52 protein-coding genes and 1 pseudogene (2 of these 53 cut by a window edge) are annotated in these 57,547 nt (G+C 65.4%); 19 read left to right on the forward strand and 34 right to left on the reverse strand.

Going from position 1 to position 57,547, the window contains the following annotated elements; translation table 11 throughout:
• The 7 genes from LB518_RS20450 to LB518_RS20480 form a co-directional block, all read left to right on the forward strand.
• Positions 1-721, forward strand: the 3' end of a protein-coding gene (locus tag LB518_RS20450) for a peptide ABC transporter substrate-binding protein (protein ID WP_224579666.1). 890 nt of this gene lie to the left of the window's left edge; the window shows 721 of its 1,611 coding nt (coding positions 891-1,611); its start codon lies off the left edge, out of view; the stop codon is at positions 719-721.
• 62 nt (positions 722-783) lie between these two features.
• On the forward strand, positions 784-1,764 hold the full coding sequence (locus tag LB518_RS20455; RefSeq protein ID WP_224579667.1) for an ABC transporter ATP-binding protein: 981 nt from the start codon (positions 784-786) through the stop codon (positions 1,762-1,764).
• Positions 1,761-2,690 carry an ATP-binding cassette domain-containing protein gene (locus LB518_RS20460; RefSeq protein WP_224579668.1) on the forward strand — a complete coding sequence of 310 codons (930 nt, stop codon included), beginning with the start codon at positions 1,761-1,763 and terminating at the stop codon, positions 2,688-2,690. Before LB518_RS20455 ends, LB518_RS20460 begins: the two co-directional genes overlap by 4 nt.
• A 2-nt stretch (positions 2,691-2,692) precedes the next feature.
• Entirely contained in the window at positions 2,693-3,625 is a 933-nt protein-coding gene (locus tag LB518_RS20465) for an ABC transporter permease (protein WP_224579669.1), read from the forward strand.
• On the forward strand, positions 3,622-4,524 hold the full coding sequence (locus LB518_RS20470) for an ABC transporter permease (RefSeq protein WP_224579670.1): 903 nt from the start codon (positions 3,622-3,624) through the stop codon (positions 4,522-4,524). The genes LB518_RS20465 and LB518_RS20470 overlap by 4 nt, the downstream gene beginning before the upstream one ends.
• Before the next feature lies 1 nt (position 4,525).
• A complete protein-coding gene (locus LB518_RS20475; protein ID WP_224579671.1) occupies positions 4,526-5,734 on the forward strand; it encodes an aminotransferase class V-fold PLP-dependent enzyme in 1,209 nt (402 codons plus the stop codon).
• On the forward strand, positions 5,731-6,492 hold the full coding sequence (locus tag LB518_RS20480) for a FadR/GntR family transcriptional regulator (protein ID WP_224579672.1): 762 nt from the start codon (positions 5,731-5,733) through the stop codon (positions 6,490-6,492). The genes LB518_RS20475 and LB518_RS20480 overlap by 4 nt, the downstream gene beginning before the upstream one ends.
• 42 nt (positions 6,493-6,534) lie before the next feature.
• Here LB518_RS20480 and LB518_RS20485 read toward each other — a convergent pair whose 3' ends face one another.
• The 9 genes from LB518_RS20485 to LB518_RS20525 all read right to left on the reverse strand — a co-directional run bounded on the left by LB518_RS20485 (position 6,535) and on the right by LB518_RS20525 (position 18,430).
• Entirely contained in the window at positions 6,535-9,138 is a 2,604-nt protein-coding gene (locus tag LB518_RS20485) for a glycoside hydrolase family 38 N-terminal domain-containing protein (RefSeq protein WP_224579673.1), read from the reverse strand.
• Between the two features lie 31 nt (positions 9,139-9,169).
• Entirely contained in the window at positions 9,170-10,408 is a 1,239-nt protein-coding gene (locus LB518_RS20490; protein WP_224579674.1) for an enolase C-terminal domain-like protein, read from the reverse strand.
• A gap of 37 nt (positions 10,409-10,445) precedes the next feature.
• The gene (locus LB518_RS20495; protein ID WP_224579675.1) at positions 10,446-11,294 is read right to left on the reverse strand and encodes a carbohydrate ABC transporter permease; all 849 of its coding nucleotides are present in this window, start codon (positions 11,292-11,294) and stop codon (positions 10,446-10,448) included.
• Positions 11,291-12,217, reverse strand: a complete 927-nt coding sequence (locus tag LB518_RS20500) for a carbohydrate ABC transporter permease (RefSeq protein WP_224579676.1) — start codon at positions 12,215-12,217, stop codon at positions 11,291-11,293. The genes LB518_RS20495 and LB518_RS20500 overlap by 4 nt, the downstream gene beginning before the upstream one ends.
• Positions 12,218-12,362: 145 nt before the next feature.
• Entirely contained in the window at positions 12,363-13,610 is a 1,248-nt protein-coding gene (locus tag LB518_RS20505; RefSeq protein WP_224579677.1) for an ABC transporter substrate-binding protein, read from the reverse strand.
• A 79-nt stretch (positions 13,611-13,689) separates the two neighbouring features.
• Positions 13,690-16,323: a glycoside hydrolase family 38 N-terminal domain-containing protein gene (locus LB518_RS20510; RefSeq protein WP_224579678.1), complete on the reverse strand. Its 2,634-nt coding sequence runs from the start codon at positions 16,321-16,323 to the stop codon at positions 13,690-13,692.
• A gap of 78 nt (positions 16,324-16,401) precedes the next feature.
• The gene (locus LB518_RS20515; protein WP_224579679.1) at positions 16,402-17,091 is read right to left on the reverse strand and encodes a GntR family transcriptional regulator; all 690 of its coding nucleotides are present in this window, start codon (positions 17,089-17,091) and stop codon (positions 16,402-16,404) included.
• 339 nt (positions 17,092-17,430) lie between these two features.
• Positions 17,431-17,802, reverse strand: a complete 372-nt coding sequence (locus LB518_RS20520; protein WP_224579680.1) for a DoxX family protein — start codon at positions 17,800-17,802, stop codon at positions 17,431-17,433.
• 124 nt (positions 17,803-17,926) lie between these two features.
• Complete coding sequence (locus LB518_RS20525) at positions 17,927-18,430, reverse strand: DUF4142 domain-containing protein (protein ID WP_224579681.1); 504 nt, start codon at positions 18,428-18,430, stop codon at positions 17,927-17,929.
• Between the two features lie 143 nt (positions 18,431-18,573).
• On the opposite strand from LB518_RS20525, the gene LB518_RS20530 reads away from it, so the two are divergent.
• From LB518_RS20530 to LB518_RS20540, 3 genes are all read left to right on the forward strand, one after another.
• On the forward strand, positions 18,574-18,777 hold the full coding sequence (locus tag LB518_RS20530; RefSeq protein ID WP_224579682.1) for a hypothetical protein: 204 nt from the start codon (positions 18,574-18,576) through the stop codon (positions 18,775-18,777).
• A complete protein-coding gene (locus LB518_RS20535; RefSeq protein WP_224579683.1) occupies positions 18,770-19,207 on the forward strand; it encodes an NUDIX hydrolase in 438 nt (145 codons plus the stop codon). Before LB518_RS20530 ends, LB518_RS20535 begins: the two co-directional genes overlap by 8 nt.
• Before the next feature lie 61 nt (positions 19,208-19,268).
• The gene (locus LB518_RS20540; protein ID WP_353619974.1) at positions 19,269-20,804 is read left to right on the forward strand and encodes a phospholipase D-like domain-containing protein; all 1,536 of its coding nucleotides are present in this window, start codon (positions 19,269-19,271) and stop codon (positions 20,802-20,804) included.
• A gap of 52 nt (positions 20,805-20,856) precedes the next feature.
• On the opposite strand, the pseudogene LB518_RS20545 reads toward LB518_RS20540, so the two are convergent.
• The 12 genes and pseudogenes from LB518_RS20545 to LB518_RS20600 form a co-directional block, all read right to left on the reverse strand.
• Positions 20,857-21,882 (reverse strand): annotated as a pseudogene (locus LB518_RS20545) (lysylphosphatidylglycerol synthase domain-containing protein); the annotation flags it as partial.
• On the reverse strand, positions 21,800-22,531 hold the full coding sequence (locus LB518_RS20550) for an endonuclease/exonuclease/phosphatase family protein (RefSeq protein ID WP_224579685.1): 732 nt from the start codon (positions 22,529-22,531) through the stop codon (positions 21,800-21,802). The gene LB518_RS20550 and the pseudogene LB518_RS20545, both read right to left, overlap by 83 nt.
• A gap of 195 nt (positions 22,532-22,726) precedes the next feature.
• Positions 22,727-23,635: a S1C family serine protease gene (locus LB518_RS20555; RefSeq protein ID WP_224579686.1), complete on the reverse strand. Its 909-nt coding sequence runs from the start codon at positions 23,633-23,635 to the stop codon at positions 22,727-22,729.
• A gap of 109 nt (positions 23,636-23,744) precedes the next feature.
• On the reverse strand, positions 23,745-24,854 hold the full coding sequence (locus LB518_RS20560) for a Gfo/Idh/MocA family protein (protein ID WP_224579687.1): 1,110 nt from the start codon (positions 24,852-24,854) through the stop codon (positions 23,745-23,747).
• Entirely contained in the window at positions 24,851-25,942 is a 1,092-nt protein-coding gene (locus LB518_RS20565) for a Gfo/Idh/MocA family protein (RefSeq protein ID WP_224579688.1), read from the reverse strand. The genes LB518_RS20560 and LB518_RS20565 overlap by 4 nt, the downstream gene beginning before the upstream one ends.
• A gap of 26 nt (positions 25,943-25,968) precedes the next feature.
• Complete coding sequence (locus LB518_RS20570; protein WP_224579689.1) at positions 25,969-26,955, reverse strand: ABC transporter permease; 987 nt, start codon at positions 26,953-26,955, stop codon at positions 25,969-25,971.
• Complete coding sequence (locus LB518_RS20575; protein ID WP_224579690.1) at positions 26,952-27,926, reverse strand: ABC transporter permease; 975 nt, start codon at positions 27,924-27,926, stop codon at positions 26,952-26,954. The genes LB518_RS20570 and LB518_RS20575 overlap by 4 nt, the downstream gene beginning before the upstream one ends.
• On the reverse strand, positions 27,923-29,452 hold the full coding sequence (locus LB518_RS20580) for a sugar ABC transporter ATP-binding protein (RefSeq protein ID WP_224579691.1): 1,530 nt from the start codon (positions 29,450-29,452) through the stop codon (positions 27,923-27,925). Before LB518_RS20580 ends, LB518_RS20575 begins: the two co-directional genes overlap by 4 nt.
• A gap of 88 nt (positions 29,453-29,540) precedes the next feature.
• Positions 29,541-30,578: an ABC transporter substrate-binding protein gene (locus tag LB518_RS20585; protein WP_224579692.1), complete on the reverse strand. Its 1,038-nt coding sequence runs from the start codon at positions 30,576-30,578 to the stop codon at positions 29,541-29,543.
• Between the two features lie 99 nt (positions 30,579-30,677).
• Complete coding sequence (locus LB518_RS20590) at positions 30,678-31,592, reverse strand: sugar phosphate isomerase/epimerase family protein (protein WP_224579693.1); 915 nt, start codon at positions 31,590-31,592, stop codon at positions 30,678-30,680.
• Between the two features lie 19 nt (positions 31,593-31,611).
• On the reverse strand, positions 31,612-33,132 hold the full coding sequence (locus LB518_RS20595; RefSeq protein WP_224579694.1) for a mannitol dehydrogenase family protein: 1,521 nt from the start codon (positions 33,130-33,132) through the stop codon (positions 31,612-31,614).
• Positions 33,133-33,265: 133 nt separating this feature from the next.
• Positions 33,266-34,207, reverse strand: coding sequence for a MurR/RpiR family transcriptional regulator (locus LB518_RS20600; RefSeq protein WP_224579695.1), 942 nt, complete (start codon positions 34,205-34,207; stop codon positions 33,266-33,268).
• Between the two features lie 152 nt (positions 34,208-34,359).
• Here LB518_RS20600 and LB518_RS20605 point away from each other — a divergent pair, with 152 nt between their 5' ends.
• Positions 34,360-35,544 (forward strand): Gfo/Idh/MocA family protein, encoded by a 1,185-nt coding sequence (locus LB518_RS20605; RefSeq protein WP_224579696.1) that lies wholly within the window; start codon positions 34,360-34,362, stop codon positions 35,542-35,544.
• An 8-nt stretch (positions 35,545-35,552) separates the two neighbouring features.
• Here the strand turns inward: LB518_RS20605 and LB518_RS20610 are convergent, their stop codons facing one another.
• The 3 genes from LB518_RS20610 to LB518_RS20620 are packed head-to-tail and all read right to left on the reverse strand — an operon-like array spanning position 35,553 to position 38,571.
• Positions 35,553-36,197, reverse strand: coding sequence for a ThuA domain-containing protein (locus tag LB518_RS20610; RefSeq protein WP_224579697.1), 645 nt, complete (start codon positions 36,195-36,197; stop codon positions 35,553-35,555).
• A 22-nt stretch (positions 36,198-36,219) separates the two neighbouring features.
• On the reverse strand, positions 36,220-37,314 hold the full coding sequence (locus LB518_RS20615; RefSeq protein ID WP_224579698.1) for a Gfo/Idh/MocA family protein: 1,095 nt from the start codon (positions 37,312-37,314) through the stop codon (positions 36,220-36,222).
• Between the two features lie 39 nt (positions 37,315-37,353).
• On the reverse strand, positions 37,354-38,571 hold the full coding sequence (locus tag LB518_RS20620; protein WP_224579699.1) for an ROK family transcriptional regulator: 1,218 nt from the start codon (positions 38,569-38,571) through the stop codon (positions 37,354-37,356).
• Positions 38,572-38,770: 199 nt separating this feature from the next.
• Here LB518_RS20620 and LB518_RS20625 point away from each other — a divergent pair, with 199 nt between their 5' ends.
• The 3 genes from LB518_RS20625 (at position 38,771) to LB518_RS20635 (ending at position 41,930) form a co-directional block, all read left to right on the forward strand.
• Positions 38,771-40,039, forward strand: a complete 1,269-nt coding sequence (locus tag LB518_RS20625) for an ABC transporter substrate-binding protein (RefSeq protein ID WP_502845858.1) — start codon at positions 38,771-38,773, stop codon at positions 40,037-40,039.
• A gap of 114 nt (positions 40,040-40,153) precedes the next feature.
• A complete protein-coding gene (locus LB518_RS20630; RefSeq protein WP_224579748.1) occupies positions 40,154-41,020 on the forward strand; it encodes a carbohydrate ABC transporter permease in 867 nt (288 codons plus the stop codon).
• A gap of 88 nt (positions 41,021-41,108) precedes the next feature.
• A complete protein-coding gene (locus LB518_RS20635; RefSeq protein WP_224579749.1) occupies positions 41,109-41,930 on the forward strand; it encodes a carbohydrate ABC transporter permease in 822 nt (273 codons plus the stop codon).
• Between the two features lie 23 nt (positions 41,931-41,953).
• Here LB518_RS20635 and LB518_RS20640 read toward each other — a convergent pair whose 3' ends face one another.
• The 7 genes from LB518_RS20640 to LB518_RS20670 all read right to left on the reverse strand — a co-directional run bounded on the left by LB518_RS20640 (position 41,954) and on the right by LB518_RS20670 (position 50,503).
• Complete coding sequence (locus LB518_RS20640) at positions 41,954-42,232, reverse strand: helix-turn-helix domain-containing protein (protein ID WP_224579700.1); 279 nt, start codon at positions 42,230-42,232, stop codon at positions 41,954-41,956.
• A gap of 74 nt (positions 42,233-42,306) precedes the next feature.
• Positions 42,307-44,046, reverse strand: coding sequence for a metallophosphoesterase family protein (locus LB518_RS24855; RefSeq protein ID WP_224579701.1), 1,740 nt, complete (start codon positions 44,044-44,046; stop codon positions 42,307-42,309).
• A gap of 107 nt (positions 44,047-44,153) precedes the next feature.
• On the reverse strand, positions 44,154-46,274 hold the full coding sequence (locus LB518_RS20650) for an ADP-ribosylglycohydrolase family protein (protein WP_224579702.1): 2,121 nt from the start codon (positions 46,272-46,274) through the stop codon (positions 44,154-44,156).
• 49 nt (positions 46,275-46,323) lie between these two features.
• Positions 46,324-47,157 (reverse strand): carbohydrate ABC transporter permease, encoded by an 834-nt coding sequence (locus tag LB518_RS20655; RefSeq protein ID WP_224579703.1) that lies wholly within the window; start codon positions 47,155-47,157, stop codon positions 46,324-46,326.
• Complete coding sequence (locus LB518_RS20660) at positions 47,157-47,999, reverse strand: carbohydrate ABC transporter permease (protein ID WP_224579704.1); 843 nt, start codon at positions 47,997-47,999, stop codon at positions 47,157-47,159. The genes LB518_RS20655 and LB518_RS20660 overlap by 1 nt, the downstream gene beginning before the upstream one ends.
• A gap of 122 nt (positions 48,000-48,121) precedes the next feature.
• Complete coding sequence (locus LB518_RS20665) at positions 48,122-49,453, reverse strand: ABC transporter substrate-binding protein (RefSeq protein ID WP_224579705.1); 1,332 nt, start codon at positions 49,451-49,453, stop codon at positions 48,122-48,124.
• 33 nt (positions 49,454-49,486) lie between these two features.
• Positions 49,487-50,503, reverse strand: a complete 1,017-nt coding sequence (locus tag LB518_RS20670) for a LacI family DNA-binding transcriptional regulator (RefSeq protein ID WP_224579706.1) — start codon at positions 50,501-50,503, stop codon at positions 49,487-49,489.
• A 255-nt stretch (positions 50,504-50,758) separates the two neighbouring features.
• Here LB518_RS20670 and hpxZ point away from each other — a divergent pair, with 255 nt between their 5' ends.
• The 5 genes from hpxZ (at position 50,759) to LB518_RS20695 (ending at position 54,638) form a co-directional block, all read left to right on the forward strand.
• Positions 50,759-51,157, forward strand: coding sequence for an oxalurate catabolism protein HpxZ (hpxZ, locus tag LB518_RS20675; protein ID WP_224579707.1), 399 nt, complete (start codon positions 50,759-50,761; stop codon positions 51,155-51,157).
• A gap of 11 nt (positions 51,158-51,168) precedes the next feature.
• Entirely contained in the window at positions 51,169-52,341 is a 1,173-nt protein-coding gene (locus LB518_RS20680; protein ID WP_224579708.1) for an amidase, read from the forward strand.
• Positions 52,338-53,765, forward strand: a complete 1,428-nt coding sequence (locus LB518_RS20685) for an amidase (RefSeq protein ID WP_224579709.1) — start codon at positions 52,338-52,340, stop codon at positions 53,763-53,765. The genes LB518_RS20680 and LB518_RS20685 overlap by 4 nt, the downstream gene beginning before the upstream one ends.
• Positions 53,741-54,133, forward strand: coding sequence for a hypothetical protein (locus tag LB518_RS20690; protein WP_224579710.1), 393 nt, complete (start codon positions 53,741-53,743; stop codon positions 54,131-54,133). The genes LB518_RS20685 and LB518_RS20690 overlap by 25 nt, the downstream gene beginning before the upstream one ends.
• A gap of 157 nt (positions 54,134-54,290) precedes the next feature.
• On the forward strand, positions 54,291-54,638 hold the full coding sequence (locus LB518_RS20695; RefSeq protein WP_224579711.1) for a response regulator transcription factor: 348 nt from the start codon (positions 54,291-54,293) through the stop codon (positions 54,636-54,638).
• 18 nt (positions 54,639-54,656) lie between these two features.
• Here LB518_RS20695 and treZ read toward each other — a convergent pair whose 3' ends face one another.
• From treZ to treY, 3 genes are all read right to left on the reverse strand, one after another.
• A complete protein-coding gene (gene treZ / locus LB518_RS20700; RefSeq protein ID WP_224579712.1) occupies positions 54,657-56,624 on the reverse strand; it encodes a malto-oligosyltrehalose trehalohydrolase in 1,968 nt (655 codons plus the stop codon).
• 26 nt (positions 56,625-56,650) lie between these two features.
• Positions 56,651-56,839: a hypothetical protein gene (locus LB518_RS20705; RefSeq protein WP_224579713.1), complete on the reverse strand. Its 189-nt coding sequence runs from the start codon at positions 56,837-56,839 to the stop codon at positions 56,651-56,653.
• A 67-nt stretch (positions 56,840-56,906) separates the two neighbouring features.
• Positions 56,907-57,547 carry the end of a malto-oligosyltrehalose synthase gene (treY, locus tag LB518_RS20710; protein WP_224579714.1) on the reverse strand. It continues 1,966 nt past the right edge of the window, so the window shows 641 of its 2,607 coding nt (coding positions 1,967-2,607); its start codon lies off the right edge, out of view; it ends in the stop codon at positions 56,907-56,909.

Here is a 57,547-nt window from a genome sequence, read left to right on the forward strand (position 1 = left end):
CGACAACGTCCATGTCCGCAAGGCTTTCCAGGCGGCCATCAACCGTGACGAGCTGACCTCGACGGTCTTGAAGGACACCGCCGTTCCCGCCAAGTCGATCCTCGCGCCGAGCTATCCGGGCTTCCAGCAGTCGATCGCCGACAAGACGGCGTTCGATCCGAAGCTCGCCAAGGAAGAACTGGCCAAGGCCGGCTTCCCCGATGGCAAGGGCTTCCCGCCGATCGAGATCTGGTATCGCGAGCAGGGCGGATACAATGCGGCGATCGCAGCGCCGATGCTCCAGTACCTGCAGGCGCAGTTCAAGGACATCCTCGGGATCGACATGGGCATCAAGTCGATGCCGACCAAGGATTGGACGGCGGCCCTGAAGGCGCGGTCGAACGGCCTGTTCCTCGCCCCTTACGAATATGACTATCTCGACCCGTCGAACTTCTATGACCTGTTCAAGTCGGGCGGACGTCATCACTACGCCTATCCTGAATACGACAAGCTCGTCGACGCAGGCGACGCAGGCGCCGACTGGGACAAGCGCCTTGCCGACTATGCCAAGGCCGAGCAGGTCTTGACCGACAACGCCGCGCTGGTGCCGCTGGTCCATCCTGTGACCATCGCCGCCGTCAGCGACAAGCTGAAGGGCGAGGGCGTGACGCCCAATTCGAAGGGCTTCACCCCGCTCGATCGCCTCTCCGGCTACCTCTACACGCACGTCACCAAAGAGTGAGGCTTGAGGCGGGCGCTTCCCGGCGCCCGCCTTCCCTTTTCCCGGTCAGGAGACGTGTGCCGATGCGGCTGGTAGAAATCGAAGATCTCGCGGTGAGCTTTCGCCAGTACGAGGGCGTCGTGCAGGCGGTTCGCGGCGTCAGCTTCGATCTCGAGCGCGGCGAAAGCCTCGGTATCGTCGGCGAATCCGGCTCCGGCAAGTCGGTCACCTGCTCGGCGTTGCTGCGCCTTCTGCGCGAGCCGCCGGCAACCATTTCCGCGAAGAAGCTCACCCTCGGCGGCCAGGACATGCTCCGCGCCGACAAGAAGGCGCTCGCCTCCATCCGCGGCCGCGTCGCCGCCATGGTGTTCCAGGACCCGATGACGTCGCTGGACCCGGTCTTCACCATCGGCCACCAGATCACCGAGACCATCACCGCCCATCGCGACATCTCCAAGAAGGAAGCGATGCAGAGGGCCGTGACGCTCTTGAAGCGCGTCGAGATCAAGAACGCCGAAGCCGTCGTGCGCTATTATCCGCACCAGCTTTCCGGCGGCATGCTGCAGCGCGTGATGATCGCGATGGCGCTCTCCTGCGAACCGGCTGTGCTCATCGCCGACGAGCCGACGACGGCGCTCGACGTGACGATCCAGGCGCAGATCCTCCAGCTCATCAAGGATATCCAGGCGGAGACCGGCATGGGCCTCGTGATGATCACCCATGATCTCGGCGTCATCGCCGAAACGGTTGATCGGGTAGTCGTGATGTATGGTGGCCGCGTGATGGAGACCGGGCCGGTCGAGGCAATCTTCGAAGCGCCGCTGCATCCCTATACGCGCGCGCTTCTCGCCAGCATCCCCGGACAGAAACCTGGCAAGCAGCGCCTGACCGAGATTCCCGGCGCCTCGCCCAACCCGGCCAATCCGCCGCCGGGCTGCCCTTTTCATCCGCGCTGTCCGATGGCCATCGAGGCCTGCAGCATGACGACGCCGGCACTCGAGGCGAAGCTGGGCGGCCGCATGGCTGCCTGCATCCGCGTCCCCGCCGAACGGGTTGCGGCATGACCGGGCCCGCTCTCGAACTTCGCCAGATCACCAAGCGTTTCGACACGCAGACGGTCGTCGATCGGGTCGACCTCGTCGTGCCGCGCAACGAGGTCGTCGCGCTGGTCGGCGAATCCGGATCCGGCAAGACCACGACCGGACTGATGGCGCTTCGCCTTGTCGAGCCGACGGCGGGACGCATCCTCTTGGGCGGCGAGGACATCACCGATCTCAGCCAGAAGGATTTGAAGCCCTTCCGCCGGCAGATGCAGGTCGTGTTCCAGGACAGCTATTCCTCGCTCGATCCGATGATGACGCTTGGCGAGATCATCGCCGAGCCGCTCGCAATCCATGCGATCGGTTCGCCCGCCGAACGGCGCGATCAGGCGCGGCACTGGCTGGAGCGGGTCGGCCTCGATGGCAGCTATGCGACGCGCTATCCGCACGAGCTGTCCGGCGGCCAGCGCCAGCGCATCTCGGTGGCGCGGGCGCTGATCCTCGGCGCCTCGGTACTCGTCGCCGACGAGCCGACGTCGGCGCTCGATGTCTCTGTCAAGGCGCAGATCGTCAACCTGCTGCAGGACCTTCAAGGCGACATGGGGCTGTCGATGTTGTTCATCAGCCACGATCTTTCCGTGGTGCGCTCACTCGCCGACCAGGTCGTCGTCATGCTGCGCGGCCGTGTGGTCGAGCGCGGTCCGACCGACCGCATCTTCGCCGCGGCTCATCATCCCTATACGCGGGCGCTGCTCGATGCGGTCCCGGTCGTCGACCCCAAGGCCCGCAGACGGCGCACCTTTCTCACCGCCGATGAGCTGGCGGCGAGCACGCCGCGCTTCCGGTCGCATGAGATCGAGCCGCAGCCGCTGCTCGATACCGCCGATCCGCAGCTCGTCGCGTTGGTCGGCAGTCATTTCGTCGAAGCGATCGTGACGGAGGGCCGCTGAGCATGCTGCAATTCATCATCCGCCGCACGCTCTCGATGCTCGCCACCTTCTTCGTGGTGTCGGTCATCATCTTCCTGATGATGCACGCCATTCCCGGCGGGCCGTTCGACGGCTACGAGATGCCGCTGCCGGACAATATCAAGGCCAAGCTGATGGCGCAGCTCGGCCTCGACAAGCCGCTCTGGGAGCAATACCTCCGCTACATGTGGGGCGTCTTCCATCTCGATTTCGGGGTGCCCTACCAGTCGCCCGGCGAAACGGTGATGGGCCTCATTGCCCATGCCTGGGTGCCGAGCCTCGTGCTCGGCGGCCTCGGCGTCCTGATCGGCGCGCCGATCGGCATCCTGCTCGGCATGGCCGCCGCGCTCAATCGCAACAGCTGGATCGACTATCTCGCTTCGGGCATCGCGACGCTTGGCCTGACGATCCCGGTCTTCGTGATCTCGACGCTGCTGATCCTCGTCTTCGCCGTTTGGCTGCACTGGACGCCGGCGAGCGGCTGGGGTGAGCCGCGGCGCTGGATCCTGCCGATCATGGCCTATGCCGCCGTGCCGCTCGCGACCTATGCCCGCTATGCCCGCTCGGCAATGCTCGACACGCTGAACAAGCCCTTCGTGACGGTGCTGCGCGCGAAAGGGCTCAGCGAGCGGCGGATCATCTTCCAGCATGTGCTGCGCAATTCGGCGATCCCGATGATCACCATCTTCCTGCCGATGTTTGTCGGCATCGCCACCGGCTCGATTTTCGTCGAGGCGATTTTCCGCGTCCCCGGCCTCGGCGCCTATTTCGTCTCGTCGATCCAGAAGCGCGACTACCCGCTCGAAATGGCGCTGATGCTCATGATCAGCGCGCTCTTCTGCATCTCCTACCTGATCTCGGACATTCTCTATGCGCTGCTCAATCCGCGCATTCGCCTCGGAGGGAAAGCCCGGTGACCGATCTCAGCGCCGCCAGCCCCGCTTTGCCCCGTCCCGACAGCGCCAAACGGCGGAGCCCGCTCTATCTCGCCCGGCGCCGCTTCGCCGCCAACAAGGCAGCGCTCGGCGCAGGCATCGTCCTCGTCATCATCATTCTGCTGGCGATCTTCGCGCCGCTGATCTCCAGGACCGGGCCCAACGACCAGGCTTTTCTGACGAAGTCACTCGCCTTTCCCTCGTCCGAGCACTGGTTCGGCATCGACGATCTCGGCCGCGATTTCTTTACGCGCATCATCTATGGCGCCCGGGTCTCGCTCGGCATCGGCCTCTCGGCAGCCGTGTTCAGCCTCGTGCTCGGCCTGCCGCTCGGCGCGCTGGCCGGCTATCTCGGCGGACGCTTCGACTGGGCGATCATGCGCATCATCGAGCTGTTTTCAGTGGTGCCGCCGCTGCTCGCCGCGCTGCTGCTTGCGACGCTGACGCGTGGCGGCGTCTGGGCGATCGTTCTGATCGCCGGCCTGTTCGGCTGGGTCAATGTCTGCCTGCTGGTCCGCGCCCAGGTGAAATCCTTCCGCGAGAAGGAGTTCATCATGGCGGCGCAGGCGCTCGGCGCCTCGCCCTGGCATATCGTCTGGCGCCATCTCATTCCAAATTCGGTTTCGCCGGTGATCGTCGGCTTCGTGCTGGCCATCCCGCTTGCCATGATGCTGGAGGCGTCGCTCTCCTTCCTCGGCATCGGCGTGCAGCCACCGACGCCAAGCTGGGGCCAGATGATCAATGTCGGCATGAACTTCATGTATTTTTACTGGCACATGGCCGTATTCCCCGTCCTGGCCCTTGCCGTCACCATCCTCGCCGCGTCGCTGCTCGGCGACGGACTGCGCGATGCTCTCGATCCGACCCTGAAAGGGCGCTGACGTGACCACCAATCTGACCCAGCATTTCCTCCTTGATCCCGAGGTCGTGTTCCTCAATCACGGCTCGTTCGGCGCCTGCCCGCGGCCCGTGTTCGAGGACTATCAGCGCTGGCAGGCGAAGCTGGAACGCCAGCCGGTCGAATTCCTGGATTCCAGGCGGGGTCTCGAGGCCAATCTGCGCGTGGCTCGCGCGGCCCTCGCGGCGGAAGTCGGCGCATCGGTCGACGATATCGCGCAAGTCACAAACGCGACGACGGGGCTCAACATTGCCCTGCAATCCTTGCCACTCACGCCCGGCGACGAGATCCTCACCACCAATCACGAATATAACGCGCTCGAAAAGACGCTCGCCTTTGTCGCCCGCCGCACCGGCGCGCGGATCGTGGTGGCCCAGGTGCCGCTGCCGCTGACTTCGGCGGAGGCCTTTCATGAAGCCGTTCTCGCCGGGGTCACCGATCGCACCCGCGTGCTCTTCCTGAGCCACATCACCTCGGCCACGGCGCTGGTTTTCCCGATCGAACGGCTGGTCACCGAAGCGAGAGCGCGCGGCATCTGGAGCGTGATCGACGGGGCGCACGCGCCCGGCCACATACCGCTTGATCTCGATGCGCTCGGCGCGGACGTCTATTCCGGCAATTGCCATAAATGGATGATGTCGCCCAAAGGGTCCGCCTTCGTGCATGTGCGGCCGGAATTGCAGTCGATGATCGATCCGCTCGTCGTCAGCCATGGCTGGACAGCGAACAACAAGGAACCGGGCGTGCGCGGTCCGTTCGGCAATTCAGCCTTCGTCGACGAGGTCGAGATGCAGGGGACGCGCGATCCCTCGCCATGGCTCGCCGTGCCGGCGGCGATCGCCTTTCGGCAGGCCCATGATTGGTGGCGCGTCGCGGCCGAATGCGGCCGCCTCGCCCAGGAAACCGCGGCGCGTGTTCGGGATCTGTTTGGTCTACCCGCCCTGTCGAGCCCCGAATTCTGCGCGCCGCAGATGGTGGCAATGCCGATCCCGCCCTGCGATCCGCTCGCCATCCACGAGCAGCTCTATCGCGACTATGGCATCGAGATCCCCGTCTTCGAATGGCAGGGCCACCATATCGCGCGATTGTCTTGCCAAGGCTATAATACTCGCGAACAGATGGATGTGCTGGTGCGCGCGCTCGGTGACTTGCTGGCGCAGCGGCAGCCGCGCATGAAGCAAAGCCAAGGGTGATTCCCATCGACGATCTTCTCATCGAGCCCGGCCGCCGCGACGCGGTCGAGTATCTCGAACGCATCAACACGACGACGCGCGGTGTTGCCGTGCTCGACGCGCTGGCGGAAATGATCGAGCGCGCCGGCCTCGGGGTCGGCGACCGGATTCCGCCCGAGCTGTCGCTCGCGGAAAAGCTCGGCGTCGGGCGGACGACGATCCGTGAGGCGCTCAACCGCTGGGAAGGGCTCGGCATCATCCGCCGACGTCGCGGCGCCGGCACCTTCCTCGTCGCGCGCGTTCCCTCCTCGAAGGGTCATGCCCCGACGATGATCCGCCTCGAGGGCGAAGCGCTGCTGCGCCTGATGGAAGTGAGACGGGCGCTCGAAAGCGACGTCGTGCGCAAGGCGGCGGTGAATGCCAGTGCGGCCCAGCGGCGTGAGATCTCGCGCCTTTGCGACATCCTGATCGACGACGTCGATGCGCGCCGCCCCTGGCGCAAGGCCGACGCGGCCTTTCACGGCGCTATCTACGACGCCTCCGGCAATCCGATGTTCGGGCAGATCCTCCTGAGCCTCGATCACGCGCTGGAACGCTCGGCGGAATCGCCGTTTGGCCGCGATGGTTTCGGCATCGCCTCGTTCCCGCCGCACCGGACGCTCGCCGACGCGATCCTCGACAGCGACGCGGACGCGGCCGTCGCGGCGATCAACCATATCCTCGACATCGTCGAGGGCGAGATCCGCGCCGTCATCGCCGGCGATCCCTCCCTCGCCTGAAGCGCCCCCGCCTTTGCGGCGGGAGCGCTCATATCGACTCCGCTAGGGCTCGATCACGACACGCGTCCAGGCACGCGGCCCGACACTGACGCGGACCTCGCCGCCCACCACCGCGACATCCTCGATTCCCTCGCCGGAAAGCGATGTGCGCCGGGCGCTGGCCGGCGTCACGAGGCCGGCACGGATGATCGCCTCGACGGCATGGTCCTCGGGATTGAGCAGCGTCAGCGCGACGCCGCCATCGGCCGGTTCAAGCCGCGTCAGCATCAGCGGCCCCGCATCGATGTCGAGAAGCTGGCCGCGCTCCGAAGTGAGCGGACCGCGCTCGGCATAGACATGCGCGGCGAGCGGCTGGGCATGCCCGAGCGCGGACTGCACGGCGGCGCCGAGCGCGCGCCCTGCGCCTGGCAGCAGCGTGAAGCGGAAGCTGATGCGGCCACCCTGGTCGGCCTGGAAGTTGGTCGACCAGTAATTGTTGGTCAGCCAGGCATTCAGCACGGGCGCCGGCCGTGCCACGCCGCCATCCGGCTCCCGCCACCGTCCGAAGGTAAAGCCGCCGACCTGCCAGAGCGGCGCATCCGGCGTCGCTACCGTGAGGTCATTGTTCTCATCGGCAATGCGGATATAGCGCTGGGTCGTGATGTAGTGACGGCTGGCGAACGGCAATTGCTCGTCGTCAAGCCGCACATTGGCGCCTGCAGTTTCATAATCGACGTGCCATGCTCCGCCGAGACGTACCGGCAGCGGCAGATAGATCCCGTGCGGCGCGGCCAGCGGCGCCTTGTCGACGATCGCCTCCACCTCGAGCGCCGGCTGGTCGGCAACGAGCCGCCAGACCACGGTGACGCGATCGCTGGAAGAGAAGGCAAAGTTCTGCCGGATTTCCGCCCGGCCCTGGCCCGTGATCACCTCGGCATCGCCGACGACCGCGCCCGCCTTACGGACTGCCTGCCAATCGGTGTGCCAGGACTTGTTCCACTCGGCCGCCTCCACGTCGACACGGTCGAAGATCGCCTCGCGCGTTCCAGCCTCGGGCCGTTCAAGCACCGGCACGCCGAAGACGGCACCCTCGGCCGCGCCGACATAGTCGATGCCGTCGAGGGTCAACGACTTGAGCCCACCGGCCGGATCGATCTCGGCGCGCAGACGGCCGTTCGAGAGCACTGTGCCGTCTACCTTCGGCGAAGCGGCAGCGCGGATGCCCGATGCGGCCACGCTGACATAGCCGAGGGCCGGAATCTCGAACGGCTCGGTCCAGATCGCGACGCGGTCGGGCAGGTCCGAGAGGATGACATCCTGGCGCTGGATACGGTGCGAGGACGGTCCATGCGGAAGGATTGCCTCGATGCCGAAGCCGTCCTTGACCTCACTGATGCCACCGACCGGCGGCAGATGCGGCAGCTTCACGGCCTGCCGCACGGGGAAGGGATGCGGATTATAGACGAGGAGCCGAGGTTCCTCGCCGCCGATTGTGCCTGCCAGTTTCTCCAGCCCGTCGCGGCGCAGCATCCGCGCGATACTCGCGCCCTCCGGCGCCAGAGCGAGCTTCAAAAGCTGCTGCGTCCGCGTCTCGGCGGAGAGCGGCTGGTTGATCGAGCGATCGGCGCCCCATGTGTGCTCGGCATAGAGGCCGAGCGCCCGCCGCGCAGTCTCGAACAGTTCTGCCTCGCGGTTCAGCGTCACGCCCGGCACGAAAGCGCGCAGCCCCTCCGCAGCGTCGAGATCGCGTTGGCCCTGCAGGGCCTGGCGCGTCTCCTGCGCCGTGCTGCCGGCGCCGAAATTCCACCAATCGGTCCAGTCGCCACGCATCAGCGGCAGGTGTTCGAGCGGCTCAGCGCGGAAGCGATCGAAGACACCGGAGATGGTGACGAAGCGGAGGCGCACCGCCGGATCAGTTGCGTTGAAGCGGCGGATGAAATCCGGCAGAGCGCGCTGCGGTGCACCATTGTCATGATAGCGGATATTGGTGATCTGCATCATCAGGAAGGGATGCGGATAGCCGCGCTGCTCCCAGCTCTTCGCCCATTGCGGCACGCGAACCAGCGCCTCGTCGAAATCGACGGGCACGCGCATGCCGCGGTCGCTGGTCACGCCATAGATGAAGCCATTATAGGCGAGGATCTCGCGGCCGGCCGGAGACTGCCAGCGGAAGGCGCGCGGCCAGGGCCGCAGCGCATGGCCGAAATGCTCGTTAATCGCCATCGAGATGCCGCTGATGCCATGATCAAGCAGCGCATCGACCATGCCCCAGGGCAGGCCGTTGACGTCGGTATTCATCGCCGAGCGAACGGGAATCCCGAGATCGCGGAAGAACTGGATCGGCTTCAACACGTCGAGCGCCATCGCATGGTCCATCAGCGGCGTCATGTGCCACTGCATGCCGGCCACCTCGAACTGTCCGCGCTTGACGGCGGCCAGGAAGCGGTCGCGGTCTCGCGTCGAGGCGCGGTTCCACCAGTCCATCGTCACGCCGGTGACTTCGCAGGTCCAGCGGAAGCGCGATTCCTCGTCGAAATCGGCCGTGTCGTCGGCGATATCAAGCGCTTCGTCGATGAAGCGCCGGTGCAGTTCCATCACCACCGGCTGCGGGTGCGTGTAGCCAATGTCGGTATGCGAATGATGGACGAACAGAATTTCCCTGATCATCAGGTCTCTCCGGTCAACTCGGATGATGGATTCAGCGCGGGAGGCGGCCGCCCTTGCCGGGGTCGGCATAATTCGTCTCGGGCATGACGCAGTACCAATCGGGCCGGCCGGGATCGCGGTCATAGGCGTAGCCGCCCATCTCGCGGTAATAGGCCGCGTATTGCGCAACCTTGTCGCGATCAAGCTCGACGCCGAGGCCCCGCCCCTTGGGCAGCGCGATCTTGCCGTTCCGGTAAGCGAGCTTTCCACCGGCGATGATGTCATCGGTCAGATGGTGATAATGCGCGTCGGCGGCGAAGCCGAGATTGGGCAGGGCGGCGCCGAGATGCAGCATCGAGGCGAGCTGGATGCCGAGTTCGCCCGAGGAATGCACCGAGGCGCCATACTGGAACGTCTCCAGCACCGTGCCGGCCTTGTGCGCCTGGCGGAGCCCACCCCAGAAGGTCGTGTCGAGCAGCACGACATCCACCGCCTCTAGGCGGATATTGGCGGCAAGCTGCTCGAAATTGACGACGACGGTATTGGTCGCGGTGGGGATATCGATCGCCTTGCGAAGCCGCCGCATGCCCTCGAGGCCCCAGGTCGGGTCCTCGAAATAATCGTTGTTGAGGTTGCCGATCGCCTTGGCGACACGGACCGCCTCCTCGACGGTCCAGACGCTGTTGGGGTCGAGCCGGAGCTTGGCCTCGGGAAAGGCCGCGCCGAGCGCCTGCATCACCTCAACATCATGGCCGGGCGGAAAGACGCCGCCCTTCAGCTTGTGCACCGTAAAACCGTAGCGCGCGACGAGGTCCTTCGCGTGCGCCACGATCTCGTCGGGCGTCGTCTCGCCGCCGAGACCCGTCTTCTCGTCGCGATAGCGGTAGAAGATGTAGCTCGCGAAGGGGATTTCTTCGCGCAGCGAACCGCCAATGAGGTCGCAGGCGCGGATACCGAGAAACTTGCCCGCGACATCCATGCAGGCCATCTCGATCGCCGCATGCAGCTGCAGGCGGTTGTTATAGAGCGAGGCGGTGGGGTTCATGACCTTCCACCTGAGCTGTTCGAGCTGCAGCGGATCATGGCCGACGAGATAGGGCTTGAGGCCGGCGATCGCGGCTTCGGCCGATTGTCCGCCGCCACCGAGCTCGCCGAGGCCGACGAGACCCTCGTCTGTCTCCACCTCGACAATGGTCCGCACGAAGCGGCCCCAATGCGCGCCGTTCGAATGGCGCAGCGGCGCTTCGAGCGGGACGGCCACCGTCGTCGCCCTGAGATCGGTGATCTTCATGAATGGACTTCCCTCGAAACGATAAAGACGCGCGTCATCACCGCTCTCCCATGCCGAGCGTCAGGCCCCGGACGAAGTAGCGTTGCAGCGCGAGGAACAGGATCAGCGTCGGCGCGCTGCCGACCAGCGTCGCGGCAATGACCGACGGACCGTCGCTCGCGCCATAGACGCCCTGCATGCCGGCCAGCGCCACCATGATCGGGCGAACACTCTCGGACTTGGTCAGCACGAGCCCGAACAAGAGGTCGTTCCAGATCCAGGTGAACTGGATCAGCACCAGCAGGATCAGCGGCGCCCGCGCCATCGGCATCATGATGCGCCAGAAGGTCGCCCAAGAATTGGCCCCATCCAGCGCCGCCGCCTCCTGGATCTGCCACGACACCGTCAGGAAGAAGCCGCGCATGACGAACATGCAGAAGGGAATGGTGATCGCGACATAGAAGGCGATGATGCCGATCCGCGTGTCGTAGAGCCCGGTGTCGAGATAGAGATTGAACAGCGGGATCAGGTACATCTGGAATGGAAAGATGGTCCCGCTATAGATCAGCAGGAACCAGAACATCCCCTGGGGAATGCGCAGCCGCACGATGCCATAGGCCGCCATCGCGGCGAGGATGACCGAGATCACCGAGGCGACGACGCCGTAGATCGCGCTGTTGACGAAGCCAGATGCCATCCCCTTCGCCCAGGCGCGGGCGATGTTGTCGAAAAGGTGGAACGACTGCGGCAGCGCCAACGTCGAGGTGCTCGAGAATTCGATCGGCGTCTTGAAGGCGCTCATGACGAGAAGCGCGATCGGCAACACCCAGAACACTGTGAGGATCAACGCGGAGGTGAACTTCGCCTCGCGGGCAACGCCCGTCGCCTCGCCGATTTCAGCGCTCATTGGCGTGCCTCCTGTTCGAGGACGGAGCGAAGATAGAAGTAGGAGAAGGCGAGCGCGACGATCGAGATGACGACAGCGATCGCGGCGCTGTATCCCTGCTTGAACAGGATGAAGCCCTCGCGATACATCGTGACGGCAAGCGTCTCGGATGCGCGGCCCGGGCCGCCCTGCGTCATCACCCAGATCAGGTCGAACACCTTGAATCCGTTGACGATGGCGAGCAGCGTGGTGATCACCACATAGGGCATGAGCATGGGCAGGATGATGCGGCGCACAAGGTTCCAGCCCGTGCAGCCCTCGATCTTCGCCGCCTCGATCGGCTCCGGCGGCAACCCCTGCAACCCCACCAGGAACAGCATCATGTTGAGGCCAGTCTGCTGCCAGGTATAGGTCGCGATCATCGCGAAGGTGTTGGTGGGTACATCGAACAGCCAGCGGCTCGCGAGGCCCGAAAGCCCGATGCCGCGGAGGATCATGTTCAAGATGCCGTTGTCGTAGTTGAAGACGAAAGAGAACAGAATGCCGGCTGCTGCAGCCGAAATGGTCGCCGGCAGATAGATCACCGTCTTGAAGAAGCCGCCCCAGCGTACGCGGCTGAAGGCAAGCGCGAAGACCAGGCCAAGCGTGACGGGGAAAACCACCGCGGCGACCGTCCAGATGACGGTATTGCGCAGCGACAAAAGGAAATGCGGGTCGGCGAACAGATCGCGGAAATTGTCGAGCCCGGCAAAGGTCGGGTCCGAGATTCCGTCGAAATGCGTGAGGCTGCGCCAGGCTGTCAGCACCATCGGATAGAGCAGGAACGCCGCCACGAACAACGCCGCCGGCAGCACATAGAGATAGGGCACCACGAGCTGCTTCAGCGGCCGGCTGGCCGCGCGGCGGACGAGCGGCGCAGCGCCGTGGTCGAGAGTTGCGGTCATGACATTCTCCTGCGCGGCCTCGCGGCGCGCCTCGTCATCGCGGGAGCCCGCATGCCGCACTTTGCGGCAGGCAGAGCCTGGCGAAGGAACTCGCGCCGGCCGGACGACCGGCGCGAGGCTTCAGGTGCCAGATGGCGCCATGAAACTACTGCGGATGAGCCGCCCAATACTTGTCGGCGAGCGCCTGCAGGTTCTGCTGGACCTGCGCGGCCGTGTCGGGATGCAGCATGAAATTGCCGAGTTCATCGACCGCGGCCTCGGCGATCTCCGGCGGCGTCGCCTCCCAGAACCGGTTGATCGAGGTGTAGCCGCCATCGTTGATCTCCTTGACGAGATCGGCGATCAGAGGCGACTTCGCCTTGACGTCCTTGTTGATCGGCGGGAAGTCCTGCGCATCGACCCAGGCCTGCTGTGCCTTGGCCGACATCCAGTAGTCCGCCACCTTGAGGGCATCAGCCTTCTGCGAGGATGCCGAGGCGATGAGCAGCGGCCCAGCCTCGAAGATCACCGATTTCGGCATGTCCGGCTTTTCGTTCGGCATGATGAAGGCGCCGAGATCATTGGCGTCGAGACCCGACTGAACGATCGTCGTCGCATACCAGGTGCCGACAAGGATCATGCCGAGCTTGCCCTGCGCCAATTGCCCGGCCATGGCGTTCGAGCCTGACGTTCCGAACGCGATCGACGGATCGGTGAAGTAGCCCTTGCCGATCCAGTCGGCCCAGGTCTTCAGCACGGCCGTGACTTCGGGATCGGTATATTTCGCCTTGCCGCTCATCAGCTTGGCGTAGAAATCCGGATTGCTGCGCACCAGCAATTCCTGGAACCAGATGAAGCTCGGCCAACGGCCTTCGACGGTCTGGCCGAACGGCGTGATGCCCTTTTCCTTCAGCGTCGCGGCGATCTTTTCGAACTCTGCCCAGGTCGTCGGCGGCGTCAGCCCGTTCTCGGCGAAAGTCTTCTTGTTGTAGAGAACGACCCAGTAGGCGACGAGGTTTGGAATGCCGTAGATCTTGCCATCAAAGGTGAAGGCCGAGGCAAGCGACGGGCTGACCAGCCCGGCGTCGGTGTATTTCTTCCAGACATCGCTGACGTCGGTGACGAGCTTGGCGTCGACGAGGTCCTTCATGCGATAGCCGGACCACCAGGCAAAAATGCCCGGCGCGCTCGACGTGCGCAACGCGGCGCGCACGGCTGCCTGATAGGTACTGGTATCGGCATAAGGAACGGGGGTCACCTCGACACCCGTCGCCTCCTTGGCCGGCCCCAACACCGTCTTGTAGGCGTCGTTCCAATTGCCCTTGTCGTGATAGAAATCAACGCTCTGCGCCAATGCCGGCGTCGCCAGCATGGCCAGAGACACGGCCATCAGGCCGAGTTTCCGAATCTTCATTCGACGTCCTCCTCGTCCAGTCCTGATTCCGGTCCGGCGGAGCCGGATCGGTCCTTCACGTCTTCCGAGCCCTCCCGGCTCAGCCCTCGCCGAACCGCACCAGGATGGTGGCGATGGCGAGCGGATCGAGATCGACCGCGAGCGTCGTACCGGACACGGCAAGCCTCTCGCCCGGATTCTCGATCGGATCGCTGCGCCGCGCCTCGGCCGGCGCCTTGGCGAAAGTGACGATGCCGCGCGTCGGTGCGTTGGCGAGATTCTGAAGCCGCAGCGCGATCCAGCCTGCCGTCTCGCCGGGCTTCACAGTCGCGATGAAGGGCGCGGCCGGATCGATTGCGTAGAACGACCCCGTGCGCGGGCCGGTCGGAGCGATATCGCGCAGCACGACCGGCGGCATCGAAGCCTCAGCGGCGAACCTGGCCGCCATTGCTGGATCGACATCGCCCTTATGCGTTGTCAGGCGATAGCGCAGCGGGATGCGGCCGTCCTGACTCGCCTTGAAGTTGACCATCCAGTGATTATTGAGCGCCCAGGACATGATGGTCGGGCCATCAGGCGAGAGCGTCCGCGCCCATTTGCCGGTGGTGATGCCGCCGAGATGCACCAGCGGCGCGTCGAGCGGAACCACGGTGACGCCATGCGCGCCATCGCCGACATCGACCCAGCGCTGGACCGGATACCAATCCTTGGCGGCACCATCGAGCTGGTCAGTGTTCGGCGCGGCCGGAATGCCGTTCATGTCGAGCATGAAGCGCGGGGCGCCAAGATTGAACGGGAATGCGATGAACACCGCTTCCGGCGCCTCATGCGCCAGCTTGTCGAGCATCCAGTCGACCGCGAGTTGCCTGACCCCGCTGTCGAGCGCATAGGTCACCGTCGCCGACGCAACGCCTTCCGCCTGAATCCGAACCGTGATCGAGGCGCGGCCATTTGCGACCACGGGCTCGTCGATCACGACCGCACTGGCGCGGCTCCGACGCCAGGGCGTATCCTTGAACCCGGTGTAGAAATCGGGATTGGAGAAGTCGAAGCTCGCGATCGCATCGCGGCCCTTCTCGGATTCGACGACCTCATAGACATATTCGCCCGGCCGCCAGCCCTCGTAGCGGCCGGCGAAATCATGGCCGAGATCCTTGTCGACGAACGCCTTCAGGCCGCCGCCTTCGGGATCGATCTCGATCCGGTAATGCGCGTTCTCGATAAAGCCGGCGCCCGCCTTGAGATCGGTGCCCGCCGGCGCAGCCGAGAGCGGCAGGAACGCATAGCCCATGGCCGGGACGCGCCCCTCGACGCGCCGGACCGGCGGGATCGGACGTCCGCCGCCCCAGCCGCTCCGCCGGTTGAAGAAGCAGTCGAGCATTCCGGCCGGCGCGGCGCCGCCACGCGGCTCGGGCTCCTCGACGATCACGTCGCGGTCCCAGGGCAGCGTGTTGATGACCAGCACATCCGCAATACCGGACGGCTTGAACGCCTCGTCCGGCGCGAGATCGCCGAGATTGAAGATGCCTTCGGGGCCGGGTGTCCCAAGTGGCGCGGCGAGCGCACGCGCAGCACCCGCGAGACGGTCGTGCCCTTCCATCACCGCTGTGTAGGCAAAGCTCGCCTTGCGATTCCATTGCGCCCGGGTGAACAGCGAATCCGGCGCCTCGATCGAGGAATAGGCACCCCAGGTGTGCTCGTCGAACAGGATCGCCTGCTCATAGTCATGTGCCGCGCGGGCGGCATCATAGCGATCCCGCCCCTGGCTGCGCAGCCACGCTTCGATGGCTTCAGCAGCACCAAGAACCTCATGGGCTTGACGGTTGATCCCGGTCTCATAGGCGCTCGATCCCGGCCCATCCATCCAGTGGTCGGTCCAGTCGCCGCGCTGCGTCCCGAGCGCGTCGCCATGCATGGTCTTGAGCAGGTGGCCGAATTCGGTGACCGTCTTGAAGGCCATGCGATAGGGGCGATCTTCCTCGTTCCAGCGCTTGACGAAATCCGCCATGCGCCGGTCGGGCGGCCCGTTGTCGACGCGAACCGGATGCGTCGCCTCGCAATAGAGGAAGTCATAGGGATAGGTCGGATCGGCTTCGAGGCCGCTTACCCAGCGGGGCAGCAGCCGGTCGACCAGTTCAAAATTGCCGATGCCAGCCTGACTGCGGCCGAAGAGATAGTGATAGCCGTTCCAGGCGAGCACCTCGCGCCCACTCGGCCCCTGCCACCAGAAGGCGCCCGGAAACGGCTTCGGCCGCGCACCGCGAATGGGATTGATCGCGGCGGAATAGAACCAGACGCCGAGTTCGGCGAGCAGATCCGCAAACAGCCAGGAGATGCCGTTGACGTCGTCCTGCATCGCGCTTTCGACTGTGAGGCCGAATTCGTCGCGGAGGGCACGGAGCGGATAGAGGCTCCGATGCATCTGCTCGATATTGAGCAGCGGCGTCAGATTGTAGTTCATCGCCGCGACGTCGATCCGCCCGGCCTTGTGCCAGTGCTGGAAGCGGCTGACTTCACCTGCACCCGCACTGCGCAGATAGCGAAGCAGCGGACCCGTCGTCTCGCAGGTCCAGCTGTAGCGCGCCTCTTCCGGGTAGTCGTCGGTCGCCTCGATCAGGTCGAGCGCCTGGCGAACGAAATCCGCATGCTGCCGGAAGCAGACATCCTGATAGTCGGTGAAACCGATATCGGTGTGCGAATGATTGCACACATAGATCGTCTTGATGTCAGGCATTGCTTCCTCCGCTTCCTCTCCTTGACCGGCCGCTCTTCGTCGGCTCGGTAGCCCGCCTCTCCGGCGGCGACCCCTCCGTCACATCGCAGGCACGGGATCGCCCTGCCCCTTGTCGATCACCTCCAGCGCCTGCAGGATCGTCCTCAGATGCTGCGTCATCACGGCGGCGACCGCCGTCTCGTCGCGCGCCGCGATGCCCGAGACGATGCCGCCATGTTCATCGAGGATGGTGTGCGGGCGGTTCGGCCAGTTGACGGTCACGAACCGCATCCGGTTGAGGTGAACCTTCACATCCTCGAGTTCGTCGGCCACCGCGAGACAGTCGGCGCTGGCGAAGATCCGGCGATGGAAGGTCTCGTCGAGCTCGTAGAAGCGGCGGATATCGAGGCGTCCGGCGGCGAACTGCTGTTCCTCGACAATCGATTTGAGGGCGGCGATATCGGCATCCGTCGCCAGCCGAGTCGCCCGCCGCGCCACTTCGACTTCGACGGCCTCTCGGATCAGTTGCGCGGCCCGAACCTTGGCAACGCGGATCGGCGCCACGACAGTCCCGCTCTGCGGATAGATGTCGACAAGCCCGAGATTGGCGAGACGCAGCAGCGCCTCGCGCACCGGTGTGCGTGAGATCGACAGTCGCTCGGAAATTGCCGCCTCACGGATGGGCTGCAGCGGCTTCAGGATGCCGAGCACGATCTCGCCACGTAGCAGCTCATAGACATTGAGAGCTGTCGATCGTGGCCGGACCACACTCTGCTCGATACCCGCCATGCTCCGCCGCTTATCCTTGCGCCTTACAGTACTAATATACTACTGCATGAAAGACGTCTGTCAACGGCGTTGCGTATCGCGCGCTATGCCGGCCAGGGACTGGGATGGATATCGGGGGAAGCCGAGCGCAAAGGCGCGGTCATTGCCGGGCCTGACCCGGCAATTTGGACTCGATCGGCGCTATGGCGATGACGGCCGAAAGGCTGGATTGCCGGGTCAGGCCCGGCAATGACCGTCGGCGAATGATGAACCGTCACCACCTGGGGGCGGTGACGCGTCGAGGCGGGCAGCCAAACGCGCCCGATCAGCCAAGCCCGCTTCGGATGGTGGGACGGCCGCTCAGACAGCCGTCGCGATGACCATCAGGCAATAGCCGACAAGGGCGCAATTCACGAGCGTGAAATAAAGATGCGGCTGCTGCGCCTCGCCCCGGAAAAGCGCGAAATTATGGAAGAAGGCCGTTGCGGCAATCAGGAACAGGATCAGCCCGATCGCGCCCCAGACGGTGAAGACGCCAGCGAGCACCGCCAACCCGCCGATAAGCTGAACGGCGAAACCAAGGGCCGTCGCCGCGGCCGGCAGCTTGAAGCCGTAATTCGTCTGCATCGCGCAGCGGTCGGAGAAGTGCATGAAATTGCGGATACCGGCGATGACGAAGAAAAGGCCGAGAATGACCCGGCCAATCACGATCAATGTCGCTGCAGTTGTCATCGCTCTCTCCCCTGATGGCCACCCCTGCCTATCGGATCGGCACGGATTCGAGAAGCCCTCGGACGAGGAAAGCCGCAATTCTTGGCACGGCACAATTTCGCTGCGCCATCGCCCGGCGCCCGCTCTATTTGAGCTCGGCCTTCAGCGTATCGACCATCTCCCGGTGATGCTTGAGCACCGGAAGGGTCTTTTCGGCGAAGTCCTGCAACGTGCCGTCCGGCGCCGAGTCGGCGAACTGAGAGAACAGCGTAACCGCGCCATCATGGGCGGCGACCTGCTGGTCGACATAGAGCTCATCGAACGCACGTCCCGAAGCCGCGGTCAGCGCATCGAGCTTGGCCTGGCCCGCCTTGTCAACCGTCGCCGGAACGGCGACGGAACCGGCGCTCGCCTTGAGCGCGGCGGCGATCGCCGTGTGATCCTTCACCATCTCGGTCGCGAAGGCGCGGATGTCGTCCCGCGTCGCATTCGACATGGCGATCCCGGCCGCCTGGATCTCATAGACGCCAGCGACGCCCGCATCATGGACAAAAGCCTGAGGCGTGATCGGCTCGGCTGCCACGGCTGCCGAGCATGTGATGAGGACCGAAAGGCCGGCCACTGCGAAAAAGCCCGATCCCGTGCGCATGAATTCTGTCTCCAGCTGAGCTGGCCGCCGATGATGCCGGCAACCACTGGAGCAACAAGCCGGGCGGCTGGACGTTCCGCATCGGAACCGCCGCCAGCGGCAAAAGTTGCCTCCTCGAAAACTGCTGGCATCAGGAGATCACCATGCCGCTTGCCCGCTACGAGGTTGTCGCCAAGGACGATCATTTCGTCGTGCGCCACGACGAGGACGTGACCGGACCCTATGTCACCAAGGAAGCTGCCTTCGAGGCTGCCGTCAGCACGGCCGGTCACGCGATGGCCGAGGGATACGCCGTCGAGGTCGTCGTGCCCGGTGGCGCGGAAGGACGATGGGCCGGCAATGCTTGACGAGGCCGCTCCGCGCACCTGCTGCGCCCTGCCCTATCGGATCCGCGCGCCGCATGTCGAGGTTCTCCTCGTGACGACGTCGGCTGGACGCTGGGTGCTACCCAAGGGCCGCATGCTCCCCTCGGAGGCGCCGTTCGAGGCAGCGGCGCGCGAAGCCTGGGAGGAAGGCGGCGTGCGTGGCAACATCGACGAACTGCCTTATGGCGGGTTCGATCACGAGAAGAACGGCGCGACCGAGCATATCCTCGTCTATCCGCTCGCGGTCAATGACGAGGCGGCGCGATGGCCTGAATCGAGCTGGCGGCAACGCCGCTGGGTCACAGCAAACGAGGTCGCAGCGCTTGTCGACACCGATCTCGCAGGGCTCGTGGGGGACTTTGCGGCCGAGGCCGACGCGATGATCGGCGATGGCGTGACGGGGCAGGATTGAACTGACGGCAGTCTCGCGCGTTGCGCCTGCGCGATCCGTCCCTCCGGCCGGACCAGCCCGCGTGAGGCAAGCCTTGTATATCGACCATTGGCGCTCCGGGTCCGCACGGTCCCGCGACACCGCTTCGCCCCTTCTCAGGCCAGGGGTCAACTGCTGGCGGATAGACCAGTCGCCGCGCGCCGCGACTATCATCGACGGCGCGGCCTATTTTCGACATCTCGAGGATGCGCTGAGGCAGGCGCGCCGTTCGATCTGGATCATCGGCTGGGATTTCGACGGCTCGATCCGCCTCAGCGATGATCCGGACGCGCTGCCGCTCGGCCCGCTCCTGCGCGACTGCGTCGAGACCAATCCGCAACTTGAGATCCGTGTGCTTGTCTGGAGCCTTGCCCTCGTCCATGCGCCGAGCCCCGTCATGCCGCTGCTCTTCGGCGAGCCGTGGCAGGAGCATCGGCGCATCACGGTGAAGCTCGACACGCAGCATCCGATCTATGCCGCCCATCACCAGAAGATCGTCGTCATCGACGACAGCCTCGCTTTCGCCGGCGGCATCGACCTGACAGGCGGGCGTGGCGACACCCGTTGCCATCATGCGCACGAGCCGCTGCGGGCGAAGCCAGATGGAACGCCCAGCGAACCGGTGCATGATGTCCAGATGGCAGTGACGGGTCAGGCGGCCGCATCGCTCGGAGCGGTGGCGCGTGAACGCTGGGCGATCGCGACCGCCACGCCGGTCCCGCCATCGGCTCCGCATGCCGCAGACGGCGCCTCGCCCTGGCCGACAGGCTTGCCGGTCGAGTTTGCCGGCGCGGGCATCGCGATCGCCCGCACCCTGCCCCGCTGGAAGTCGCGCCCCCCGGCGCTCGAGAGCAAGGCGCTGATCCAGGACATGCTGATGTCGGCGCAGCGCCATCTCTATATCGAGGCGCAATATGTGACGGCGCGGTATGTCCGCGCTGCATTGCGCAAGGTGCTGCGCCGACCCGATGGTCCGGAAATCGTCATCATCCTCAACAAGATGTCCGAGGCTCTGGTCGAGCGGATCGTCATGGGCGAGAACGGCGCCCGGATGATCCGCGCGCTGCGCCGAGCCGATCGCCATGGCCGCCTCCGCATCTACTACCCCGTCGTGCCCTCGGAAGCCGGGGAGGTCGCGATTCATATCCATTCGAAGCTGATCATCGCCGACGACCGCCTGCTGCGCATCGGCTCGGCCAATCTGAACAATCGGTCGGTCGGCCTCGACACGGAATGCGACCTCGCGGTGGAAGCATCGGACGAGGCGGCGCGAGCGACCATCGCGAGCTTCCGCAATCGGCTCGTCGCCGAGCATGTCGATGCGACGCCGGAAATCGTGGCGGATACACTGGCTGAGACCGGCTCGTTGATCCGGACGATCGAGACACTCAATCAGCAGCCGCGCGGCCTCAGGGCGTTTCCGGCAACGCCCGGCCCGGCGCATTTCGTGGCCGGGACGCGCTTTCTCGATCCCGAGGCGCCGTTCGAGCCGGGCTGGCTGCTGCGCTTCCGTCCCTATCGGCGGCACCCCGGCGCCTGGCGTGCCATTCCGAGCCCGCGAGCATCACGCATCCGATGACGAGCGGCAACAGGAAATAGACGAACCGGAACAGCAGCACGGGGCCGACCACGGCTTCGCCCGGCAGCAGCAGGATGACGATGCTCTCGATCACCCCGACGCCGCCCGGCACATGCGAGACGAGCGTCGCGACATTGGCGATGACGAAGATCGCGACGAGATCGAGATAGGATATAGGCCCCGCGGTTCGCACCAGCGCGTAGAGGCAGGCGGAGACCAGAGCGAAATTGACCGCGCCAACCGCGGTCTGCCCGACGGCCATGCCGATCGACGGCACTTCAACCTGCCAGCGCCACACCTTGAGCGGGCCGGTACGCCGCCATGCGAGCAGCCAGTAGCCGAGTACCAATGCAAGGCCGACTGAGGCGAGACCATAGCCGAGCCCCGCGCTGCCAAGGAGACGGGTCGTCAGTTCGGGGCGCGATGCCAGTGGCGCGATGGCGAGCGCGACCAGTCCCAGGAGAACCGTCATACCGCACATCAATGTCAGCCTGGCCAATTCGGCCAGGTGAACGCCGCGCCGTCGATAGAAGCGGTAGCGGATGGCGCCGCTGCTAAGGCCGGACAACCCAACGCTATGCCCGATCGACAGGCTGACGAAAGAGGCGAGCGCGACCGCCCGATAAGGCAGGCGATGGCCAACATAGCGCAGCGAGATCACGTCCGAGAGCGTGAGGCAGGTATAGCTTGCCGCCGCGAAGCCAAGCGCCAGCAGAATGCTCGTGGTGGGAACCGCTGTGATCGCGCGGCCAATCTCGGAAAGGCTGTACTGGCGTAGCGCCAGCCAGATCAGAACGCCGGCAAGGCAGAGACCGACGAGCCAGAAGCCACGGCCGAGCCACGGCTTCCACCGGCGCCAGAGGGTTGTCGCGCGGCCGGGATGCGCGGCCGTGCTCTTGTGATCGTCGATGGTCGGAAAGCCGGTGCTGGTCACGCATTCGCCCTTTTGGGACGAACGGCGGAGCGGGGCAGCCGTTCCGCACCGCGACACGGTGTCAGCCGGCGAACTCGAAATCGGCAACCAGCGGCAGGTGATCGGAGGCAAGGCGGGCCAGCGGCGAGTCCGCGACAAAGGCATCCGTCACGCGGAGCGGGCCGCGAAACCAGAGATGATCGAGACGGAGCCAGGGTCGTCGGCTCGGAAAGGTGGCGCCGCGCCCCCGGGCTGGCTCGCGGCGATAGGCGTTGGTCCAGCCCGCGGCGATGCGGCGAAAGGTGGATGAGGCGGGAAAGGTGTTGAAGTCACCACCAAGGATCGCGGGGCCCGCGAGCGCCGGATCGCCAGCCCAGGCCGGCCCGAGCAGGTCGCTGACTTGCGGCGCCTGTTCATGCGGCAGCAGGCCGAGATGCGTGTTGAAGACGGTGAGGGAAAATCCATCGCCACCGATGACGACGCGCATCGCCCCGCGCGGCTCCCCGGCGAAGCGTCGCGGAGCGCGGAGGGCACCCGCCTTGACGAGGCTCATCGGCAGCCGCGTCAGGATGGCGTCGCCATAGTGCTCCTCGGCAAGGCTGAGCGCAGGGTGAAAGTGGCGGCGCATGTCGAGCGCATGCGCGATCTCGTGCGCCTGGTCGAGCCCGCCGGTCCTGACACGCCCGACATCGACCTCCTGCAGCAACACGATATCCGGTGCGCTTTCCACGATGACGGCCGCGATGCGCTCCGGCGAAAGCTGCCCGTCGGTGCCGATGCAGCTATGGACATTGTAGGTGAGAATGCGAACCACGGGACCTTGGAGATAATGGGAAGGGTGCCTTCCCAATGAACGGGGCCGCGAATGGATGCCGCGTTCCCTTGCCGCCTCAGTCCTCCGCCATGCCGAGCGCGGCGCGGATGCACGGTCCGATGCGGATGGATGGCGGCCGTGAGCGTGTCGGTCGACGGCGCTGCGCGGTCGGAGCCCATGGCCGCCCGCGCAGCGTCAGTGGAGGCGCGGCTTCTTGAGGAAATCTGCGCGGTTGGCGGACTTGACCCGCACGGAAACGGGCCGGCCCTCGCGCACGAGGTTGAGATCGATCTCGGCGCCCGCGGGCCCGCTGCTCCACAGCATGCGATAGAAATCGGTAAGCCTCTCGACGTCGCGGCCGGCAATGCCGGCGATGACGTCGCCCGGTCTCACGCCCGCAATCGCGGCCGGGCCGTCATCGGCGAGGCTGACGACAACGATGCCGCCCTCATGCTCGGCAGAGAACAGGCCGAGCCACGGCCGCGGCGGACGCTGCACCTGACCATAGGAGAGCAGATCATCGAGGATCGGCGGCAACAGATCGATCGGCACCACCATATTGGCGTCGCGCGCCTGGCCGTCCTCATCCATCTGCTGGACCAGCAATGAACCGATGCCGATCAGCCGTCCGTTCGCGTCGATGAGGCCGGCACCGCCCCACAGGGGATGGGCCGGCGCCGTGAACAGCGCATCCTCGAGGAGATATTCCCAATATCCGGCAAAAGTCTGCCTCGCGACGATCTGGGCGCGAACATACTGGCCGGCATCGCCGCCAGCCAGGATCACCGGATCACCGATCTCGGCGCGGCTGGCAGAGCCGAGCTCAAGCGCCGGGAGATCGAGGCGGCCGAGCGCCTGCACGAGGCCGAAGCCGGTATCCTGATCATAGGCGAGCGCATGCCCCTGCGTCAGCCGCCCATCCGAGCTGCGCAGCCAGATCCGATCCGCCTCGGTGATCAGATAGCCGATTGTCAGGACGAGCCCATCGCGGATGACGACACCGCTGCCGGCGCGCTCCGTTCCGAGCCCACCGGCCGTAAAGGCGTCGTCGGGCACCAGCGCGTGAATGGAGACGATGGATTTGAGGGTTTGCGCGAGGTCCAATGATAGCTCCCTGACATCGGCGGCGACGCGACCCTGACGTGATCATGCCGCCTCGCTCTATAGCTAAAGCGCTGCGGCCCCGGCGCAAGCCCATGCGGGCTGCTCGTGGTCATCCTCCGCCATCAATCGGAACCCGAACACCGCCCTTCCGCGCGCTCTCGATCGCCGCGCGGCCGAGCCGAAGGGAGCGGAGATTGCCGCGCGCCGCATGAACCGGCGGTTGTCCCGTCTCGATCGCGACGAGCAGCGCGCCCATCGCGCCTGCGAAACCGTCATTGAACCATGTCCCCTCCAGCATCGGCCGCGCGACGCCGGCTTCGGTGAAGAGGCTGACCTGCTGGCGGCCAAGGTCGGGGCCCGAGCTCCGCAAGGTTCCCTTTGTGCCGATGATCACCGTCTCGTCTTTCGCGCCAAACCGAGTCGCGCCATCGAAAACCAGCGAGGCGTGGCCGCCCTCGAAGGCCACAAGGGCCTCGGCGAGCAGCGGTGCCCGTGCCGATTGCCCCGCTGCCATCGCCGACCGCGCGGCGACGGACGTCGCCCGATCTCCAATGATGGAAACAAGGAAATCGAACCAGTGGATCCCGAAATCCTCAAGGATCAGCTGGTCCATCTGTTCGAATGGCGTGCCGGCGATCCAGCCATGATCCCACTGGATCGAGACGTGCACGCCGATGACGTCTCCGACATGGCCTGCCTCGACGGCTGCGCGCATCCAGGCCATATGAGGCGCGAAACGGCCATTCTGGTTCACGGCAAGCTGCAGCCCGCGTGCCTCTGCGAGATCCGCAAGTTCGGCGCCGACCGCGAGACTGCTCACGAAGGGCTTCTGCGACAGCACATGTTGCCCGGCCTCCAGCGCACGCCGCATCAACGGCGCCCGTCCTTCCGGATGCAGCGTCATGTCGAGCACGGCGATGGCGCTGTTGCCGATGAGGTCCTCGACCCGGTCGGTCGCCAGTGCCTCGGGAAAATGCTGGTCGCGCCGCAGCATGGCCCGGTCGAGATGACGATCGGCGATCGCGACGACATTGAGGCCATAGCGGCGATAGGCTTCGAGATGGGCGAACGAAATGCCCCCGGCGCCGATCAGCCCGATCGGGATCGAGCGGTCTGCCGGCATCGGCGGCCGATAGTCGAGCGCCGGCGCCGCGATCTCGGCAGCCTCAGGCGCCACGAGCGCGTAGGCCTCCGCAGCCGGCAGCTCATCCGCGCTCATGGCAGCAGGTCCAGCGTCCGCCCCTCGTCGGCCGAGCGGCGGGCCGTATCGACGATGCGCTGGCCGATGCGGCTGAGCTCGGGCGACAGCGGTCCCTCGACGTCGAGCCCCTCGTTCCAGCGCGAGAGGACATATTCGACCGGCTTTCGATGCGGCGCGACGAGATCATGCACCGGCATTGGATGAATGACAGGATGCTGACGCGTCTGCAGATGGACGTGGTGCTCGAAATCATAGCTCGACAGCGTTCCCTCGCTGCCGACGATGACGAAGCCGCATTTCGGCTGCGGCTGCAACGTCCATGGATCGGTGAACGTGCCCCAGCGCGTCTCCAGCTTGGAGAGCCCGGTATCGTAGCGAAGGACGGTGATCGAATGCTCGTCGACCTCCAGCCCGGCGGGCCGATCGACCGTGCTGGTGACCGTCAGCGGCGCCCGGCCGTTCATGAACCAGGTGCCGAGCGTCGCCCCATAGCCTAGATAATCGAGCAGGCTGCCGCCGCCACTGGCGCGCTTGTACCACCACGAACCCGGCTTCTGCCGGATGACCTCTTCGTCGGACACCTCGACCTTGTCGGCGAGGTGATAGAGCGGACCCCGATTACCGTCGTAGAAATGAACTTCGAGGACATCGCCGATGGCGCCCTCGTCGATCAGGCGCTTCGCGGTGACATGCGGCGGATACCAGGCGAGCGGCCAGTTGATGGCCAACCTGACGCCCGCCGCCTTCGTCGCCGCGATCATGCGGTCGGCGTCGGCGAGCGAGGCGGCGAAGGGCTTCTCGATCAGAATATCGGCGCCATAGGGCGCAACCTCTTCGACCGCTCTCGCATGATCGGCGGTGGCGGGACAGAGGATGACGAGGTCTGGCCTGATCGCTGTGAGGCAGGCGGCAACGTCGGTGAAAACTGTCCGGCGGTCGATGCCAAAGGCCTCGATCGCGCTGGTCATCCGCTCGGGCTTCGCATCGCAGATCGCGGCAATCTCGGCGTCGGGATGCTCATGCACCTCGCGCAGAAGATCGCCCATATGCATGTGATCGAAATTGATACCGACGACCTGCCAGGGCCGTCCCTTCTGTCCCTCCATGTATGTCCTCCCCGCGACCATCAGGCTCAACGGTCTTCGATGATGCGCAGATAGGCCGCCGTCACCAGGAGCACGATCAGCCCGAACAGGATCTGACGCGCGCCTTCGGCGATCTGCATCACCGTGAGCAGCGTAATCAGCACCCGCAGGATGAGCGCACCGATGATCGTGCCGGTATAGCCGCCGCGTCCGCCGAAGATCGACGTTCCGCCGATCACGGCTGCCGCCACCGATGGCAGCACGAGCGGTTCGGCGAGCGACAGCGATGCGGACTTGATCAGGCCGATATAAAGCAGTCCGGCTATGCCCGCGAGCAGGGCCGAGAGCACGTAGAGCGTCAGGATGACCTGCCAATAGCGCACGCCCGAAAGCCGCGCCGCATGCTCATTGTCGCCAACGGCATAGAGCAGGCGCCCAAAGCCCGTCCTGTTGAGGAGAAAGAGAATGAAGGCCGCGACAGGCACGAACAGCAGCAGCGCGTTCGGCACGCCATAGCTCAGTCCCGTTCCAAGCCAGGCAAGGCTGGGCGGGACAGCGGTTCCCGTCGAGATCACTGTGCGCTGATAGACCTGCAGGAAACCCGTGCCGATAAGGCCGGTGCCGAGCGTCATGATGAGGGGATGGACGCGGAAGACACCGATTCCGATGCCATTGAAGAGACCGATCAGGAGCGCCGGCACCAGCGCGATCGCGATCGCAACGCCGGGATCGTGGTGCACGCCCTGCGTCGCGACGATGAAGGCCGCCATGGTCGCGACGGTGCCGACCGAGAGATCGATGCCTCCCGTCAGCATCACCATGGTTTGGCAGCCGGCCAGGATCGCGAGAGGAATGGCGAATTTGATCGTCGTGGCGATCCAGGCCGGGTTAACGATGCCGGGACGCATCGCCTGCAGCACGGCAACGAGCAGGACCAGCAGCAGGATGAGCGGGACGAGCGGATAGTCGCTCATCAGCCGCTTGAGCCTGCGGCCTGGCAATGGCGATGAATCGGGAAGGACAGTGTTGCTCATGGCGAGCGTCCCTTCATGGCAAGGAAGGCGCCGAGCATCACCACGACAACCATGATCACCCCCTCGACGATGGTCGTGACATTGGGATCGACCGCCATCAGCGTCAGGTCGGTGCGCACGAGGCGAAGCACGAACACAGCCACGATGGGGCCGACCAGCCCGCCGCGCCCGCCGCCAAGCGTCACGCCGCCCAGCACCACCGCCGCGACGCTGGCCAGAAGATAAGGCCCTGGAATTGGCGCGCCGATGCCGGTGCTCATCGTGAGGGTCAACCCACCCATCGCGGCGAAAAGGCCGGAAAAGGCATAAGCGAGAATCCGCGTCCGCGCCACTGGGACGCCGGAACGGAACGCGGCGAGCTCGCTGGAGCCGATCGCATAGAGCGAGAGGCCGAGCTTCGAGTGCTTCAGCGGAATCCACACAATGCCGAGGCAGACGACGAGCAGCAGCAGCGCCTTTGGGAACCACGCCGTGACCGCGTCCGGCAGGAGCGGCAGCGGCACGGTTCCGACGACGAGCGCCTTCAGCCATTCGGCGGCGGAACCACCCGGCGCGCTCAGCACCAGCAGCGCCGCGCCCTGCAGCACGAACAGCATCGCCAGCGTCACGACGATGTCTGGGACGCGGGTGACGATGATCAGGATGCCATTGACGGCCCCGAGCACGAAGCCGAGCGCCAGGACGAAGGGCACGACGAAAAGGGCATAACTCGGGCTGGCGCCGTTCATCATCGCCGCCGCGGTGACGCTGGTCAGCGCCATCATCGCCGCGACCGAGAGATCGATGCCGCCGGCGATGACCACGACCGTCTGCGCCGCCACCGCGAAGGCATAAGGCAGCACGGCCCGGCTCAGCGAGACGAAATCGCCGGCGCCATAGCCCGGCTGGATGATCTTGGTCGCCACGAGGAGCAGCGCGAACAGGATGAAGAGACCGGCAACCCAGCCCCGGCGGCGGAGGAAGCGGGTCACGGTGCCCCTGCTCCATCCTGCATGCCCGCCTCAGTCGCGACGGGAGCGGCTTCGCGCGGCAGGCCATAGGCAGCCCGGGTCAGCGCGGCTTCGTCGGCAAGCTCGACCGGCAGGATGTCGACGACACGGCCTCCAAAGATGACGATGGCGCGGTCGCAGACGAGCTGCACCTCCTCGAGTTCGGATGTGTAATAGAGCACCGAATGCCCTTGGCTCGCGAGTTCGCGCATCAACTGGTAGATCTGCCGCTTGGTGCCGACATCGATGCCGCGCGTCGGGTCGAAACAGAGGATGGTGCGGGCATCAGACGCCACCCAGCGGGCGATCGTCACCTTCTGCTGATTGCCGCCCGAGAGCCGCTGGACCTCGCGCTGCGCACGGGTATCGATCTGCAGCCGCTCGATCGCCTTCAGAACGGTCAGCTGCTCGCGGCGCATGTCGATCGGCCCCCAGTTGCGGAGCCGTGCGCTGAAGGGCAGCGCGATATTCTCGCGCACCGAGCGATGGCCGAGCAGCGCCTCGCTGCGATCCCCCGGCACATAGGCGATGCCCGCGCGGATCGCGTCGGCGGGATGGGCGAACGAAACGCGTGCGCCATCGACCAGAACCTCCCCGCCGCTTGGCCGGATCGAGCCGGCGAGAACGCCGAACAACTCGTCCTGGCCCTGCCCCTCGAGAGCCACAACGCCGGCAACCTCGCCATTGGCGAGATCGAACGAGACATCGTTGAGCTTGGTACCGACCTGAAGGTGCTGGACGCCGAGCCGCGCCGGTCCCGCCGGTTTCGCTGACGCGCCGATACCAGCAGCCTTGATCCGGCTCTTCTCAACCTTAGCGCCCAGCATCAGCTCGACGATCCGCTCTTCGATGCCGGGCTCGATATCGACGACGCCGACCGTCTCGCCATCCCGCAATATCGTTGCCCGGTCGCACAGAGCCTGGATTTCGATGAAGCGGTGCGAAATGAATATGACGGAGCGACCGCTGCGGCTCTGGCGCCTGACGACGTCGAGCACCCGCTCGGCAAGATTGGCCGGCAGAGCTGCGGTCATTTCGTCGAGCAGCAGGACATCCGGCTCGATTGCGAGCGCGCGGGCAAGGTCCAGCACGCGCAACACGGCGAGCGGAATATCGCGCGCGGTCTCGGAGAGATCGAGATCCGGGACGCCGAGTTCCTCGACAAAGGTGCGGAACGGCTCCAGCGGCGTATCGGTGAGACGGAGATTGGCCAGCACGTCGAGATCGGGAATCAGCGACGGCTCCTGATAGACGGAGACCAGCCCCGCCCGCCGCGCCTCGGCCGGCGAGCGCACGGTGTGCTCACGGCCGCGGATGAGGATGCTGCCCGCGCTCGGCCGCACCGCCCCGGTCAGGATCTTGACCAGCGTCGACTTGCCGGCGCCATTGGCGCCCATCAGCGCATGCACCTCGCCGGGAAGGACCGAGAGAGCAGCATCGCGCAGCGCCGCGACGGCGCCATAATGCTTGGCGACGCCCCTTGCAATGAGGATCGGATCGGTCGTCACGCGCTTGCCGTCACTCTTGCTGATCGAATCGAAACGAAGGGCGTGGAGCGTCGGCGAACCGACGCCCCACGCTTGGTGTCCGGCCGCCCTACTCGCCCGGACCCTTGCAGGCGACGATCTGTTCCTTGGTGTAGTCGGTCCATCCAGGGATCGAGATCGAGACCGGCCATTCCGGCGACAGCGAGGGATCGGCGGCGGCCTTGAGCTTGGCCTTGCCTTCCGCGGTCGCATTTTCCCAAAGCTGCGGATCGACCAGCACGGTCTGCTCGGCAGGCTTCTTGCCGTCGAGGATCTGCAGGGCCAGCGTCACGCCGGCCGCGCCGATCGAACCCGGATTGGTCACGGCGGCGCCGGTGAAGTTCGGCACCGTGTTGAGCTGGCCGACAAAGCCGGCATTGTCAGCGCCGACCACCGGAACCAGCGGCGTCTGGGATTCCACGAGCGCATCGACGATCACATTGTCGATGCCCGAGGTCCAGATGCCGTTGAAGGGCGTTCCGGTCGCGATGAAGTCGAGGATTTGCTGCTTGCCCTGGTCCTGCTGCCAGCCGGTGAAGACCTCCTGCACAACCTTGACGTCGGGGAATTCGGCCAGCGCCTTCTTGAAGCCCTTGTCGCGGTCGCTGTCAGCCGAAGCACCGGCGGCGCCGCGCATATAGACGACATCGCCCTTGCCGCCGATCTGCTGGAACAGCCATTTGGCGCCGAGATAGGCGTATTGCTCCTGGTTGTTCGAGACGACATAGGCCGAGGGCTCGGTCACCGCCTGGTCGACCGCAACGACGACGATGCCCTTGTCGGTCGCTTCCTTGAGGGCCGCATTGATGCCCGAGGGATCGGCCGGATTGACGACAATCGCATTGACGCCGGCGCTGATGAGATTGCGGATGTCCTCGGACTGTCCGGCGGCGTCCGTATTGCGATGAGCGATATTGAGCTTCGCGACCTTGCCGGAGGCGAGCGCCTCGGCCTTGATCGCGCAGATCATCTCCTCGCGCCAGCCATTGCCCTGCACTGTATTGGAAACGCCGATCGTATAGGTGCCCTGTGCCCAGGACCCCGCGACCGAGGCGAGAAGCGCGGCGCCGGCGAGAAGGCCGAGCCGCAATGCACGTGTGTTCGTCATGGATGTTTCCTCCGCTGTTGTATCGTTCGACTTGGTCCCGCCCCGGACCGGGTCGGTGTTGTTGCTCTTTTCGGCCCGGTCACTTTCGCCTGCCGCCGGTCATTTGACCAGCGGGCTCAGAACATCGCGCGCAAGCAGGAAGCCGCGCTTCACCTTCTCCTCGCTGCCCTCGAACTGCCGATCCTCGTGCTCGATGACGATCGGGCCGTCATAGCCAGCGCGGTAGAGGCCGGAGAAGAAGCCCGGCCAGTCGACTTCGCCGAGCCCCGGCATACGGGGCACCTGCCAGCCGATGCCGGCCGAGAGGATGCCACGCTCATAGAGGCCGTCGCGATCGATCATCAGGTCCTTGGCATGCACATGCGCCATATGCGGACCGAACTCACGAATGAACCGCGCCTGGTCGATCATCTGCCAGACGAGATGCGAGGGATCGAAATTCATGCCGATCTCGCCGCCGAACGCCTCGATGATCCGCCGCCAGATGACCGGCGCATAGGCAATGTTGTGCCCGCCTGGCCATTCGTCCTGGCTGAAGATCATCGGGCAATTCTCGATCGCGATACGAACGCCATTATCGCGCGCATGGGCGGCGATCGCCGGCCAGATGGTCATCGCGTCCTGCCAGTTGGCATCGACCGATTTCGCGGCATCGCCGCCAAGGAAGGTGTTGACCAGCGGCACGCCGATGCACCCGGCGGCAGAAATGACTGTCTTCAGATGGTCGATGACCGCTGCGCGATGCGCCGGATCGGGATGAAGCGGGTTTGGATAATAGCCGAGCGCCGAGATCGTGACGCCCTTCTCGCCGAGTTCGGCGACGAGTTCCCGCCCTTCCGAGGCCGAGATCGCGGCGACGTCGATATGAACGGTGCCGGCATAGCGGCGGGTCGGCCCGGACGTCTTTGGCCAGCAGGCGACTTCGAGCACGCCGAAACCATTCGCACCCGCCCAGTCGGCGACCGCGGTGAGCGGCAGATCCGGAAATGGCGCCGTCAGCAATCCGAGCTTCATGTTGTCGTTCCCTCCAGCATCATGCGTCCTGCCAGCCCTCATGCGCCATGACGCGCCGCACGTGTGCCATCGGATCGGCCCCGAGCAGCCCGCCAAGATGGCGCGTTACTGCCGCACGAAACCGCGGGTCGGCGGCGAGCGGCGGCGCAAAGATTGCGTCAATGGCGAGGATGCCGTCGGTGAGCCCGGCGGGATCGGCGCCCACGCGATCGGCGATCGCGGCGACACGGCCGGCAAAGGGATCGTCGGCTGACCAGGCATTGCCGAACCGCGCCGAGGCGCGGACGAGATAGGCCATCCATCCAGCCACGGCGAGCGAGAGAAGCTCGATGCCGGCGCCGGCCGCGAGACGGTCGCGGATCGGATTGAGCAGGCGCTGGACGATCTTCTGCGAACCGTCGGTGGCGATCTGGTGATTGCGATGCCGGATCGCGGTGTTGCGAAGCCGCGCAAGGCTCTGTTCGACATAGACCGCCGGGTCGATGCCAGGCACCGGCGCCAGCGTCGGCAGGCTCTCCTCGATCAGCATCCGCCGCGCGAAGCCGGCCAGCAGCGGATCTGCCATGTCGTCGAATGTGTGCGCGTGAGCGGCGAGGACGCCGAGATAGCAAAGCGACGTCTGCGCGCCGTTGAGAATGCGCATCTTGAGATGCTCGAACGCCGTGACGTCCTCGACGAAAGTGGCGCCGACGCTGTCAAAGGCGGGGAACGGACCGGCGAAGCGGTTCTCGATCACCCATTGGCGGAACGGCTCGCCCACCACCACCGCATCGTCGCGATAGCCGAACTGGTTCTCGACAAAGGCATAGTCTGTCTCGGAGGTCGCCGGGGCGATCCTGTCGACCATCGTGCCGGGGAAGGAGACATTGGCCTCGATCCAACCCGCGAGCCCTCCCCCGCGCCGCGCCGCAAGCTCCCGAACCACCGCGCCGAGAATGTCGCCATTTGCCGGAATGTTATCGCAGCTGACGACCGTGACCGGCCGGCCATGGCTGCGCATGCGCAATTCAAGAGCGCGGAGGATCAATCCCGGCAGGCTTGTCGGCGCTTCCGGATCAGCGAGGTCATGGACGATTTCAGGCCGCGAGGCGTCGAGCGCGCCGGTCGCCGGGGTGTGACAGTAGCCCTTTTCGGTCACGGTCATCGTGATGACATCGATGTCCGGCGCGGCGAGCACCGCGAGAGCAGGCGCCGCGCTCTCCTGGCTGTCGGTGACCGACACGATGCTGCCTATCACCCGCGCCGCCACACTCTGGTCCTCGCGGATGAGCCTTGTATAGAGCCCCTGCTGGCGGCCGAGCGTTTCGGTGAGCCTTGGCGGACGGATATTGATGCCGGCGATGCCCCAGCGCGTCGTCCCGCCAGCCAGAAGATCGTCGGTGAATTCAGCCTGATGGGCGCGGTGGAAAGCGCCGACGCCGATATGGGCGATGCCGCGCGTTACGGCTGCGCGATCATAGGCCGGCCGCGCCACGGCAGCCGGAAGGCTGGTCAGCAGCGCTGGCTGCAAGACTGCGCGCGGATCGCGGGGAGCGCTCACCGCGAACCCTCGCTGCACGCGCACGCCATCACGCGCCGGAACCGATAAGGTCCGCTGCCCCTCAAATGCACGGCTCTCCTCCCAGAGAACGCATTTTCTATTTTCTAGAATATGGAATGGAAATTCCCGCCCGTCAACGGGCTTGGCGACGGCCGGCGCTCCGTTTCGCCACGACGCCGTGCACCAGCGCCATGCCGACCGAGAGCGAGGCGGCAAGCGACCGGAAGCCGGCGAAATCGGATTCGATCACTTCGATCCAGCGCGTCGAAAGCGGGATCAGCGGCGAAAATGTGCTGTCGGTAATTGTCACGATCTGCGCGCTACGCTCATGCGCGACCGCGACGAGATCGGGCGTTATCGAATTGTAGGGGCTGAAACTGACCGCCAGCAGGGCGTCGCCGCGGCCAATGCAGCCGATCTGGTCGAAAGCGGTCGAACCGACATTGTCGACGAGAACGTTCCGTACACCCTGCTGCGACAGCGTCAGCGACAGATAGGCCGTGACCGGAAAGGCGCGCTTGCTGCCGACGAGATAGATGAGGTCCGCGCCGGCAAGCACCTCGATCATCGCTTCGAAGGAAGCGACATCGAAACTCTCGCCGATACGGTCGAGCGAAGCGCGTGCGGCAGCGACGATGCCGCCAAGAAAATGAAGCTCAGCATGCGTTTCCGAGCGAGAGGTCGGCTCGGCACGGCCGCGCGCCTCCGGCCAGGAGCCCTTCACATGATCCTTGAACAGGCCCTGCAGATCCGAAAAGCCGGCGAAGCCGAAGGTCTTGGCAAAGCGCACCAGCGTCGAGGGCTGCACGCCGGCCTGCTCGGCCACCTGAACGATCGTGCCGAGCGCGACATCGTCGGGATGCTGCCACAGGAAGATGGCGACCTGGCGCAGCCGCTTTGGAAAATGCAGCGTGCCCGAGGCGAGGACGGCCCGCAATTCCTCATAGGTGCGCGGTTTGGTGTAGCCGAGCGCCGATTTACGGCCCGAGGCTTCGCCCTCGACCTCGTCGCGGATCTCGCGCGGCGGCTCCGCGCCTCGGGCAGGCTTCGCATCGGCCTTCTTGCGTTCCGCCATGCCATCTCCCCTTCCGGCCGCAGGATCGGCCGGGGCGAAATCGAAGCTATAGCGGCACGATCATTTCGCAATCTCAAAAATGGAAATCCTCTTCGAAATTGACGCCCGGCCGGCTATCGTCAACCGAACGGAAGATGAGAGGGAGGTTGAACATGGTCTATGCCACCGCCGATGGCGCGCAGCAGCAGCGGCTTCGGGTCGGCATGGTGGGCGGTGGACAGGGCGCCTTCATCGGCGCCGTGCATCGCCTCGCCATGCGGCTCGACGACCGGATCGCCCTGGTCGCCGGCGCCCTGTCGTCACATCCCGACACCGCCGCAGCATCGGCCGCCGAGCTCGGCATTGCGCCGGACCGTGCCTATGCCGACTACCGCGCCATGGCGGCCGCCGAGGCCGGCAGGCCCGACGGCATCGAAGCCGTCGTGATCGTGACGCCGAACCATCTGCATGCGCCCATCGCCACCGCCTTCCTCGAGGCCGGCATCGACGTCATCTGCGACAAGCCGCTCTCGACGACGCTTCCCGAGGCGGAAGCGCTGGTCGCGCTGACGGCCGCCCGCAACCGCAAATTCATCGTGACGCTCAACAACACGGGCTATGCGATGGTCCGTCAGGCGCGCGAAATGGTGGCAGCTGGCGAACTCGGCGAGATCGTCGCCATCCACGCCGCCTATATCCAGGATTGGCTGACATTGCCGATCGACGCCGAGGGCCAGAAGCAGGCCGAATGGCGCACCGACCCCGCCCGCGCCGGCGAATCCGCGGTCCTCGCCGATATCGGCGTGCACGCCTTTAATCTCGCTGCCTTCATCTCGGGTCGTCAGGCCGAAGCGGTGTCGGCCGATCTCTTCACGGCGGTGCCGGGCCGCCGGCTCGACGACAACGCCCATCTCCTCGTCCGCTGGACAGGCGGCGCGCGCGGAACACTGATCGCAAGCCAGACTTCGCCCGGCCACTACAACGATCTCTCCGTGCGCATTCACGGCTCGAAGGCGAGCCTCGAATGGCGCGGCACGGCGCCGGAGGAACTGCGCCACGCCCGCTATGGCGAGGAAGCGCGGACCATCATCCGCGGCGGCTTCGGCTCGGCTGGCGAGGCGCAGCGCGTCTCGCGCATGCCGGCCGCCCATCCCGAGGGTTATATCGAGGCGTTCGCCAACCTTTATCGGGACGCCGCCGAGATCATCCGCGCGCACAGGGGCAAGGGCGAGATTGCGGCCGGCCGCGCCAGCTTTGTGCCTGACGTCGTCGACGGCGCCCGCGGCGTCAAATTCGTCGCCGCCGCGGTGGCATCGGCCAAAGGCGGCGGCGCCTGGACGCCAGCCGCCCTGGATTGATCAGCGCCTCAGCGCGCGGCCCAAAGGAGGCCGCGGCGGACGATCGTCTTCATTTCGGGAACCTCGAACTCGCTCGCGACATGGCCGAGCGAGGAATAGAAGACGCGTCCCTCGCCATAGCGCCGCTTCCAGACCACCGGCATCACCGTGCCGTCGATCCATGAAGCATGATCGCCATTGAACGTCGTGGTCGCGAGGACCTCGTTCGAAGGATCGACATGCATGTAGTACTGCTCGGAGCGGTAGGGGAAGCGCGCCGGGATGCCTTCCATGATCGGATCTTCGGGCTTCACCACGTCGACATGGTAGTCGATGATGTTGCCCGGATGGGCGACCCACTGGCCGCCGACCATGAACTGATATTCGGTCGCGTCGCGGAACGCGTCGCCCATGCCGCCATGATAGCCGCCGAGGCCGACGCCGCCCTTGACGGCCCGGGTGAGGTTCTCGAGTTCTTCCTTCTCGATCTTCGACATCGTGAAGATCGGAACGATCAGCGACAGATCGGCAATCGAGGGATCGGCGAAGGCCTCTGTCGTGTTCTCGACATAGACCTTGAAACCTTCCTCCTCGAGCATTGCCGCAATCACCTTGGAGCCCTGTTCGGGCTCATGCCCGCTCCAGCCGCCCCAGACGATCAGTGCCTCGCGCATGGTCTTGTCCTTCCTGTCCAAATCAGCCGAAAATTCCGGGGCCGACCGGAAGCGGCGCCGGCCGCTCCGGCCGCGTCGTCATCGCGATGTGCCGGCCCTCGTCGGAGGAGCGCTGGAACGCTTCCATCACTTCAAGCACGTGGAAGGCAAGATCACCGTTCGCACGATGCGGCCGGCCGGTGCGGATGGCATCGGCCATGTCGGCGACACCGATGACGCGGAAATTTCCGTCGGCATAGGCATGTTCCGTCGGCACCGATTTCCAGTCATCCGACGCCGTTGCCAGCATGATTTCGCCGCCGAAATGATTGGGATCCGGCACCAGCAACGAGGCATTCGAGCCATAGAGCTCGATCGGGCTGTGGCGATGCCGGGGCACGTCGAAGCTCATGGCGATCGAGACGACCGCACCCGAAACGAATTTCATCGTGCCGGCAACGTGGGTCGCGACTTCGACCGGGATCTTCGTCCCCTTCAGCGGTTCGGAGGTCACGAGGCGTTCGTCGCGCAGCTTGGTGGCGACGCCCGCGACGCTCTCGACCGGGCCGAGCAGGTTGACGAGGCTGGTCACATAATAGGGGCCCATGTCGAGCATCGGCCCGCCGCCGTCGAGATAATAGAAGGCGGGATTGGGGTGCCAGCGCTCATGACCCGGGCACATGAAGAAGGCCGTGCCGCCGAGCGGCGTGCCGATGGCGCCCTCATCGACCAGCTTGCGCGAGGTCTGCTGTGCACCGCCGAAGAAGGTGTCTGGCGCCGCGCCGATGCGCACGCCTTTGGCCTTCGCCGCCTCGACGAGCTTCTTCGCCTCTGCCGTCGCAATGCCGAGCGGCTTCTCTGAGTGGACATGCTTGCCGGCAGCGACGGCGCGGAGGCCGACTTCGACATGCGCCTTGGGAATGGTGAGATTGACGATGATCTCGATCGCGGGATCGGCGAGCATCGCGTCGATCGACATGGCCTTCAGGCCAAATTCCGACGCCCGCGCCTCTGCCGCCGCGGCATTGAGATCGGCGACGCCGCGCACGTCGAGCAGCGGAAAGCCCCGCGCCGCCTTGAGATAGGCGGCGCTGATATTGCCGCAGCCGATGAAGCCGATCCCGACCCGATCCGTCATGCTCTGTACCTCCTCGAAAATCTATGCCGGCTGGCCGCATCAGCGATGCGGCGCCGGTCCCGTTGTTCCCCAAGGCGCGCCGTAGAGATCGCGCAGCGTCATCGCCGCCGCTCCGCGCGCCCAGATATCCTCAGTCCATTCATGCACCACCAGATCGGCCACATCGGCAAGACTCGGCGGCAACAGGGCCGCGACCGTCTCGCGCAGCGGCGCGACCAGCGCGTCGCCGGCGGCAAGTGCCGGCCCCGCCAGGATCACTTTTGGCGGCGCGAAGAGGACGATCAGGTTGGCGATGGCGAAACCAAGCGCCTCGCCGGCGGCGCGCAGCAGGGCAACGATCGCCGGATCGCCCGCCTTGGCGCGCTCAAGCACCTTTTCCATGCCGCGGCCAAGGCGGAACGCATGCTCATGCTCCGTCCCGGCCAAGGCGGCGCGTGCATCGGAGAGAAGGCTTTCTTCCGACGCGATCGAGGCGAGGCGGACGAGACCATTGCCGTTCGGCGGCCGGGCGAGAAGGTCGCCCAGATCCGGACCGAGCCCGTTGGCGCCACGGAACAATTCGCCCTTGTGGAGAATACCAAGCCCGAGGCCGAGTTCCACCGAGACGACGAGGAAGTCATCAAGACCCCGCGCCTGTCCGAACCAATGCTCGGCCAGCGTCACCAGGTTGACGTCGCTGTCGATCGTCGCAACCACGCCGTCGAGCCGCTGCGTCAGCTCAGCCGCCAGCGGAATGTCGCGCTCGCCGAAAAGCGGGCTGGCGCGGCAGATGCCGGCGCCACGCTCGACCACGCCGGGAATGCCGACGCAGACGCCTGAAATCTGGCTGAGTTCGAGGCCTGCATCGGCGACGCAGCGCCTTATCCCGTCCTCGATCAGATCGACGGCCACCGGTACGGAATGGCGCCCGACGCGCACGGGCAGCGTCAGGCTGGCACGGACGTCAGCGCGGAAATTGGTGGTGGCAATCGTGATGCGGTCCGGCGCGATGCGAGCACCGACGACATGCGCGGCATCCGGATTGAGGTCGAGCAGGACGCGCGGCCGGCCCCTTGCGGCGTCGCGGATGCCGCCGAGCTGGTGTGTGATCACGAGCCCGTCATCGAGCAGGGCGCCCGTGATCGCCGACACCGTCGTCGCCGAGAGATCTGTCCGGTCGCAAATCTCGACACGCGCAATCGGCCCGAACCGACGAATCGCGTCCATCACATGGAAGCGATTGATCGCGCGCATCAATTCGGGATCGGCGGTTTTCATCGGGCGGGTGTCATTTAATCCGGGTCAGGCAGTTATTCTCATCCCGCCAAGAACGTGTCAACGGCACATTGCCGTGTTGCAGGGCAGCATTTCTCACCTCCCCTTGACAGCCATCGGCAAACGGGACCAGATTTATTCCGCATCATTTATTTAAGTGACGCCCGGGTTGAGGAGCCCGGCCAAGTCTGGGAGGACCTGCATGAAGCTCAAGAGCCTTTTGGGCGCATCCGTCGCGCTCGCCATCTCGGCCTCGTCGGCCATGGCCGATGTCACCGTGAAATGGATGCATCTCAACACTGATCCCGGCATTGGGGCGGCCTGGGACGAAATCGTCAAGAATTATGAGGCGGCGCATCCCGGTGTGAAGATCGAGATGCAGTTCCTCGAGAACGAGGCGTTCAAGGCCAAGCTGCCGACGCTGCTGCAGTCGAATGATCCGCCGCATCTCTTCTACACCTGGGGTGGCGGCGTGCTGGCGGCGCAGGCAGAGACCGGCGCGATCAAGGACGTCACCGAGGCGATGGACGCCGATGGCGGCAAGCTGAAGGCCGTCTACAGCCCGGCGCTGGTGAACGGTCTCACGGTCGACGGCAAGATCTACGCCGTGCCCTATCAGACGGGCCTCGTCAGCTTCTATTACAACAAGAAGCTGTTCGAAAAGGCCGGCGTCGACGCCGCCTCGATCAAGAGCTGGGATGATTTCCTGGCCGCGGTGAAGAAGCTCAAAGATGCCGGTATCACCCCGATCGCTGGTGGCGGCGGCGACAAGTGGCCGATCCATTTCTATTGGGGCTATCTCGCCATGCGCGAGGGCGGCAAGGCGGCGTTCGACGCGGCCAAGGCCAGCGAAGGCGATGGCTTCAAGTCAGAAGCTTTCGTGAAGGCCGGCGCGGATCTCGCGGCGCTCGGCAAGCTCGAGCCGTTCCAGCAGGGCTATCTCGGCACGAAATGGCCGGTCCCGGTCGGCATGTTCGCCGACGGCAAGGCAGCGATGCTGCTCGGCTTCGACTCGACGACCGTCCAGCAGCACACGCTGGCTGCCGACGGCAAGGGTCTCGACGAGAACGATATCGGCATGTTCCCCTTCCCGACCGTTGCGGGCGGCGCGGGCAAGCTGACCGATACGATGGGCGGCATCAATGGCTGGGTTCTCACCAAGAACGCACCGCCTGAGGCGCTCGACTTCGCGGCTTTCCTGACGAACAAGGAAAACCAGACGATGATGGCGAGCAAGAACCTCATCATCCCCGCCGCGGTGGGCGCCGGCTCGGCGATCGGGCAGCCGCTGGTCAAATCCGCTGCCGAGCAACTCGCCGCCTCGACCTGGCACCAGAACTTCCTGGACCAGGATCTCGGGCCGGCCGTCGGCCGCGTCGTCAACGATGTCTCGGTCGAGATCGTCTCCGGCCAGATGTCGCCCGAGGACGCGGCGCAGCAGATCCAGGACGCCTGGGCGCTCGATCACTAACGGGCATGCCGTCTCGCGGGCGCCGCACCTTCGGGTCCGGCGCCCCTTCTCCCCTCATGTGGAGGTGGCGCCTCGATGAGTTCCGTATCAAGTGCCGTATCGACAGGACGGCGCATGGGCATCCAGGGCAAGTTGCCGGTGCTGGTCCTGTTCCTGCCGCCTGCCCTTCTGCTTTTCACGCTCTTCGTGATCCTGCCGATGGGCGAAGCCGCCTGGTATTCGTTCTATGACTGGAACGGTTACGGCCTTCCCGAGAAATTCGTCGGCTTCAGGAACTTCGAGCTGCTGTGGCGTACCTCGGCCTTCACGACGGCGCTCGGTAACAATTTCCTGATCATTCTCGTCTCGATCGTGATCCAGCTGCCGCTTGCGCTGTGGCTCGCGACGATGGTTTCGAACCGTATTCCGGGCGCTGTCGTCTTCCGCCTGATCTTCTTCATGCCTTATGTGCTGGCCGACGTTGCGGCAGGCCTCATCTGGCGTTTCGTCTATGACGGCGATTACGGGCTCTTCGCGGCCATCGCCAGCATGTTCAACGTCGCCTCGCCCTATGTGCTGGCCGATCGCCACCTCGCGATCTATGCCGTGCTCGCGGTGATCGTCTGGAAGTATTTCGGCTTCCACATGATGCTGTTCATCGCCGGCCTGCAGAACATCGACAAGAGCTACTATGAAGCCGCAGAGATCGACGGCGCCTCACGCTGGCAGCGCTTCCGCAGCATCACGCTGCCGCTGCTTGCCCCAACGATCCGTCTTTCCGTCTTCTTCTCCGTCGTCGGATCGCTCCAGCTCTTCGACATGATCATGCCGCTGACCGGTGGCGGTCCGTCGAACTCGACGCAGACCATGGTCACCTTCCTCTACACCTACGGCATCACGCGCATGAAGGTCGGCTTCGGCAGCGCCATCGGCGTCGTGCTCTTCATCATCTGCGTGACGCTCGCCTTCGGCTACAGACGGATCTTCATGCGCAATGACTGACCGGACCCTCGCCCCCACGGCGCCGACAACGCTCGGCGCGACACCGACCAAGCCGGCGCGACGCGCCTCGGCCTTCTCGTCTCACCGGATGAGCTTCGTCACTTGGCTGTATCTCTATGTCAGTCTGTTCTTCGTGGCGGCGATCGTGCTTTTGCCGCTGCTGACCACAGCCCTCGGCGGCTTCAAGACGCTCGGCGATCTCCGCGTCCATCCGTTCGGCCTGCCGGGCGAATGGCAGTGGTCGAACTATACCGACATCCTGCTGAGCGCGCGTTACTGGCAGATGTTGGGAAATTCATTCCTCATCGCCACGCTGACGGTGGCGCTGACACTGGCTGTCGCCGCCATGGCCGCCTTCACTTTCGCCCATGTGACGTTTTTCGGCTCGTCGTTTCTGCTCAACTACTTCCTGATAGGACTGATGTTCCCGGTCGCGACGGCCATTCTGCCGCTTTTCATCCGCATACGCGATCTCGGCCTGCTCGATACCTATTGGGGTGTCGTGCTGCCGCAGGTGGCGTTCGGGCTCGGCATGAGCATCCTGCTGTTCCGCCGCTTCTTCCAGAATGTGCCGAAGGAATTGTTCGACGCTGCCTTCGTCGATGGCTGCGGCTATCTGGGCTATTTCTGGCACATCACGCTGCCGCTTTCGCGCCCGATTCTCGCGACGGTCGGCATCGTCTCGTTCGTCGGAAGCTGGAACAGCTATCTGCTGCCGCTCATCTTGCTGAACTCGGATTCCAAATATCCATGGCCCCTCGGGATCATGGTCTATCAGGGCGAGTATTCGAGCGACTGGCAGTTGATCCTGGCGTTTATCACGCTGACCATCCTGCCGACGATCATTGTGTTCTTCGCAGCGCAGAAGCACATTGTCGCCGGCCTGACGGCGGGCGCGGTCAAGGGTTGACGAACCAGATTGAGTTGAAGGCCTCAGCCGAGCAAAAGGTCGTCGCGGACGCGCAGCGCCCGCGCCAGACAGCGCAGCACGGCAGGCGACGTCTCATAGCGACGCTCGGCCCTTGTGATCTGGGTGATGGCTACGCCTGAGCGGTCGGCGAGTTCGATCTGGCTGAGCCCGCGCCACTCGCGCAGAGCCTTCACCGGCGCCTCGCCGCGCTTGATCTTGGCGTCGACATGCGACGGCAGCATGCCGATATCGCGCGGTCCGAGATTAGCCTGCTCGCGGACGGTCTGACCCTGGATGGACATTTCGCGCTTCTCCCTCGTCATGTGCATGAAAGGAGAATGAACGAAGCCGCGCGCGGTTCCTTGTCCCATGTCAATCATGCGCCGCTGCCGGGCAGGTCGACGCGGCGCGGCGCGTGCAAAAGGACGCCGCCCGACGCATCGCGACCGATCTCGTGGATATAGAAGTAGGTTGGCTGGTCGTCGGTGACATTCATCACCGGCGACGGCGCGGAAACAACGATGAGACCACCGCTGCGGCCGATCCAGTCGATATGGCGATGCCCGTGCATGGCGATGGTGGTCCGGGACATCCCCTGCAGGCGGCGGACGAACCATGAGCCGTTGACGAGCGCGGTACCGATCCGCTCCGACAGCGCCTTGGCGGCGCGCGGATATTCGACGACGTGATGATGCAGCGCCACGATCCAGATCGCGTCCGGCGTCTCGGCCACCAGCCGCGCCATGGCGGCCTCCTGCCCGCGCGGCACAAAGCCGAGCGCGTTGGTGAACGAGAAATGCGTCTCGGCGTTCGAATTGAGCATCAGCACGCCGAGCCCGCTCGTCGTCTCGGGTGGCAGAACCATCGGAAACGTGGCCGCGAAAACGTCGCCGAGCCGTGAGCCGAGGCGACGGGCGCCCGTATCGGCGAAGGCGGCGATATCGGCCGCATGCGGGGCGAGCGCTTCGGCGAGGGTCGACCCGCTCTTGCCGGTCTCGGCGTCGACGACACGCACCCTTGTGCCCTGCAACGCGTCGAGCGCCGCAAGCAGCCGCATCTGGCGGAGCCGCTTGTTCGGGCTGCCGGGCAGATCGAGCCGGGCCGGATTCGCGCGATCGACAACGTTCAAGTCGTGATTGCCGGGAATGGCGACCATCTTCGCGGCGAGACGCGGAAAGGCGGCGATGGCATCGAAGAACTCGGCCCATTCGGCGGCGCGGCCGGCATCGGTCAAGTCACCGCTGATGAGAACGAGGTCGAGGCCCTCCTCCCTATCAAAGACGTCGAGTGCGGCCAGCAACCCTGCCAGCCGGCCATTGCCACTTGGACCGGAGCGACCGCTCTCGATGCGGAAGCCATAGCGCTCGCCCACGATGTGGATGTCGGAGAGATGGGCAACGCGCCAGGTCCGGCTACCGGGAATCCGCGGCGCGAAGCCGGCAAGATCGCGTGGCTGATCCATGGTCGCGTCCGCGACGCCCCAAACGAGCGCGGCAACGGCGACATAGCCACCGATCAGCACGATGCAGTTGAAAAGCCCGGCGAGTGCGAGGTGCCCCGGCTGGGCCAGATCGGCGAGCGTGCCGGTCCAGTGGGTATGCGGAAAGGCGAGCAGGACGAACAGCATCGAGAGCGCGCAGACCAGCAAGCCCGCAGCGGCCGCCGAGACGGCGCGGATGCTGTCGCGCCGGTCATCACTCGTCGCTTCGGGCAGGTTACGCTCGGCCAGATGCCGCAGCCCCTCCCGGGCAAGCGCATAGCCCGGCTGCACGGCGAGCGCGTTCAGCGACCAGAAATTCGCTTCGACCAGCCGTAGAAACGGTCTGCCGCCGAACCACGCCGCCGCACCGAGCGCCACCGCGACGGCGAGAGGGATGAGCCCATTGAAGACACGCTCGGCCGATGTCGAGGCGGCGCTGACCCAGATCGAGACCATCAGCGGCCCGAGCCCGAGCACGATCACCGGCAGCGCGACGAGGCTGATCCATGCCGCGATGAGCTTCGGCAGGCTGACCTCGGCGATCAGGCTGCCGGCGAGCGATGCCAGCGTGCGCCGCTTGGTGCTGGAGGCATCGTCCTCGATATCGCCGCGGCGGGGGTCGAGGATCGGGGGCACGCTTGAGCTCCAGCTGACGAAGACGCCGACAATCAGCCGCCGCGTCTGCCGAAGCAAGGGGGCACCGGCGGCTCGGGAGGAGACGGCCGCCGGTGCAGACCTCCGCGTCAGGCAAGCGCCGAGACGCGGACGGCGTTGCTGGAGAGCGCGCCCTCATGCACGAGCAGGCCAATGCCACCATCCTGCAGCGCCTCGGCGCTGTCGTCCGACGCGGCAAGGCTGGTGTTGCCGATGCGGCAGCGGATGGTCGGGCCGTCGGCCTCGACCTCCATGTCGTAGAGCGTTTCCAGCGACCACGGGAAAGCCGTCTCGGCGAGAACGGTGCGAGTATCGTCGCGTTGCCGCACGAGGCGCAGCTTGCCATCCCGCGACAGCAGCGCCGCATAATAGCGCCTGAGGCCCTGGACGCGGACGGCGACGCCGGCCTCATTGCCGAGATGGATCATCGTGTCGGCGGCAACCTTGTAGTCGGTCCATTCCCGCGTGCCATGGATGATGATGCCCTCGCCACGATCCTGCGACAGGCGGAAGGATTGCGGAAAGCGCTTGGAGAAGAAGCTGGCGCCATTGACCCAGGCCATCCGCCAGAAATCGCTCGGCTCGTCCGGCCGGCGAAGATGCAGCTCCGGTGTTCCGCCATAGCGAAGGTGATCGACGAGGATGGCCCCGTCGGCACGGCTGCCTTCGGCGCGGATGACGAAGCCGATCTCGGCGATCGGCTGGCCGCCGAAATCGGGCAGGACCCAGTCGAGATGGCCCTCGGCTCCAGGTGCGAGGCGGGTTATCGGCCCGTCGACGGTCCGCAGCGCATCGTCGGCGCCATAGACCTTGAGACGGAAGCCGACATCGACAGCGCCGAGATTGCCACTCTCAGCCGAAAGCGATGCTTCAAGTCTCTGCCCCGGATAGACCAGCGGCGTCGCCATCAGTTCATAGGTGCGCATGGCGAGCACCTCGGGCGGCGTGAAGGTCGGCGTGGTCGCCGCGGCGATCTGGCCAGGACCGATGCCGCGATAGGCGATTGCAAGCGCCCTGCCGCCCGGCACGACACGGTTCTCGACCTCCGTCCGCTCGACGAGGCCATGGCCGCGCTCGGCGCGGAAGCCCTGCACGCTGCCCGGCAGCGAAAAGTGGAACTGCGCCCCGTCCTTCGGCGCGGCCGGCGCCCTGGAGCCCGCAAGGCTGTGGCCGAGCGCCGCCAGCCGATAGCTGGTGCGCACGGCATCGTTGATCGCATTGCCGCCATCGGCCGAGGAGATCAGCAGCCGGTCGGCCACCGGGCCGCGCCAATCAGGCCCGGCGTCGATGCCCTCGAGGCCGAGCTTGATCCCTAGCAGGCAGCCGACATTACCGGCATTGCAGTCGGTGTCCCAGCCGGACGTGTTGACGATCATCTGCGCGCGCTGGAAGTCGTCCGGCGCATAGAGGATCGCCATGATCATCAGCGCATGGTTCGGCACGACGTGGCAGTTGCCGGGATATTTGTCGTAGCCATAGTGGTCCTCGATCTTCTGCCGCGTGTCGCGCCAGTCGGAGAACTCTTTGTGCCAGGCGCGGATATCGGCGATGAGCTTCGCGATCAGGCTATCGCGCGGAATGGCCGCGAGACCCGTCTCGATCAGATGCTCGATATCGCCGGAGACAAAGGCTTCGGCCTCCATGGCAGCCCAGAGCATTGCTGCATAGACGCTCTCGCCGTCATGACTGACGAGCCCCGCCTGCTCGGCAAGCTTCGCCGCAAGCTTCGGCTGCCCCGGCGCCACCATCGCCCAGCCGTCGATGAAAATCTGCGCGCCGATCTGCTCGGCCACCGTCGATCCGTTCACGGCGATCGAGCCCGAGGCCGGTGCCGGCACGCCGCGCTTCAGGTTGAGCCAGGCGGTATGCTCGGTCGAATTGCCGTTGCCGCCCCACCAGAGAACCGTGCGCTGCTCGACGAGATAGTTGAGCCAGGACTTGCCAATATCCTCGGCCGAAAGATCCTCGGAAACGCCGTAGTCCTCGAGCGCCCGCACGAAGGTGAAAGTGCCGGCCACATCGTCATCCGTGACGACGAGCGGCACGCCGAGCCGGTCATGGACGTAGTAATCGACCTCGCCAAGCTCGCTCATGATCTTCTGGTAGGTCCAACCCTCGAAGGGCCGGCCGACATAGACGCCGATCAGCTTGCCGAGCACGCCGGCATAGACGCGCTCCAGATAATCGTTCGGAAGGGGGGCGTTGCTCATGATGGACCCTTGGTTCCTCGGGATTTTCTTAAGGTTCGTGGCGTGCGGCTCAGCCCTTGACCGAGCCGCCGGCCATGCCTTCGATGAAGCGGCGCTGCAGGAAGACGAACAGCACGACGATCGGCAGCACGATGATCAGCGCCGCCGCCATGATCTCTCCCCAGTCGGACGAATACTGACCTGAGAGCAGGAAGAATGAGACGACGGCCGTCAGCTTGTCCTGCTTCTGCAGGAAGGTCGTGGCGATCAGGAACTCGTTCCACGAATAGAGCCCGATGATCAGCGCCACGGTCAGAATGCCCGGCGAGACGATCGGCAGCATCACCCGCGTGAACACCTGCCAGGACGAGGCGCCGTCGATGATCGCCGCCTCCTCGATCTCGGCCGGCACGGCCAGGAAATAGGTCCGCAGCAGCATGATCGCGAAGGGCGAGTAGATCGCCGTATAGACCAGCGATACGGCGAAGACATTGTTGATGAGGCCGAGCTTCGCAAAGCCGAAATAGAGCGGGAATAGGAACAGCTGGATTGGCGCGGTCGTGGTGGCGAGTAGGTAGAAGGTCACCACCTTCCACGCCTTGATCTTCTTGCGGGCGAGAACATAGGCAGCGGCCGAACCCGTCGAGCAGACGAGGACGATGGTCAGTCCGGTCAGCGTGGCCGAGTTCACGAAGCTCTGGCTGAAGCGCGCGTCCTTCCAGGCGCGAGCGAAATTGTCGAAGCGGAACACCTCGGGCAGCGCCAGCGGGTTCTGGACGATCTCCTGCGCCGATTTCAGCGAGTTGAGCACCAGCAACACGATCGGGAACAGCGCCGTGAACAATCCGATGCCGAGCACGACATAGGTGATCGTCAGCGTCGCGCGGCTTTCGACGAGCCTCATCAGACGCTCTCCCTCGACTGGATGCGGATATAGAAGAAGGTGGCGACGAGGCCGAACAGGCTGATCACCAGCGCCGTCGCGGCCGCCTGGCCGACATTGAGGTCATAGAAGGCCTTGCGATAGGCGAGCGTCGAAAGGACCTCGCTGGAGAAGGCCGGCCCGCCCTGCGTCAGGATGTAGACGAAGTCGAAGACGAGGAACGACCAGATCACCGTCATGATCATCATCAGCATGATGGTCGGCTTGATGCCCGGCAGCAGGACGTAGCGCATCATCTGCCAGAAGCTGGCGCCCTCGATACGCGCCGCCTCGATCTGCTCCTGCGGCACCTGGCGGAGCGCTGCGAAGAAGATCACGCAGAGAAAGCCCCACCAATGCCAGAGATCGACCGTGGCGACACCGAACAGCGCCGTCGACGTTTGCGACAGCGGGTTGACGATCGGCAGGCCGAGCTTCTGCAGATATCCGAAGACACCCGTGACCGGGCTGTAGATCATGCCCTGCCAGACCCGCGCGGTGATGGCCGTCGCGATGATCACCGGCAGGAAATAGACGACCTGGAACAGCGTCGATCCGCGCCGCGGCACGATGAGCAGGAGGCTCGCCGCAAGGAGGCCCATGGCGATCGGCACCGTCAGGAAGATCGCGGTCCAGATCAGGTTGTTCTCGAGCGCCGTCCAGAACGGTCCGTCGCTCCAGAGCGCCACGAAATTGCCGAGACCGATGAAGACAGGCGCCGAGATGCCGTCCCACTGGAAGAAGGCGAGCGCGATCGTGAGGAGCGCCGGGATCAGGATGATCACGACATTGATGGCGAGCGTCGGCACGAGATAAAGCCACATGGGCGGATCCTGACGGTCGGGTGGTTCGATCGGGCAGCAGGGGGCCGCCAAAGGCTATGAATGGCCGGCAACAGGGACGGACGCGCCGCCCCTGCCGCATTCTCAAAGCAACGGGAAACCGCTCAGCGCTTCGGGATGGCCGGCACCTTTCCGGCCGCCTTCTCTTCCTTGAAGGTCGCGTCGAGCTTCTCGAGGAACTGGGCCGTCGTGATCTTGCCGAGCCAGACCTCCTCCATGCCCGAGACGAGATAGGTGTCCGTCGCGGGCGGCAGGAAGGTCCAGGTGGTGTAGCCATACTGGCCGTCACTGACCGAGGCGGCGAGGTTCTTCATCGTCTCGCCATAGAGCGGGATGACGCCCTCGCCCATCTTCACGCCGGAGAGGTCCTTGAGCGGCGTGTTCCACTCGCCCTGCCAGACGGTGTTCATCTCGCCATAGAACTTGTCGCTGAACACGGTGTCGATGACGGCGGCCGCACCATCCGGGTTCTGCGAGGAATTGGCGATCGAGAAGGTCGAGCCGATGCCGAGCGCATAGATCGGATAGGGCACGCCCTCGGCGCTCGGGAAGCCGACAAAACCGGGCTCCGCATTGTTCTGCGGGAAGTAGCGCGGCACGTTCTGGAAGTTCCAGGTGCCGGTCGGCGCCATGCCGGCCTGACCGGTCGCGACCTGCGCAAAGGCCTGCTCGCCGGTGAGCGAGAAGTAGTTCGGGCCGAAATAGCCCTTCTGCCACCAGTCGTTGAGCGTATCGATCGCCTTGACGAAGGGCTCGGCCGTCCAGGGAATCTCGCCGTTCAGCGCCTTGTAGACATTGTCGGGACCGGCGATCGAGTTGAGCACGATCGAGACATAATGCTCATTGGTCGGGCGCCAGTCGGCATTGCCGGCCGCAAAGGGTACGAGGCCCTTGGCCTTCATCGCGTCGGCAAGCGTCTCAAGCTCGGCGATGGTCTTCGGCGGCTGCCAGCCGTTCTTCTCGAACAAGGTTTTGTTGTAGAAGAGGCCGAGCGTCTCGTAGGTCTTCGGCAGCGCGTAGAGCTTGCCGTTATATTTCCCGAGTTCCAGAAACACCGGCAGGATGCGCTCGTTCCAGCCGAGCTTGGCCGCGTAGTCGTCGAGCGGCAGCAACTGGCCGGCCTGCGCCATCGAAGCGACATAGCTCGGCCCGGCCGTATAAACGACATCGGGCCCGGAGCCCGAGAGCATCGCGATCCGGAGCTGTTTGTCGAGTTCCGCGCCGCGGAAATCGATCGAGAGGCTCTCGTCCGGATGCGCCGCATTGAACGGCTCAACCAGGATCTTCTGCAGCGCTTCCTGGTTTTCCGGCGCAGCGGTCTCATACCACCACGTGATCGGCTTCTTCTCCTGCGCCACTGCCGCCGGCACGCCGGCCGATACGCCAAGCGCGGCCAGTGCTGCGCCCGCCAGAGCGATTTTTGCCCGATAACCCATTTTATCCTCCTCCCATTGGTTCAGCTCGATCGATCAGGTTGAACTGCGCTCGATCAGACGGAACGGCATCGCCTGGCTCGTTCCGGGTCCCGCATTGCCGCGTTGGAGCCGATCGAGCAGGACCCCGGCCGCCGTCGTGCCGAGGTCGTATTGAAACTGCGAAATGGTCGTGAGCGCCGGCGTCACCAGCCGCGCCGCGAAGATGTCGTCGAAGCCGGCAATGGCGACATCGCCCGGAACGGCAAGCCCGGCCTCGCGCGCCGCCGCCATGGCGCCGATCGCCATCATGTCGTTGGCCGCAAAGATCGCGTCGGGGCGGGCCGGCAGCGCGAACAACTGCTGCGCGGCGCGGAAACCGCCCTCTTCGTTGAAAGCTTCGTCGGCGACGATCAGCGGCTTGCGGCCGGCTTCCAGAAGCGCCGCCTCATAGCCGTTGAGACGGCCCTCCTGCGGGCCGCCAAGGCCGGCGATCATCGCAATCCGCCGATAGCCGCGCCGGATGAGGTAGCGCGTGACCTCGCCGGCCGCCGCCTCGTTGTCGATATAGAGATTGTCGACCGGAAGCGGCCCGACCTTCTTCTTCGAGGATTCGATGCGCACCACGCCGATCCCGGCATCGGTCAGCGGCTGGAAATCGGCGACGCGCAGCGTGAAGAAAACGCCGACCACCCCGTCGACCCGCCCTTCGAGGCTCCAGTTCAGAAAGCGCTGCTCGCGCTCGGCCGCGCCATCGGTATTGACCGTGATGACATCATAGCCAGCGTGATCAGCAGCGGCCTGCATGCCCCTCAGCAGCGAGGGATAGAACGGGTTGGCGATATCAGGCACCACGCAGGCGAGCGTCATCGTCTTGTTGGTCTTCAGCGCCCGCGCCCAGCGGTTCGGCACATAGCCGAGCTCGCGCATCGCCGCCTGCACACGCTCCAGCGTCTCGGCCGGAATCTGGCTGGTCGGCGCGCCGGAAAGCACCAGCGAGACCGTGGTCTGCGATACGCTCGCCAAGCGCGCGACATCGCGTTGCGTGACCCTGCGAGGCCGTTCGGCCGTCATGCCCAAAGCTTCCTGATACGTATTACTGATACGTACCTCTAGCCGAGGTCGCAGCGATTGGCAACGTCCCCCGATGTGGATTCACACTGGGACCGCGCAACCGAGTTTGAGCATTGCGATGCTTCTTTCAGTCATCCTGGAGGAACAATGAGCGGGCCATGCCGCGCCTTTGCGCAGGCTGCCGCTGCAAGCGCGTTTACAGAGCCCGCCGGTTTCCTGATCATGCGCGCCGCGCCGATTTGAAGGAGTAACCGCGTGCTCATCAACGATCCAGAAATTGTCGCCGAGGTGACAGAGGCCTTCGGCCGCTACGAGCAGGGGCTGATCGACGCCGACTGGGCCGCGCTGGACCAGCTCTTCTGGGACAGCTCCTATACGGTCCGTTATGGCGACGGCCAGATCCAGCATGGCCATGCGCCGATCAAGGCCTTCAACGCGAAGCGCCGGAAGACCGGGGCTGACCGCGCCCTGACCGAGACGATCATCACCACCTTCGGCCGCGAATTCGCGACCGTCTCGACGCTCTATGTCGACGTTCCCCCTGGCAAGATCGGCCGCCAGCAGCAGAGCTGGGCCAAGATCGATGGCGACTGGCATGTCGTCGCGGCGCATGTCAGCGTCGTCGACAAGGTCACGATCGAGCGGCAGGCCTGAGGACCAAAACGATGCCCATTCATGATCCCTACGGCGCCTTCGTGCCGGGAACCGACATCGTCCTGCCCGCCACCGGCACCGGCCCGCTCGATGGGCTGACCTTCGCCGCCAAGGACCTCTTCGACATCGCCGGCCATGTCACCGGCTGCGGCAATCCAGACTGGGCGCGCACGCATCCGCCGGCCCGCCGCTCGGCAAAGGTGGTCGAGCAGCTCCGCGCCGCCGGCGCGACGCTTGCCGGCAAGACGATCACCGACGAGATTTCGCTCGGCCTGCTCGGACGCAACCAGTTCGACGGCACGCCGATCAATCCGCGCGCCCGCGACCGCTTTCCCGGCGGCTCGTCGAGCGGCTCGGCCACGGCCGTCGCAGGCGGCCTCGTCGACTTCGCGCTCGGCACCGATTCCGGTGGCTCGGTGCGCGTCCCGGCCAGCTTCTGCGGCCTCTACGGTCTGCGGCCGACGCATGGCGCCATTTCGGTCGAAGGACTGATGATGCAGTCCGCCTCGTTCGATACCGCCGGCTTCTTCGCCGATGACGCCGCGATCTTCGAGGCGGTCGGCATCGTGCTGACCCCGGATGCCGAGCCCGTATCGCCGATCGAGGAAATCCTCATCGCGACGGATGCTTTCGCCATTGCCGACGAGGCGGTGCGCGCGGCGCTTGAGCCCGCGCTCGCGCGCCTCGGAGCCATCGCCCCGGTGCGCGAGATCACGCTCGCCGAAGAAGGCCTCAAGGCCTGGAACCAGTGCCAGATCACGGCGCAATGCAGCGAGTTCTCGGCGACGTTCCGTGACTGGGTCGATGCCGTCAATCCGCGCTTCTCCTTCGAGGTCGGCTCGACGCTCGCTCATGCCGCGCTGATCTCCGAAAGCGCGCGGGCCGAGGCCCTGCGCTTCCGCGCCAACCTCAGCGCGCGGCTCGACGCGCTGCTCGATCGCCGCCGTGTCGTGGTCTATCCGGCCGTGCCGATCCTGCCGCCGCATCGCGACGCGCCGCTCTCGGTGATGGGCGCCGCTGGCGACCGCATCGTTGATCTGACCTGCATCGCGGGACTGAGTGGGTTGCCGCAAGTCGGCCTGCCGCTTGGAAAGTACGGCACCATCCCCGTCGGCCTCGCGGCGCTTGGCTGGCGCGGCGCTGACCGCACGCTGCTCGCCCTCGCGCGGAGCCTCGCGACATGACCGACATGACAGACGACGCGCTCACCGGGCTCGATGCACTCGGCATCGCCGATGAGATCCGCAAGGGTGCGTTGACGCCGCAAGAGGCGCTGGACGCCGCGATCGCACGTGTCGACGCGCTCAATCCGGCCCTCAACGCCGTCGTGCATCGGCATGACGATCTAGCTCGGCGCGCGATCGCCGAGGGGCTGCCGGATGGCCCGTTTCGCGGCGTGCCGTTCCTCCTGAAGGATCTCGATCTCCGCCTTGCCGGAACAGTCACGACCAGCGGCAGCCACCTGTTCGACGGCATCGTCGCAACGCGGGACTCGACGCTCACGGCCCGCTACAAGGCCGCGGGTCTCGTCATCTTCGGCAAGACGAACGCCGCCGAATTGGGTCTCTCATCGGCAACCGAGCCGGCCGCCTTCGGTCCGACACGCCATCCGCTCGATCCGGCGCTGTCGCCAGGCGGCTCGAGCGGCGGCAGCGCGGCGGCGGTCGCATCCGGCATGGTACCGATGGCCCATGCAACCGACGGCGCCGGCTCGATCCGCATGCCCGCTTCGCTGACCGGCATTTTCGGCATGAAGCCGAGCCGCGGCCGCACGCCCGTTGGCCCCGATGCCAGCGAGATCTTCTTTGGCATGTCGGTGAACCACGCCATCACCATGACCGTCCGCGACAGCGCCGCTCTGCTCGACGCGACGAGCGGCCCGGAACCGGGAGCCCGGTACGGCCTCGCGGCCGATGATCTGTCCTTCCTGGAGCAATCCCGGCGTGACCCGGCGCCGCTGCGCATCGCGCTGATGACGGAGCCTTTTGGCGCCGAGCCGGTCGAGGGCACCTGCCGCGATGTCGCGATCGAGGCGGCCCATCTCGCCGCAGCGCTCGGCCATCATGTCGAGGAGGCGCGCCCTTCGCTGGATGGGATTGATCCGGCGCATTGCTTCCGCCGTCTCGCCGCCGCCCTCACCCTCGTTTTCGTCGAAGACGTCGCGGCGCCGCACGGCATTGCGGACCCGCGCGCGCTGCTGGAGCCCGTCAATGTGGCCTGGATGGACGAGGCCAAAGGGCTGACGGCAGGCGACCAGATCCGCGCCATCGGCGAGATGCATGCCATCGGACGCGCGCTTGCCCGCTTTTTCGAGCGCTATGACGTGTTGATCACGCCGGTCACGGCGCAAAGCCGGTTGCCGCATGGCCATTTCAACGGCGCCGAAACGGATGTCACGCGCTTCGTCGATCGCCTGACGGCCTTCGGCCCCTTCACCTTCCCGTTCAATGCCGGGGGCATGCCGGCGATGAGCGTTCCCGTCACACGCGTGGGAGGACTGCCAGTCGGCGCCCAGTTCGCATCCGCTCTTGGCCGCGACGGCACATTGTTCGCGCTCGCGGGGCAGATCGAACGCGCCCGGCCATGGCATCGGCTGACGCGCAACTGAGGCCCGCGGTTTTTTCGGCCTGTGGATATCTTGACAGCGGGGATAAAGAGAACAAAATAAGAACAGAACGACAGCAGAGGACGCCGATGATGGAAACCGTCCGGGAAATGATCGCGCGGATCGACGCCGACATGCAGGCCGCTGCGGGCTGGATCGAGATCGAGCGCCGTGAAGATGGCGCGCATCTGGCAAGCGGCGCGTTGCGCTGCCAGGCCGATGCGGTCGAATTCGACGATGACGCCGGCTTCACGACGCGCATCCCTTATGGGCAGGTCGTCGCCATCCGCTTTGGCCGCCAGGGCGAGACCATGCCGCTGGCGACGCTCGCCGCCCCCAGCAGCGTTGTGCCGCTGCGTGCCACAGGTTGACGATCCCGCGCGCGCCTGCGCTACGACCGCTTTCCCCGGCCGGCGGTTGCTGTAGGATGGCTGGCAATCGCTCAGCCCGCTTTGTCCGGCGTCTGCCAAACCGCGCCGAGCAATCACATTGGTTGCGCGGCTCTGTCCGCCCCGGGAAAGGCTGAGAATGCGGCTTCTGGTCTGCGAGGACGACTTCCTCATTCTCATGAACACAGCGGAGATGCTCCGCGACCTCGGGTATGAGGTCACGGAAGCGGCCGATGGGGCCGCCGCTCTGGCGGCCCTTGCAGCCGATCCGTTCGATGCCCTGATGACGGATGTCGGCCTGCCCGATATGAGCGGTATCGAACTCGCCCACCGTGTCCGCGCCACCCTGCCGGGCCTGCCGATCATCTTTGCCTCCGGCCTCGGTGAGGTCGACGGCTTTGACGGCGATGCCACCGTCGCCTTCGTCCAGAAGCCCTATACGACACCGGCTCTCGAGGCCGCGCTCAGGGCCGTCATACCCACGTAAAGCGCGCTCAGGGCCGCTTCAGCCCTTCGCGGGCAGCACGCTGATAACCGCGGACCAGGGGCCGAGCACCATGCGTCCGCCCTCGCGCCGCTGCGTACCAGTCGTGGCGATCGGCTCGAACGGGGCGACGTCGATCGACCCCTCCTCGGGCGCCGCATTCATCACCATGACGAGCGTCCCGCCACCATAATTCCAGGAAACGGCGATCACCCGGCCGTCCTGATGCGCTTCCGCCCCTTCATAAGGCGTCTCGGTCAGCGACCACAGATGCGCGCGGCGGAGGCGCCCAAGCTCGCGGAAACGCTCCAGGGCCTGCGATCGCTCTGTCGCCTCGAACTCATGCCAGTCGAGCTTCGCCATCGCCATGGTTTCGACAGCGACGGGATCGGGCACCAGTTCATCGGCGTGCTGCGATTCATAGAATTCCATCGCCTGCTGCGCCCGCCCTTCCCGGATTTCCTTGCTGAACTCGCCGTTGAGGTCGCCGAAGAACGGGAACGGCACCCGGATATGCGCCTCCTCACCCATGAAGAACATCGGGATCTGCGGCGACAGCATGATCACGAAATGCAGGAAATCGAGGCGCTCCGCGTCGAGATCTTCCGCCAGCCGCCGCCCATCTGGCTGATTGCCGATCTGGTCATGGTTCTGGATGAAGGAAACGAAGGCAGAGGGCGGCAGATGCCCTGACGGTTCACCGCGCTCGACATCGCCGCGACGCGGCACCGGCTCACCCTGATAGGCGAATCCTTCCGCCAGCACCCGGCGCGCCTTTTCCACCGTCGCATCGGCAAAATCGCGGTAATAGCCGCTCCGCTGCTCGGTCGCGATCACATGCAGCACATGATGGATATCGTCGTTCCACTGCGCGTCGAAATGCCGGGGACGGCCCGCCTCGTCGCGCTCGAGCCAGGTCGCGCCGTTGTCGAGATTTTCGAGGATGAGCATCGCGTTCGGCTTGATGGCCCGTCCCATTGCCGCGAGCTCCCGCTTCATGAGATCGGCGCCGGATGTCGCGAATTCATGCACGGCATCGAAGCGAAGCCCGTCCATGTCATAGTCCTCGAGCCACATGCGGACATTCTCAAGGAAGAACAGCCGCACGAGCGGATCGGCGAAGTTCAGTCCCGCGCCCCAGGGCGTCTGGACATTATTGTCGAAGAAGCGCTCGGCATAGATCGGAAGATAGTTATCGACCGGGCCGAAGTGGTTGTAGACGACGTCGAGAATGACGGCGAGCCCATGGGCATGGGCCGCGTCGACCAGCGCCCGCAATTCTTCAGGCGTGCCGTAGCTGCGCTCGGGCGCAAAGGGCAGCACGCCGTCATAACCCCAGTTATGGCAGCCAGGAAAATCGCCGATCGGCATCAGTTCGATCGCCGTATATCCGGCATCGGCGAAATGTCCAATCCGCCGGGCGAGACCCTCGAATGTGCCTTCGGGTGTCGCGGTGCCGATATGCAGCTCGGCGATCACCGCCTCATGCCAGGGTCGCGCCGCGCGCTCGCTCGCCGGTCCAAGCGAACCCCGCACGACGCTCCAACCGCCGGTATCGTCCGACTGGCCGCGCGAGGCCGGATCAGGGACGTCAAAACCCTTGACGCGGAAACGATAGAGCGTACCCGGGCCGACGCCAGCGACATCGATTCTGTACCAGCCATCCGCATCGCCAGCCATCGCAAGCGGGGCGCGGTCGACCAGCAGCAGTTCCGCCTTGTCGGCGGAAGGGGCATAGAGGCGAAACCGAACGCCGTGTTCGATCAGTTCGGGGCCGAAACGATAATGCTGGATCCGGTCATAGGAGAGCGGGCCATGCTCATATTCCTCCGGGCCGGACCCGACGCGATCGCCGCGTGTCTTGTCGGCGATCGAAAGGCTGGACCGCAGGATCGTCGGATCGCCGGTGGGGGGCGCGCCTTCGACATGCGAGTCGATCAGGGCATGGCCGCCTTCCGGCTTGTCGTCGGTTCTGTCCTGCATCGTCATATCTTATCTCCTGGTATCGAGTGGGCTCAGCTGGGAGCATCCGGCTCTTCAGTCGGGAGAGCTTTACCGAAATCGCGCTCCGCCGAATGGCGGCGGCGCAGTTGCTCTACGGCACGGAACCAATGGTCATAGGCATTCGACCAAAGCGGTTGCCCCTCGGCCTCCCAGAGCAGGAAGGCTTCACGGCGGATTTCCTCGTCGCTGAATTCGGTCATTTTTCACCCGCTACCCAGCTGAGTTCGCATGGCGTTCGAGAACGGCCATCGGCTGGTTGGGATCAACTCAACCTTGGAGGTGCGGTTCCGTTGCCGCGCCGTCCGTCAGCGGGCGTACCAAAATCAGCACCGGAACGGTCGTGTCGATCGGGACGCGGCCGCCTTCGATCACCGTCGCGGCATCGCCTGCGAGCGGTTTGCGCCAGGATCCGGCATAGCGCTCGTCCGCGAAGGTGAGCGCTTCCGTTGCCATGGCGTGTGGCGTAACCGGCACCGCGATGACGATTTCGGCAGCGCTCCCGCGCCGGCTGAAGGCAAACCAGCCCTCCTCGGAGACGCGCTCTGGCTGGTAAGGCGCCGTGAAGACATCGGAATGGCGCGCGCGCAGCGCCAGCAGGCTGCGTGTCGCGATCAGCTTGGCAACGCGTTCCTCGTCCTCAGCCAAAGCCGGGATCGCCGAAGCCGGCGATGCCAGCAGCGCCTCGCGGCGGTCCCAAGCAAACGGGCGCCGGTTATCAGGATCGACGAGGCTGAAATCCGCCAGTTCCGTCCCGCGATAGATATCGGGAATACCGGGCAGCGTCAGTTGCAGCACCGTCTGCGACAGGCTGTTCGTTGAGGCGATGCTCGCCGTCTCGGCCAGAAAAGCTTCGAGGTCGGCTCGGAATAACGCGCCTTCGGGACCCTCGATCAACGTTGCCACGAAGC

Origin of the sequence: Mesorhizobium sp. BR1-1-16 (assembly GCF_020165495.1) — a bacterium.
GTDB lineage: Bacteria > Pseudomonadota > Alphaproteobacteria > Rhizobiales > Kaistiaceae > Kaistia.

What these genes read in the sequence shown, in the direction of transcription:
- LB518_RS20455 (WP_224579667.1), top strand. Translation starts at nt 784, where the DNA reads ATGCGGCTGGTAGAAATCGAAGATCTCGCGGTGAGCTTTCGCCAGTAC.
- LB518_RS20460 (WP_224579668.1), top strand. Translation starts at nt 1,761, where the DNA reads ATGACCGGGCCCGCTCTCGAACTTCGCCAGATCACCAAGCGTTTCGAC.
- LB518_RS20465 (WP_224579669.1), top strand. Translation starts at nt 2,693, where the DNA reads ATGCTGCAATTCATCATCCGCCGCACGCTCTCGATGCTCGCCACCTTC.
- LB518_RS20485 (WP_224579673.1), bottom strand. Translation starts at nt 9,138, where the DNA reads ATGATCAGGGAAATTCTGTTCGTCCATCATTCGCATACCGACATTGGC.
- LB518_RS20490 (WP_224579674.1), bottom strand. Translation starts at nt 10,408, where the DNA reads ATGAAGATCACCGATCTCAGGGCGACGACGGTGGCCGTCCCGCTCGAA.
- LB518_RS20495 (WP_224579675.1), bottom strand. Translation starts at nt 11,294, where the DNA reads ATGAGCGCTGAAATCGGCGAGGCGACGGGCGTTGCCCGCGAGGCGAAG.
- LB518_RS20500 (WP_224579676.1), bottom strand. Translation starts at nt 12,217, where the DNA reads ATGACCGCAACTCTCGACCACGGCGCTGCGCCGCTCGTCCGCCGCGCG.
- LB518_RS20505 (WP_224579677.1), bottom strand. Translation starts at nt 13,610, where the DNA reads ATGAAGATTCGGAAACTCGGCCTGATGGCCGTGTCTCTGGCCATGCTG.
- LB518_RS20510 (WP_224579678.1), bottom strand. Translation starts at nt 16,323, where the DNA reads ATGCCTGACATCAAGACGATCTATGTGTGCAATCATTCGCACACCGAT.
- LB518_RS20515 (WP_224579679.1), bottom strand. Translation starts at nt 17,091, where the DNA reads ATGGCGGGTATCGAGCAGAGTGTGGTCCGGCCACGATCGACAGCTCTC.
- LB518_RS20520 (WP_224579680.1), bottom strand. Translation starts at nt 17,802, where the DNA reads ATGACAACTGCAGCGACATTGATCGTGATTGGCCGGGTCATTCTCGGC.
- LB518_RS20525 (WP_224579681.1), bottom strand. Translation starts at nt 18,430, where the DNA reads ATGCGCACGGGATCGGGCTTTTTCGCAGTGGCCGGCCTTTCGGTCCTC.
- LB518_RS20530 (WP_224579682.1), top strand. Translation starts at nt 18,574, where the DNA reads ATGCCGCTTGCCCGCTACGAGGTTGTCGCCAAGGACGATCATTTCGTC.
- LB518_RS20535 (WP_224579683.1), top strand. Translation starts at nt 18,770, where the DNA reads ATGCTTGACGAGGCCGCTCCGCGCACCTGCTGCGCCCTGCCCTATCGG.
- LB518_RS20560 (WP_224579687.1), bottom strand. Translation starts at nt 24,854, where the DNA reads ATGAGCGCGGATGAGCTGCCGGCTGCGGAGGCCTACGCGCTCGTGGCG.
- LB518_RS20565 (WP_224579688.1), bottom strand. Translation starts at nt 25,942, where the DNA reads ATGGAGGGACAGAAGGGACGGCCCTGGCAGGTCGTCGGTATCAATTTC.
- LB518_RS20570 (WP_224579689.1), bottom strand. Translation starts at nt 26,955, where the DNA reads ATGAGCAACACTGTCCTTCCCGATTCATCGCCATTGCCAGGCCGCAGG.
- LB518_RS20585 (WP_224579692.1), bottom strand. Translation starts at nt 30,578, where the DNA reads ATGACGAACACACGTGCATTGCGGCTCGGCCTTCTCGCCGGCGCCGCG.
- LB518_RS20590 (WP_224579693.1), bottom strand. Translation starts at nt 31,592, where the DNA reads ATGAAGCTCGGATTGCTGACGGCGCCATTTCCGGATCTGCCGCTCACC.
- LB518_RS20600 (WP_224579695.1), bottom strand. Translation starts at nt 34,207, where the DNA reads ATGGCGGAACGCAAGAAGGCCGATGCGAAGCCTGCCCGAGGCGCGGAG.
- LB518_RS20605 (WP_224579696.1), top strand. Translation starts at nt 34,360, where the DNA reads ATGGTCTATGCCACCGCCGATGGCGCGCAGCAGCAGCGGCTTCGGGTC.
- LB518_RS20610 (WP_224579697.1), bottom strand. Translation starts at nt 36,197, where the DNA reads ATGCGCGAGGCACTGATCGTCTGGGGCGGCTGGAGCGGGCATGAGCCC.
- LB518_RS20615 (WP_224579698.1), bottom strand. Translation starts at nt 37,314, where the DNA reads ATGACGGATCGGGTCGGGATCGGCTTCATCGGCTGCGGCAATATCAGC.
- LB518_RS20620 (WP_224579699.1), bottom strand. Translation starts at nt 38,571, where the DNA reads ATGAAAACCGCCGATCCCGAATTGATGCGCGCGATCAATCGCTTCCAT.
- LB518_RS20625 (WP_502845858.1), top strand. Translation starts at nt 38,771, where the DNA reads ATGAAGCTCAAGAGCCTTTTGGGCGCATCCGTCGCGCTCGCCATCTCG.
- LB518_RS20630 (WP_224579748.1), top strand. Translation starts at nt 40,154, where the DNA reads ATGGGCATCCAGGGCAAGTTGCCGGTGCTGGTCCTGTTCCTGCCGCCT.
- LB518_RS20635 (WP_224579749.1), top strand. Translation starts at nt 41,109, where the DNA reads ATGAGCTTCGTCACTTGGCTGTATCTCTATGTCAGTCTGTTCTTCGTG.
- LB518_RS20640 (WP_224579700.1), bottom strand. Translation starts at nt 42,232, where the DNA reads ATGTCCATCCAGGGTCAGACCGTCCGCGAGCAGGCTAATCTCGGACCG.
- LB518_RS20650 (WP_224579702.1), bottom strand. Translation starts at nt 46,274, where the DNA reads ATGAGCAACGCCCCCCTTCCGAACGATTATCTGGAGCGCGTCTATGCC.
- LB518_RS20655 (WP_224579703.1), bottom strand. Translation starts at nt 47,157, where the DNA reads ATGAGGCTCGTCGAAAGCCGCGCGACGCTGACGATCACCTATGTCGTG.
- LB518_RS20660 (WP_224579704.1), bottom strand. Translation starts at nt 47,999, where the DNA reads ATGTGGCTTTATCTCGTGCCGACGCTCGCCATCAATGTCGTGATCATC.
- LB518_RS20665 (WP_224579705.1), bottom strand. Translation starts at nt 49,453, where the DNA reads ATGGGTTATCGGGCAAAAATCGCTCTGGCGGGCGCAGCACTGGCCGCG.
- LB518_RS20670 (WP_224579706.1), bottom strand. Translation starts at nt 50,503, where the DNA reads ATGACGGCCGAACGGCCTCGCAGGGTCACGCAACGCGATGTCGCGCGC.
- LB518_RS20680 (WP_224579708.1), top strand. Translation starts at nt 51,169, where the DNA reads ATGCCCATTCATGATCCCTACGGCGCCTTCGTGCCGGGAACCGACATC.
- LB518_RS20685 (WP_224579709.1), top strand. Translation starts at nt 52,338, where the DNA reads ATGACCGACATGACAGACGACGCGCTCACCGGGCTCGATGCACTCGGC.
- LB518_RS20690 (WP_224579710.1), top strand. Translation starts at nt 53,741, where the DNA reads ATGGCATCGGCTGACGCGCAACTGAGGCCCGCGGTTTTTTCGGCCTGT.
- LB518_RS20695 (WP_224579711.1), top strand. Translation starts at nt 54,291, where the DNA reads ATGCGGCTTCTGGTCTGCGAGGACGACTTCCTCATTCTCATGAACACA.
- treZ (WP_224579712.1), bottom strand. Translation starts at nt 56,624, where the DNA reads ATGACGATGCAGGACAGAACCGACGACAAGCCGGAAGGCGGCCATGCC.
- LB518_RS20705 (WP_224579713.1), bottom strand. Translation starts at nt 56,839, where the DNA reads ATGACCGAATTCAGCGACGAGGAAATCCGCCGTGAAGCCTTCCTGCTC.